We start from the raw sequence: 57671 nt of genomic DNA on the forward strand, positions 1-57671 counted from the left end.
CATGCACAGTATCTGGAAGGGAGGCGAGAAATGATGCAGTGGTATAGTGATTACATAGCTAGCTTGTCTGAACATAGCACACTACTGGTGTTTTATTCAAAAAAACAGTATGAATAATAATTCCAGTAAATAAACACAAGGGTTTGATGTCGGTAACAAATGGAGCGTAATAATCATGAAAGTACAGGAAGCCAAATTTTCATCTAAAGAATTTCTAAAGCGTCGTCGCCCTGAAAAATTTTCTGATTCAACGATCCGAGAGACAGGGTCTTTAGATAGAGTTGTACTTGAGCATTTTCTTTCTACTCTAAATACAAGAAATCAAGAATTACAATTCGAAGATTTTGCTAAAAGAATATGTGAGAAAATAATTTGCCCTAATCTCCTTGAACAGACAGGTCCTGTAGCTGGGGGGGATGGTAAAACTGACACACAAACATTCCCTGTTTCGGAACAAAATAAGCTTCTTTGGTTCGAAGGTGTTAATGAAACATCAAATAAAGAACGCTGGGCCTTTGCGGTAAGTACACGTAAAGACTGGAGGAAAAAATGCCATGAAGATGTGCTTAAAATAAAAGAAACAGCGCGTGGTTATAAAAAAATATTTTGCGTAACAAATCAATCGGCTAAGTCAAATATTCGTTCAGAGGTTTAAGATACCCTAAAAGCACAAACAGGAATAGATATCCGTATATTAGATATTAATTGGATACTAGATCAAGTCTACAAAAATCATTTTGAGCAATTGGTCATTGATACATTATCAGTTCCAACACAATATAAGAGAGAGGTTATTTTTGGAGAAAATGATTATAAGAAGCACAAAAAATATGAAGAACTAACCGAGTATATTAGCGGGAAAATAAACCCTGCTGGAATTTCATATGAGCAAGTGGATTTTTTCTTAGAAGTTGCAGAGTTAAGCGCTGAGCTTGAAAAAGCGATAATTGAAACACAAGGTCTATTTGAAAGAGCTATAAAAATCTCAAAAAAATTTGGTACAAACCAACAATTGCTGGATGCGTATTATCAATACGCTTGGAAGGCCCATTTTTGGATGGAAGATTTTAACCTTTTCGAAGAAAATCTTCAATTAGCGTATGAATGTATAGCATCATCAACTAACTCCTCAAAATGGGAGAAAGTTTTAAACTTAGTAACAGTCCATAAAAGTTATATTAGACTTAACAACGCAACATCTACAATCGACATTGAGAAAATCGAACGTAATATGCTCGTTAAACTAGATGAGATAGCTGACGATGAATCTCGTCCCAGTAATGCACTTACAGCGAGAACTCACAAAGCCATTTATAAAATGACAACGTTTTCAGATGTAGAAGATGCTTCGGTTGTATTTGAAGAGTTACATGAAATTTTTAAAAATAGTGGAAATTTAATAGGCTATCCCTTTGAGAAAAACTTCCAACTTTTGAACGAACTAGATGACATTTTTTTCGAGGTTGATGCATATGAGAATTTATTAGACTATATGACTGAGCAATCCGCTCTTATAGGCGGTGAAGTTAAAGGGGCACTATTAAATCTACGAAGAGGCATAAAGAGAATTCAAAATGGTCACCCTTATCAGGCAATCAAGTATTTAGGAAAATCTTTTATTCCACTCTATAAAGAGGAATCACGAGATAAATTTATATTAGCATTAAAAGCAATAGCTTATGCTTACGAATCCATTGGGTTGCTATGGAGTTCACGTTCATGCTTGCTTCTATCCGCTTCTTTGATTACAGATAACTACTGGAAGTATGATGAGATATCATTAAAGCAGGTTGAGATTTATTATAGTTTATGCCTAACAGAAATAAAACTAGGGAAATTAGCACATGCCCTTTTATGGTATGAATTATTTTTAATAATTAACCAGAATATCAGTGATGGCTCGTTCGGTGATAAAGAAAATCAGCAAGTTGATTTTTACATAAGCCAACTCATTTTGAACACTGATCTAAAAGAAATAAATCGACAGAGTAATATTCCTGATGAACTCGATAGATTAGGACTTTTTGTATCATCGGGATGTCTTAAATATGCTTTAGGTTATATTGAAGATTTTGAGCGTGAGTACGATGTTATTGCAGATAATGATTTTTTGCAAAAAATACGTGACTTTGATGCAGGATTTAATAGTCAAGGCATAAAAGATAACCATGACAAACGAGGAGTATATACATCTTTTATTTTTGGATGCACCATAGAAATTAACTTTCCGAATCAGTCACCATTTATAGAGTTTTCAACTAATATCTTATCACTTTTAGAGAGTGCTTTTGCAACTTGTACGATTGATAACATCCATCTGAAAGAAGCATTTTTAATTATTGAAGTAATAGCAGATGACGAAGGTGACTTATCCTTATCACATGAAATAAATAGCAATAGTGGAAGGCTAAATCTTACAATAAATTGTTCTGGTTTTGATACAAGTGATTTTAGAATCGATGCTCAACAAAAAATCACCAATGAATTCAAGAAAATAGTATTTGATCTTGTCCCTGAATTATTTTTTATAAAAAATACAGAATACATTGAAAAAATGATATTCGAAGATGCTGCATTCGACAGAGCAATTAGTTTCGGTGCCTGTATCAAAGCTATTGAAAATGTTCTTGGAAATGATATTGATCAACAAATTAAGAAAATTTATTCCACAAGTGCTGAAAAGAAAACCTACCCTCTTCTAAGAGATAAATCCTGGGATAGTGAATTTCCGAAAGTGTTGGAGATCGAGGATATAAATGATCCACATTTGGAAAAGGAAGAATGCCTGAAAAGGAACTTAATTCCGAAAATATAACACATAAAGATTATTCCATACAAAGTCTAATCAAACCTCGTTTGTGGGATAGAACACGCTGGAAAGGGGTGGGCTTCGTTCAATTCAAAGCATGTCACCCAGGATTATATCTGTTATTTAAAGACTCCGGTGTGGGTGAAGATATTTTTAAAGATCTTATATCATCTGTAGGCTTATCAGATAATAAATCCAGATTACGTGTTTGTATCGTCAAAGGTATCTCAGTTAAAAAACCAGCTCATTATAGAGTACTGATATCTGAGAATATGAAGAATACTCCAATGACTAAAATAATGACGATGATCAGCCGAATTAACACGATGACTCCCGATAACAATGTCAACCTTGATAGATTCCTTGCTGCTTATCATTCCTGCGGAAAATTTTATCTCGGATGTGATGCAATGTTAAAGAATATTACTACTGATTCTCCACGAAAAGACAGTCTAGGAATAGAAATGAGTACGTTAGATGTTAGGTGGGCATGGGAAATTGGCTTGAATGATGTTGATTGTATTGGTGTCAATTTAGATGACGATGATCCATATATTCCAGATGATGTGGCTGATGCTTCATCATTAGAGTTGATAAATGCCAAATAGTATTATGCTATGAGGAACACCGCTTCTTTAAGGGGGTGGGTTCAAAACAGTTCTTTGAAAATCACACAGAAAACATGTGTCACTCAGAACCTCGGCTGACATTTGATCTTATAGACCTAGTTTATTTTTTAACACTTCATAAGGCGTTTTACCAGCATGAGCTGAATGGGGACGATGACAGTTATAAAAGGCTTCCCATTCTGCTAATTTTTCGTGTAAATCGACATCATCTTTATAATCAATTAACTGATAAAATTCCTGCTTATCGGTGAGATGAGAGCGCTCCACTTTCCCATTTAATCTGGGTGTAGCTGGCTTGATATAAACATGCTCCATACCTAAATCATGCACATGCCAATTGAATTTTGATTGAAATTCGTGACCATTATCAGTTCTAATGGTTTTGATTCTAAAGGGAAATTTATCAACAATATAATTAATAAAATCAATTGCATTCGCCTGATTATGTCGTTCATAAATTTTAAGTGCCCTTATACGTGTTGCATCATCTATTGCAGTATATTGAAAACGTTTAATTCTTTGCCCATCTGGTGCATTAAAAAATAAAAATTTCACATCAACCTGAACATGGTGACCGGGTACTTGTTTTTGATAACGTCACGAGTTTCGCACCAATAAAAAAACGCTCTATTTTTAAGTTTAATTCAGCATAATATGTAAATAGATAAAACCTTATAAATTAAAAATAACTTATTGTAATTTAAGTAAATTTATACGTCTTAGTAAGTTACAGATTAATTATTGTTCTGAAGCCATTTCTAGAATTTTATAGGCCTGTGCGAAACTCGTGTATCATTTTCTTTTTGTAATGCGGCAGATATGCTGAACTGATTATGATTAAAAACACTCAATATTTCTTTTGGCATATATTCACCATTTATATAATTATGTTATTTTAATGAAAATTAATCATAAAAAATATTTTTTATGAAACAATTTTATTTTATTAACTAACATTATTGCAATTGACGTATAATAATGATTTGTATGTAAATTTTCATAATTACACAATTAAATTTAATAGTGGCTGTTAATTACAGTATGTGATGCTACATATTTAAGCGATATCAATAATTAAAGTATTATAAGACTTTATTACTTAGGTGTTGATAATTTTTTATTATCAATAAAAATTTTTTTGAGTATTTTATTTTCTTTATACTTAAATAGATTTATATGCTGTTAAAGCAAGTTTTAAATTAATTTATAACAATTAAGATAAATGTTTTAATATAAAAAATATCATAAAAAAGGTGTCTGGAATATATTTAACGGTTACTTATAGTTAAGTTGAAATTTTGGATTTTAGTTGTGTATTACTTTTTTGTTGTTAGTGCATATATAATTTACTAAAGTGAAATATACTAATTAGTTTATATTTTTGCAATAAAAAATGGGAAAATATTAAATTAGTATTCTTCTATACTTTTGTATTTACCTAAAGAATGAAGACAATCTGTATAAAGCAGAGCTATTTAAATTCTTTGATAACTTGTTGTTGCTTTTACCAAAAAACGCCGCAAATCCTTGTTATTTATCTTGGAGAGGATGTTAATAGTACAATAAAAACCAATTTTGGTTGTTCACTAAATAGAACATAGATACAGTAATATTGTACCTATGTATCAAATTTTTTAATTAAAATTCATTTATTTTAAATTATGAAGAATATAATTTTAACATCAGAGAATCAGTAGGAATTTAATCATGAGTTTATCTATTGGAAATGGTTTTTTTATAAGAGAAAAGATAACTATTGGCGATATTAGAGAAATACAAAAAAATAATTCGTCTATTCAATTAACATTATGGGAAAAAATAAAAGATTTCTTTTTTTCCACGGGAAAAGAAGAAGCTTATTCTTGTGTGGCAAAATTAAATAACTCTTTAGCAGAATTAAATTCTAAAGAAGCAACAAAAAATTTTTTAAAATTAAAATCTTTAGCATCTGAAGGACATAAAAATCACTTTCTAGAATACGGTTATCATGATAATTTTTGTGAAAAAATAAAAATTTTTGAGTTAAAAGACGATAGCTGGAATACTTTAATAAAATTTTCATATTCAAGTGATGGAGATTTTTTTTCATATCAATTTTTACATATAAATATAAAAATAACTAACTTATAAATTCAAAAAACTGTTTCTGGCTAAAAATAATATGACTTAATTATGTCGCTAAATCTAATTGATTATAGCGGCAATTTTTTATTAACTATCTAAGCAATAAAACGGCAGAGGTTTATAGATAAAAAATAATTGGCTAATACTGCAGAAAATTAGAAGAAGTCTATTTTTGTTACTGAGGTGTTGCGATAGAAGCCGAGCGGTAAATCCATTTTGCAGGGCATATGTGTATAACACAAACCGGATATTCTTTTTGGTATAACATACATTGCCTGTCGCTTTATCTTTTTAGGTTTGTTTAATCTGAGTCTGACTTGTTATTATTTGCTAAAGAAAGTTAAGTTCTCCTAAAAGAAGAAACAGTGAATATTTTAAGTAATAATTTGATAATTCATCCTCTCATCACTAAATAAAACATATTTAAACTTAATCAGGGAATACTTTTTTTACTGTTAAAGTTTAAAATCACTGCGTATTAGCTAAATTGTCGTTGATTGTGTTTGTAGGAATACAATTATCAGGGGCGTCAAAACGTATAAAACATTTATTGCTTGATTTTCTATTTGTATCTTTAGTTATATTGCCATTTTCAGCTAATGATAAATAACTAAAGGATAAAAAAACGTAACAATAAGAATTTCTTACAATGATTGCCTAATTTACGTTCCATAGATAACACGAGTTTCGCACAGACCTATAAAATTCTAGAAATGGCTTAAAAGTAATGATTAATCTGCAAGTTACTGAAATGCATAAATTCACTTAATTTACAATAAGTTATATTTAATTTATAAGGTTTTATCTATTTACATATTATGCTGAATTAAACTTAAAAATAGAGCGTTTTTTTATTGGTGCGAAACTCGTGGATAAATGAAATTTATTAACCAATAATACGCAACTTATATGGTCACTCAATAGCAGTTAGTGTAAAGGCAATAAAATTCTATCAAGATGTAAGTATTGTATTTTTTATATAACTTTTTACACTACCAGTGTGAGAGACTATTTGGTAGTTAACCAATAAAAATTTTCTTAATACTAAATATAAAATAAAGGGTAAATCTCATATTATTTGGCATCCATTTTTCCTGTTGTAAAAGAGGGGGGCTAAGATAAAAGTGCTAGCGGGAATGGTTGGAAGTATAAGTTTCATTAGCCACAGCTGGTAGCTGTGGCTGTTCGGATGATAAGAAAGAAATTGTCAAAGTTGTTTAATCGTGGATGTTTCTTCTTTTCGGGGGAGTTTATAAGTAAAAAACGTAGCTAAAAGCAACCAGCATAACCCGCAAAATAAATTTAGCAAATTAAAGGCACCTTCATCTCTCCATAGATAAACTATTTTGGCAAGCTCTATGCCTAAAATAAATATTACCATGTTAATGATGCCCATAGCGGCAGAAACAGTGCCTTTGCTGACATCACTGGAAAATAAGGTTAATCGGATTAAACAGGCGTTCGTCATTCCAAGCCCGAATGCGTATACAGTTAGACCCGCAGTTATCCATAGGTAAGCGCCTAATGAGGAAAATATTGAACTGGCAGCTATTATCAGACCAATGATTATCGGTTTACCACCAAATTTAATTAACTGAACTAAAGTTTTTTTTCCAGTTAGACGGCTTAATGTTAGGTTCCCAATAATTAATCCACCGAAAACTGGTATTTGTAATAATCCATAGATCAGCATTGAGAGCTGTTCTCCACTTATGATAATAACAGGGGAGAGTGCTATCCAAGCTAGTAGCGGTACGGCGGCAAATCCTATTGCAAGTGCGCCGCTGATAAAATGCTGATTCTTCAGTACCTGTTTATAATCACGCCATAAATGGGGAAAAGATAATGTTTCCGCTTTTTGCGTTACGGTTTCTGGCATGAAGAAGAATAAGCCGACGAATGCGATCAAAGCTAAAATAGCAAAAATAATAAATATGCCTTGCCAGGGAAGGATATTGATTAAGGTAGCGCCTGCCAATGGCCCCAGTAATGGAGCTATCAAAGCCACATTGGCCATTAGTGCAATAATTTTGACGCAGATGGTTTCGTTGAAAGCCTCTTGAATAGTTGCATAGCCGACTGAACCGATAAAGCACAGCCCAATGCCTTGTAAGAATCGCATGGCAATGAATTGCTCAATATTCGAAACGAGCAAAATGGCTAAACAGCTAATAATAAAGAACAAGACGCCAATAAGCATAATTGGACGTCGACCACGTCTGTCTGATAATGGGCCAAACAACCATTGTAAGAAAACGCCCCCGGCCAGAAATGCTGTCATGGAGGTGGGGAGCCATTTTACGCCAGCATTGAAATTTGCTACCACTTCTAACATGGCGGGTTGGATCATATCGTTAGCGATGTACACGCTAAATTCAAATAACGTTAAACTTAACGGAAAGAATATACTTTCTGACTTTGACAAAGAGGATGTGCGCATGAATTTATTCTTATTAAAATAGGTAACTGTATGGCCCGCTTTGAGTATTGATACAATAGTCAATAACGGATAGGTGTGATTTTATTTCAATTAGTATAACAAAATCCAGTCTCTTTTATCGCACAGTAGATTAAGGTAAGCATGGAATTTTAGTGTTGTTATTACACTATATCAGATATTTTGTAGCCGAAATTTTTTAGCAATAGAGACCCATTTTAGGATTTGGCTGTTATTTTCTATTAGGGTATGCGCTTTGTCATACACTAAATCAATAATATAAAAGTGATGAGCACCAATTTTATCAATAAAGTAGGAATAAACAATGAACGAGTCACTTGTGCTATTCTATTGAACTAGTTTGCCATCGTCATCTTCCCAGATACAGTTCTCTTGCCACAAATGAGTATGATGTAGCTCTTCATGTCTGGCAGAGTTTGGCCTTTCCATTGGTTTATCTCTGCCAATAGTTTCAACATGAGATGGGTGTTCTAGCTGGATATGGTATGGAGGTATAGGAATATCACCGAATCCAATACATTTTTGTTTATATTCTTCGAATTCGGTAATAAACGATTCTGCTATAGTTCCTAAATTAACAACAAGGTTTGATAGAATTTTTTGTACATTAAAGCTACGAGTTATTTTTATTGCCATCAATCCTTATCTCACTTTTTCCATTTCCTTTGCTGCTATTCTAAAGGCATCAGACATAGCCTTTTTATATTCAGCAGAACGCCTAATAGTTTTACGAACTTTTTTATCTTTTTCCTGTTCTTGTGACATAGTCTACCTCGATTTGTCATCTTACGCTATTCAAGTTTTGCTTGTTAACCTTTAGCCGATTCTATTGTTAACAAGTAGGTTTTTAAATAACTATTTATTACATTATGAACGTTATTTGCTCATTATTGCTTTAAATATAACTATTATTCCTTTAGCTATATATTAGACCATTTTTTATACAAAAAAGTCTTTTTAGATACTAGGATTGTTTCCTCAGTTATAAATTTTTAGACCGCTGAAAATAGCTATTCTAAAATGTCTATTAAATCGCTTTATAACAATAAAAGACATTTATTGTCTTTAAATCGATTAAGGAGACATTTAATGCGGCTTTTTGATTATGCTAGAGTTTCAACTAGTCAACAATCTCCCGACATTCAAATTAAAGCGCTTAAAGAAGCCGGAGTAAGAGCAAATCGAATTTTTACTGATAAGGTATCAGGGAGTCATACTAATCGGGACTGACTCAATCTATTGTGTTTAAAGGTTGAAGAGGGCGATATTATTTTAATTAAAAAACTAGATCGTCTTGGTCGTGATACTGCAGATATGATCCAGTTAATAAAAGAGTTCGACTAAGAAGGGGTGGCGATACGATTTTTAGATGATGGTATCAGTACCGAAGGTACGGTGGGCAAAATGATAGTAACCATTCTGTCGGCGGTAGCTCAGGCAGAACGCCAACGCATTTTAGAGCGTACAAATGAAGGCCGCCTGGAAGCGAAATTAAAAGGCGTTCAATTTGGCCGTAAACGCAGTGTTGATCGGGAGAAAATTAAACAACTACGTTCTGAGGGAATGGGGGCGACGGCGATTGCGCGTCAATTAAAGATTGCGCGGTCAACAGTTTATAAAGTGATTAATACACGAGTTTCGCACAAAACTAATTTGGGTACGCTAATAAAACACGGATTTGCTCAGTAATAGCACTTTTGATTACGTCCCAATTTTGTTGATAAAGGGTTATTTTTTCAGATATACGACGTTTATGTTGTTCAAACCACGCAGAAATAGCGAGAAAAATATGATTTCTTTGCGCTCGGCTCGTGCGAGCCTGACAGCGTTCAATACCACAGTTTTGTTTAACTTCTCGATGATAAACTTCAACAGACCAACGGGCATCCATGATAGATTTGAGGTATTGACGGGTGGGATTCTCTTTGTTTGTTACTATGTAATCAATACGGCCGTTTTTGGCTGTAAATTTGAAAACGGTTACCCAACCATATCCTCGCAAGTGTATTGACGTTCCTTCTTCTGAGATGTCTAACTTGTTCAGTTGTTTGTTATGGTTAACAATCCTATTTTTCCTCAGCGTGGTTACCCAGATCCAACCATGAGAGCGAGTTGATTTCAGGTTATCCAGGCTAGAATACCAAGCATCCATCACTACGGCTTCTGGCATGATCCCTCTTTTTTTAGCAAGAGTGAGCATTTCGGAAAAGTGCGTGTTTTTTGTTTTTCCATCAGAATCTTTATCATAAATACGATAATTGATAGGAATTGATTCAACCTTCGTCAGATCATGCCAAAGCAAATTAACTAAACCTATGCCAGCAATAACATCATGTTCATTACCTGAATATTGATAATGGACCATCACTATTTTTTTACTACGTGTTTTGGCAATCAATGTATCATCGGCTATTAGTACGCAAGGGCTTTTTTTGTCTATAGAAGGTTCAACTAATCGCCATAGGTCTTTAGGTCTAAAACATCTACTTTTTAGCCATCGGCTAACAGTGTCATGAGATAAAGGCGATGGGCTTACTTCTGATAACGCTAAACCAGAGTATCTTAAACTGCTTACTTGTAAGAATGTTTTATAGGTATCTTTAATACATGGATAACCCGACAAAATATGAACACCCTGATTTTTTCTTGTTTTTAAATTTATACTTCTTTTTTGGAGATTGCGAAACTCGTGTAATAATTAAATTTTAGCTTTAAAAAGGCACTGTTGCAAAAATTTAACAAGGGTTAGACTGAGTGTTATTTTTACTAAAATTCTCAATAAAGTGAGAAAATGGCCGCTTTCCAGATTTATCCATACAGACAGAGCGCCTGCATATGAGCATGGTAAGCTGAAACGAATACTCAATGCCCAGCTGGATCAAACAATGAAGATACTTACGCAACGATAAAAGGGATTGAAGCGCGGTGTAAAGGTTAGGCCGAGTCGTTTTACTTCGGCCATCCCCTAGGCGAGATGTGTCTGGTGGGCAGAGTCTTGAAATGTAAGACTCTCACCTATAAATAAGGCTGTGAATATTGATATCCTCCTTAAATTAAATGCGGTGTTGAGAAGAAATCTATTTAATTTTCACCTCATTTTGATAATTTGCTGGGCTATAATAACAATTCAATTGATATATATCAGTATTAAAAAAAACAAAACATAATAATAATATGCTTTGTTTATATATTTTTAATTTATTATTTGATCTCAAAAGCTATTACGAATAAGCAACATTGCATTATCATATTTCTACTCATAACAAAAAATAAATATGTTATTAAAAAATAAATTACTCCTCGGGGGAGGCCTAGCTGTCTCCGCGGGTTTTATGTGGGGAACGCTTGGTGTAATTACTGTTGAATTGGTTGGTTTAGGTTTAAACTCCTTTCAAATTAGTTTTATCAGAATGGCGGGTGCTTTTTTAATTTGCTTATTAGTTGGCTTGTATAAGCAGAGATTTAAATTAGTTAAAATACGACACCTTTTTTTCTTATATTGATTGGATTGATTTGTCAAGCATTAAGTAGCTATGCATTTTCGTAATCAGTAAGAAATATTGGTGGAAATATTACAATCGCATTGATGTGTACAGGACCAATTTTTACTTTACTTTTAAACCGTATCTTCTTTGTTGAAATCCTACAAATAAAAAGTTTGTTATTAGTCATAGTTGCTATTTTAGGCTTGGTGTTTTTAGTTACCGCCAACGACACCACTGCAATCCATAGAAACTTAATGAATATTTGGGTTGGCTTAATTTTTGGTATTATTTCTGGTTTTTGTTACGGTTTATTTCCTATCTTAGCTCGTTACTTAGATAGTGTTTCCTCCTTGATTATCGTTAGTTATAGTTGTGGATTTGCTGCACTTTTATTACTTCCATTACAAACAAATTTATCAATTAATCAACATTACAGCTTAAGTCTGATATTTTGGAGCGCCTTATTAATTTTCTTACCTACAATAATTGCTGATTTGTTTTATGTTAAAGCAATCCATATCTCAGGAACATTAGTCGCATCTTTATTTGCTTTAGTCGAAGTTCCTGCAGCAAGTATTTATGCTGTAATGATCCAGTCGGCTAATATCAACCTTATTCAAATATTAGGCATATGCATTTTTTGCATAGGCCTTTCTGGACTAATTATTAATAAAAATTTAAAAAATTAAGAAGGTGTTTATATGCCAAATTATTTTAACCAAGTAATATCCTTTTTTAATGAAATACATAATCACATATTAAAAGATGCTGAACTAAGACAAAAAAATTACCAGAAATAAAAAGTTTTAAAAATAATTTAGGCGCAAAATTTCCAGTTACACCTTTTAATTATATTAACGAACTAAAAACAATTCATGATAGTCCATGTTCAAGAAAACAATTAATAACTGAAGCCGCTAAATTTTTTGAGGGCTCGATACAAGTTGGATCAAAGAAATCTTTATTTAATATGATCCCTCAACCAAGCCCTGAAGCAACAGCAGCGGCTTGGGCTTCAACATATTTTAATGTTTACAGTCTTATGGACGCATTTGGCGGAAAAAGCCTGTTAGTTGAACAACAAGTAAGCGGTACCATTAGTCGCTGGGTAGATTGGAATGATGCTATGGGAATTTCATGTAGCGGGGGAAAGATAACTATCTTGTATGCACTTAAATCTGCTATATCCAGACTTTGTCCTGCTTCAATTCGCCATGGTTTACCGAATAATTTGATTATCCTATGTAGTGAGGGAGCACACTATTGTGTAGAACATGTTGCAAGTATGATAGGAATAGGATCAACCAACTGTTGGCGACTAAAATCTGACAATGAAGGAAAAACCACCGTTGAATCCTTAAAATTAGCATTAGAAACAGCATTAAATAAAGGTAAACAAATAGCCGCAATCATCTGTTGTGGTGGTACCACAATCAATTTTAATTGTGAAGATACTGTTACAATTAGTACTATTGTTGATCAATTTATTGTTCATAATAAACTTAATTACCGTCCTTATCTTCATCTAGATAGTGTTATTGGTTGGTTGTTTTTTTCTCTAATGAATCAACATGAAGATCAACTAAAGACTAAAATTAACAATGACACTATTGCTAATAAATTTCAGATAGTATTAAAAAGATTGCAAGGTCTAGCTAAATTTGATTCTTTCGGCGTTGATTTCCATAAAAATGGTTTATGTCCTTATTCCAGTAGTTTTTTCATCGGTAAAGATCGTAGATTTATGGATGAGTTAGGAGATGGAAACTATCAGTATTCTGAGCAAGATTTTCAGTATGGTAATTTATGCGCCTATAGGTATACATTAGAAAATTCCCGTCCAAGTCATGGAATACTTTCAAGTTGGGTTAATCTCAAATCCAAAGGGCGATTGGGAATGGGAGAATATCTTATTTCACTCTATCAAAGTCGTTTTAATTTAGAAAAAAAATGCAAACAATGAAGCGTTTATCGATTCTAAATGAAAAAACGTTAGGATGGGAAATAGTCTTTGATATCAACTTTTCTACTCATATCGTTAATATATTTGGCGACAAGGATGAAACAAAAACAAATTTTATAATTTATTGTTGGGAGATAAGCAATTTAGGCTACGATATTCCTTTTTGCAGTATTGTTCCAAATTACAGTATTAATAATGAAAGAGATAAAGTCTCTACCGGTTTTCTATTCTATCCCATGAAACTATTATCTGAAGATGAATGGTTAAACATTCTCGAACTATTGATAAACAAATTTGAGTATAAATCGTAAAAAGAGAACCAAAACATACACAAAATAACAACTAAAATTGAGGCGCCAATTCGTTAATTAATATTGTTCACTCAATAGAAAAATAAAAAATGTTAGAGAATAGTTATCATTAGCATAATTAATTTTTTAATCTTGATTTTTACCTCCATATAGAAAGCAAATTATGACAATCCAAGAACAAAAAGAAGATATTTTTATATGTATTGAGCAGTGGTGTCGTGAATATCAAAATAAAGTAATTAAAAATCAAAAACAACTTCCATTGATTGATTTATCTATAGGAAATCCTGATTTATCACCAAATGAAATATGGACACGAGTTTCGCACAAAACTAATTTGGGTACGCTAATAAAACACGGATTTGCTCAGTAATAGCACTTTTGATTACGTCCCAATTTTGTTGATAAAGGCACGAGTTTCGCACCAATAAAAAAACGCGCTATTTTTAGTTTAATTCAGCATGATATATAAATAGACAAAACCTTATAAATTAAATACAAGTTATTGTAATTTAATAAAATTTATGTGTTTTAGTAACTTACAGATTAACCATTGCTTTTAAGCCATTTCTAGAACTTTATATGCCTGTGCGAAACTCATGAAAGGGTTATTTTTTCAGATATACGACGTTTATGTTGTTCAAACCACGCAGAAATAGCGAGAAAAATATGATTTCTTTGCGCTCGGCTCGTGCGAGCCTGACAGCGTTCAATACCACAGTTTTGTTTAACTTCTCGATGATAAACTTCAACAGACCAACGGGCATCCATGATAGATTTGAGGTATTGACGGGTGGGATTCTCTTTGTTTGTTACTATGTAATCAATACGGCCGTTTTTGGCTGTAAATTTGAAAACGGTTACCCAACCATATCCTCGCAAGTGTATTGACGTTTCTTCTTCTGAGATGTCTAACTTGTTCAGTTGTTTGTTATGGTTAACAATCCTATTTTTCCTCAGCGTGTTTACCCAGATCCAACCATGAGAGCGAATTGATTTCAGGTTATCCAGGCTAGAATACCAAGCATCCATCACTACGGCTTCTGGCATGATCCCTCTTTTTTTAGCAAGAGTGAGCATTTCGGAAAAGTGCGTGTTTTTTGTTTTTCCATCAGAATCTTTATCATAAATAAGATAATTGATAGGAATTGATTCAACCTTCGTCAGATCATGCCAAAGCAAATTAACTAAACCTATGCCAGCAATAACCTCATGTTCATTACCTGAATATTGATAATGGACCATCACTATTTTTTTACTACGTGTTTTGGCAATCAATGTATCATCGGCAATTAGTACGCAAGGGCTTTTTTTGTCTATAGAAGGTTCAACTAATCGCCATAGGTCTTTAGGTCTAAAACATCTACTTTTTAGCCATCGGCTAACAGTGTCATGAGATAAAGGCGATGGGCTTACTTCTGATAACGCTAAACCAGAGTATCTTAAACTGCTTACTTGTAAGAATGTTTTATAGATATCTTTAATACATGGATAACCCGACAAAATATGAACACCCTGATTTTTTCTTGTTTTTAAATTTATACTTCTTTTTTGGAGATTGCGAAACTCGTGTAATATATACAACTAGGATCTTAATTTTTGCGATAGGATTTTTTCATACCGCATTTGCCCAATCTGATCAGCTAAAAGTAGTTAATGATCAAACTGGAACGAAATCAGTTATAAATAAAACAGTCAAGCGACAGTTGATGGATGATAAAGTTAATATCAATACTGCATCTGAAGAGGAGTTGGCGGAGAAATTAAATGGGATCGGATTGAAAAAAGCACAGTTAATCGTGTTACATCGTAAGAAATTTGGAGAATTTAAGTCAATCGAACATCTTCAAGATGTGCCAGGTATTGGTTTGGGTTTTATTGAAAAGAATCGTGAGAAATTAACCTATTAATACATAATAGGAGCTGAGAGGGAATCATTAATCTCAGTTCCTTATTCATTACACCAGTATACGCTAGAAGTGTAAGATTATATTTAAGCCAAAAGTACTAAAAATAATTTATTGTATCTTGTATTAATTAATATAGTGGCATTGATTGTAAGTTAAATTGGCTTATTGTTTGAATATCGTTAAATAGTATCTATTTAAAATCATTTAAGGTGCATTTTTTGTTTTAAAGAGGACATGATTGCTTGTCGATGATTAAGATAATATTTTAATCCTTCTGCACGCAGATGGCAGGCAGCACATTGTTGACAACCATTGCCTATGATACCATTGTAACAAGTAAGGGTTTTATTTTGTACTAATTTTAATGAGTGGTAATAATCGGCTAGTGCCCAAGTCTCGGCTTTATTTAGCCACATAAGAGGGGTTTCAAAGCGAATTGGTTTAGCTATACCCAGACAAATAGCTTGATTGAGCGCTTTAACGAATTCGTCCCTACAATCAGGGTAACCAGAAAAGTCTGTTTCACAGACACCGGTTATAACCACCTCAGCTTGAACTTGGTAAGCATAAATAGCAGCAAGTGTTAGAAATAAAATATTACGTCCTGGAACGAAAGTATTGGGTAATTCACTTTCAATACTTTTTTCATAGGAAGGTATTGGAATGTTGTCGCGAGTTAGGCTACTGATAGCAAGTTCATTTAATAATCCGACATCCAGTATTTTATGTGCTGCGATGTTAAAATGCTGGCATATTTTTTGAGCAGCAACAATTTCAGCACTATGACGTTGAGCATAATTTAAAGTGATACAATGAACTTCGTTATATTGTTTTATTGCTTGTATAAGACAAGTGGTCGAATCTTGTCCTCCACTAAATACAATAACTGCTCGTTTCGTCATGCTTAATGCTATCCATCGATAAAGTACAAGTAAAAAATTTTGCTAGTGAAGATGATACATTATGTTACCGAGTTTAATCTAGTTTAGATAGCCTTAATTGGGAAGATATATTCATAGTATTATATTATTTGTTTAAATTATAAAATATGAATTATTTTATTCTGACTATTTATTATCGGTAGCATATTAATTTTATGTAATTATGCGATAAAAATGCCATGATTTGTTGAATACATCCTGATATTACATTGCTTATAAAGCTGATAAAATCAGGTTGCTAAAAATATTTTATATAACATTATGAGATTTGGTGGGTTACGATAGTTTTTATAAACATATAGTCAACAATATAGCTAATTGAATTGATCATTTTTATTTTTGATTGAGAAAATAAAATATATCACAATTTTGTTTGTATCTGATTAATTTATTGAGCTGTATTTTATTATATTTTTTGATGCAATTTTCAATATCAGGATAAAAAAATGTGAGATTATTTTCTCAATTACGTTGGTTTGTTAGAAACGGTAAATCTGGCTAAAAATGCCACACCCAATCAGCGTAAAATTAACGGCAAAACTCTCACTCAGGATGTGCAGCTAACTGCCACAGATGTTCATGCTGTTACACCCGAAGTATTGCGTGTCGAAATCCCGGTAGGTATTCCCCTGCCTTGGCCTGCTGAAAGAGCGCCGACCGGTTGGTTTATCTGCAACGGTGAGCCATTCGATAAGAAAAAATACCCGCTTTTAGCACTCGCCTATCCATCAGGAAAACTCCCTGATTTACGTGGTGAGTTTATTCGTGGCTGGGATGCTGGGCGAGGCGTGAATCCTAGGCGTAAGGTTTTATCGTCTGAAACTGCATCACTCGAGAGCCACGCTCATGGTTATCGGGACAGGTATTATGTTGAAGATGATGGTCCACTAGGCCACGCAAACAATAAAGAAAAAATGCCTGTAGGGTATAATGCAGATACAGGTTCACGTGCTACGGATGGAGATAATGATTCTTTTCTATTCATTGACAAAACAACGTCTAATGCAGGCGGTAGCGAAACCCGCCCGCGAAATGTCGCGTTTAACTACATTGTCAGGGCGGCCTGATAATGTTGAGTTAGTAGCAAACCAGCTGCCATGTTCTCGGCGCTTTAATCCCTGTTCTGGTATAATCTGCACTGATAATTAACGATTTTCCGACTATTTCGACATAAGTACCTAAATTGCCCTCGGGAGCAATACCTTTGTATTTTACCGTCGCGTTTGCCGAGAAAATGGCATGAGGGACGGGACAAGGTAAAGATACCGTATAAATCTGTCCGGCATTGAGTGGTGGTGTGATGCCCCATTGTCTGATAAGGCCGCTGTCACCACATTTCCACCATCCATTCGTAGCGAGGTGAGCTGTATTTTTTGCTCCTCGATTGTTAATCTGCATATTAAGCCAGCTGCTTAACGCCCCGCCCCAAATAGGGCCAGTTACATCACCATTTTCTTGATAAACCGCGGTTCTGCCGCCCCATGAGATATGCAAATTGCTATGAGTATTGATGGTTCCATCAATTTCTACACTCTTTAACCAATGCAATCGATCATTATTCCAGGAAGCTACTTTTGCATTATTAGCATAAAATGCCACGTTGCCATCGCCATTAGCCCGTAATCCTGAATCGTTATCGCCGATATGCACAGATTGGGTCACATGGAGGTTGCCATTGACGCTACCACCCGTTCGTTTATCCAGTGCATTTTTTGCACAATCTACCGTTTCCGTTAAACCAAGGTTTTATTAAATAGAGAATTTAGCTAATATTTTGCCCAAAACCAGCAATGACAAGGCTTTCAGAGGGAGAATAAGAGGCTAAAATGGCAAAAATAGGCTATATGAGGGTGTCAAAAAATGACCAAAACACCGATTTACAGCGAAAATCACTCATTTGTACAAATTGTGAGCAGATTTTTGAGGATAAAATCAGCGGAAAAACAGATCAGAGACCCGGATTAAAACGCGCGCTAAATGCACTGAAATCGGGTGACACCTTAGTCGTCTGGAAGCTGGATAGACTGGGTCGCAGCATTAAACATTTGATTACTTTAATATCCAAACTGGAAGATGAAGGTATTCATTTTCATAGTTTGACGGATGCCATTGATACCTCTACGTCCGCTGGCCGTTTTTTCTTTCATGTGATGAGTGCGTTGGCACAGATGGAGCGAGAACTGATTGTTGAGCGTACTAAGGCAGGTTTGGCAGCGGCAAGAAGTAGGGGGCGTATTGGCGGCAGACCTCAGTCGCTATCTTTTGCACAGCAACAGGAAGCTCAAAAATTATTGGCGAATGGTCATAGCAGAAAACAGCTTGCATTACTGTATGGGATTTCATTGACCAGCATCTACAAATATTGTCCCGCTGATCGTGCCACTCAAACAGACCAAAGTGCCTCCGATGAAAAATGACAGTGTAATTTCGTTGCACTGATGGAAACAACAGTAGCCTGCCATTTATCGCACGTTTTGGCTTCAAATATCGCACGCCGCATCAGCCGTCTCGATGACTGTTTCTCGTTTCACATAGTGAAACGTCGGAGAGAAAAATATAACCTATACACCAGATAGTGAGCATTGGTTTAATGCTAACCAAACAATAGAAGGATATTTCATATGCTCGATTCATCACTGCTAAATCTGCCCTGGGCAACATTGGTGACGCTGGCTTCTGGCTATGTTGGATACTTTATTGCCAATGTTGGTCTGAAAGAGCACCACAAAACCGTTGACATAACGTTTTCGACATTAGTTTTTGGTCTTATATCTGCAACCGCTTATGAATCCGTCGCCGTATATGCGGTTTACTGGTCAACCCTTGTAGCGCTGGTTACCGCAATAATAACAGGAGCCGTATGGCGTAAATACGGGCGTAGATGGATGTACAAGCTCATGCGCGCCTTAAACATCTCATGGTCTGATGGCACCCATTCCGCGTGGCAGCAGCTGTTCGGGCAGATTGAGTACCGAGCCACTGAAGTGTTTGTTATTCTCAAGGATGGCAGCGGGTTATTATCGCGGCCTCTGGCTCGTTTTGAAGGGCTCCCTAATGGGCCGTTTGCGCTGGGCAATACGGGAGACGTCATTCTTTATGTAACACACCATAGCGCACCAGATAGTGATGAATGGCGCGAGTTTGCTGGTGTGATCGATGACTCCTGGGGGGCGCTGGCGACCTACATTCCTGCAGAGCAAATAGCTAGGGTGGAAATTAGGAGGAACAAGATTAAAACTGCATCCACGCCTCCTAAGGTTTAGCTATCACTCATTTTTTAGGACGGATACCAGGCGGGTTATTTGACTGTTGCGATGGGGTGGGTTTATTCTCCTTGCTGGCATCTTTTTCAAACGTGACTACTCGGTCATTTTTGGGATTCTCTGTAAAGTCGGAACTATCATGATTGTTGTTCTTGGTCGTCATGGAAACTTCCTCTAAATGAAATCAATCGTAGTAGATTCGATTCTATACTCAACATACTTCAAGATGCAGGCGACTATTCAGCAAAAAGCACGGGTAGTAAGGCCGTTAAGCTTCCTTTCCCTGCATCTTGAAGTTTATTGAGTATAGTTCAGTAAAGAGGATGGTTTCAATTAATGGGTTTTAAAACATGATTTCTGTTTCACTATGTGCAACTTAATCCCTCTGACTTGTCCCAGATAGATCCAGTTTGTCCCAGGTAGATCCACATTTATCGCACGTTTCCCGTTTAAATATCTCACGTCCTATCATTCAGGGGTGGCAGCGGCTAAGTCGGTCGATAAGGTCAGTGTCAGTTACGATAACAGCATGACGTTAAACCCCAATGCCGGATTTTGGAACAACACCCGTTTTGGCGCGGAATTTTATCAGTGGGTACTGATGTTTGGGGCAGGAGGACGGCAATTGTGAAAAGTGGTGTCGCACTACGACTTGATAAAACAAGTCAGTTATTTGCTGCCTTACATCAGCTGACCAAGCAAGATGTACTGGTGGGTATTCCGGCTGAAAATAGCGAACGCGAGGATATCCCTTTTAGCAATGCGGCTATTGGATATCTCAACGAGTTTGGCTCGCCGGCTAAAAACATCCCCGCCAGACCGCATTTAATACCGGGCATTCGTTCAGTGGAACACAAAACCACCGCTGAATTGAAATCTGCCGCTAAAGCCATTCTGGATAATCAACCGGATAAAGCAGAACAAGCGTTAAATCGGGCAGGCCAAATCGCCGTTCAAGGGGTGCAGACTGTCATTACCCAAAGCAATTTTACCCCGCTGGCTGATAGTACATTAGCTGTCCGGGCACGACGAGGACGTAAAGGGGCGGCGCAAGCGCTGGAAAATCGAAAAGCTGGTTTACCGCCCGATAACAACAACGCTAAACCGCTGATTGATACGGGAACCTATCGGCGTGCTATCACTTATGTTGTGAGGAAGAAAAATGCCAATGCTTGATGTAACCGATGTGCTTTTTGATCCGGATTTTTGCGATACCTCGCTCACTTACACACGACGGGAAATTTTGATTGATGATGAAGGTATCACCTCGACAAAAGAAAGTACTTACCCTTTTTCAGGCGTAGTGACCGTAGATAGTTCAATTGAGGCGCAAATACGAACATCGGGTCAACTCGTCAGTGGACGAATATTGGTGATCACCACCACCCGATTGATTGCCGGTGAAACTCATCATATTGGCGATATTGTCACCTATCAGGGACGCAAATATCTGGTGAAATCCGTCGATCCTTACACCGCTTATGGCACGGGATTTGTTCAAGCGCATTGTGAACTAATGCCGTTTGACGGAGGTATCGCTCATGAGCAATAACAGCAGTACGGAGGCGGGATGGCTAACGCCCTTTGATGATAATGCCCTGTATAATGAAGGCTTAAATCGTCTGTTAAGCCTTTGGGTTTGTGGCGTCTCGGGGTTGCCCGCAAAACACGTTTTACCTCGCTGGCAACGCGATCCGGCACCGTTGCCATCCCCTGATACTAACTGGTGCGCGTTTGGCCTCATCGATATTGAGAGTGAGGCGAATCCCGCCTTAGTCAATCAAAGCGATGAATCAAACGAACTTTGGCAGTACGAAACGTTAACTTGTCTAGCTTCTTTCTACGGAAAAAACGGCATGGTTTACGCCACCCGTTTTCGGGATGGCATCATGCTCAGCCAAAACAATGCTGAACTGAATAAATCCAATCTTACTTTAGGTAATTTCAGCCAGATCACCGCGTTTCCTGAGCTTATCAATAATCAGTGGGTGAACCGGTTTGATATAACCGTTTATCTACGTCGCAAAGTGGTGCGTCGCTATCACATCAAATCAGTGAAAGACGCCCATGTCACCTTTTTGGGAGACAAATAATGTCAACAGGTTTACCCGTTTCAAGGGTGGTTAAGGTCACGCTTGATATGTCACCGCGCGCGGCAAGTGGCCGTAATTTTGGTTTACTGCTGATTTTAGGTGACTCACCCGTTATCGATCCGCTTGAGCGATTACGGGCGTATTCCAATATTGAGGAAGTCGCCAATGATTTTGGTACAACCGCACCCGAGTATCAGGCGGCTTCACTCTATTACCAGCAGTCACCCAAACCCGTCGATTTATACGTGGGACGCTGGGTAAAAGCAGCCTCACCCGCATTATTGCGCGGTGGCATTTTGTCCGAAGAAGAGACAAAAATTAACAATTTTAAGGCGATTACCGATGGCGCGATGAATATCAGTGTAAACGGAAGAACGGTTAAGTTAAGTGCCATTGATTTTTCGCAAGAAACCAATTTAAACGGGGTTGCCGCAAGAATTAGTGAAAAAATGACTACCTCCACGATGACGTGGAATGCTAGCGATAGTCGCTTTGTGATGACATCGAATACGGCAGGTAAAATAAGCGCAGTGGGTTTTGCTTCCGCACCGGAATCAGGCACTGACTTATCGGCGTTGTTGAAACTAACCCAAGAGAGCGGCGCAACGCCGGTTTCAGGTATGGACGGTGAAACTATTGTTGATGCGGTGACAACCTTGGCGGATTTTTCCAGCAATTGGTATGGACTGGTGGTAACCGCTGCCCTTTCTACCGATGAAGTCAAAGGTATCGCCAACTTTATTGGCGCGGCCGGCAGTTCACGCGTTTTTGGGTTTACCACCCAAGATACCGCTGTCCTTGATAGCACGAAAGCGGATGATATCGCTTCCCAATTAAAACAAGCAAAATATCAACGGGTGTTTACCCAATATTCCGCTTCGACGCCCTATGCAGCGGCTTCGGCTTTTGGTCGGGCGTTTTCCGTCAACTTCAACGGCAATAACACCACGATCACACTTAAATTCAAACAGGAGCCTGGTGTTAAAGCGGAGACCTTGACTACGTCGCAGGCGAATACTCTGGCGGCAAAAAACTGCAACGTGTTTGTCAATTACGATAACGACACTGCCATTATACAAGAAGGCGTGATGGCTAATGGTGATTTTTTCGATGAACGCCACGGTCTGGATTGGTTGCAAAATTTTGTGCAAACCAATTTGTACAATCTTCTCTATACCCGTACCACCAAAGTCCCTCAAACGGAGCAAGGCAGCACGACACTTTTGACCAATGTTGAGCAATCCCTGGCTCAGGCGGTCACCAATGGACTACTCGCACCGGGCGTATGGAACGGTGGCAATATAGGTCAATTGGCTAACGGGGATACGCTTACCAAAGGGTATTATGTCTATATTCAACCGCTTGCGGAACAGGCGCAATCCGAGCGAGAAAAACGCAAAGCGCCGCCGATTCAGGTTGCCTGTAAGTTAGCGGGTGCGGTGCATTTCGCGGATGTCTTAATCACCATTGTTCGATAAGGAGAGAAAATGGCCGCTTATAGTTTTGTTGATGTTTCCGCCACGCTAACCGGCCCCACAGGTGTGATAGATTTGGGTGCTGGCTCGGCGAACTCGGAAGAAGGAATAGTGGTGACAATGACCGAAGCCAAAAACACCATGACTATTGGTGCTGATGGTGAAGGGATGCATACCCGACATGGCGGAAAATCCGGCACCGTTACGGTCAGTCTGATTAAAGCCTCACCGGTTAACAAAAAACTGATGATCGCCTATAACGCGCAAAGCGTGTCATCTACCCTTTGGGGTAATAACGTGATTGTGATCCGTAATCCGGTATCTGGCGATATCATTACCGCGCGCAGTTGTGCGTTTCAAAAAATACCGGATTTACAAAATGCAAAAGAGGCGAATGTGCTCGCTTGGGTTTTTGACTGCATTAAGATCGATGCCTTATTAGGAGAATTCTAGTGGAAATTGAAATTAACGGTCATGAATATCGAAGTCAAAAACTCAATGTGTTTGACCAGCTTAAGGTGACGCGAAAGTTATTGCCGGTGTTATCCGGTTTAACGGGTGAATGGCAAAAGTTACAACAAGGGGAAATGCCAATGGCAGCGGTGTTACCCGTTATGGCAAATTCTATTGCCCAAATGAGCGATGAAGACTGTAACGCGATTTTGCACCCTTGTTTATCGGTCGTTTCACGAAAAAATGCCAAGGCATGGACGCCGATTTTTCGCCAGGGTGAATTGATGTTTGATGATATTAACTTAAAAACCCTGCTTGAGATTGTAGCGCAGGTGATTGGAGACTCCCTCGGTAATTTTTTTCACGCACCCCAAGACGACGAGACAGCCAGCCTCCCCTCACAGGATTAACCCTGGATTCACTGCCGGATGGTAAGGACTTCTTACGCCTTCCTGTTAAGTATGGCTACATTAAATTCGACAAATTAAAAGATGGCTCAATTGATTTGGCAGATTTAGCCGAAATGAATGAGTGGATAGACATCGAACAGGATAACGAAGCGCGAATTGCGCGTTGGAGAAATCGCCATGACTAATGCTGAAACGTTGCGAGATTTTCTCATCAGCCTCGGTTTTAAGGTTGATGACAGTGGCATGCGAAAATTTCAGTCCGTTGTTACGGGGGTGAGTGCCAATGTTATCAAGCTGGGGGCGACTGTTGAGGGGGCAGCGCTGGCCGTCGTGGGATTTACCACGCAAATTGCGGCAGGACTGGATAAGATGTACTGGGCATCGCAACGCACGGGTGCCAGTGTTAACGGCATAAAAGCATTAGGGTATGCCGCCAGCCTTACCGGCAGTAGCGCAGAAGCGGCAAGCGGTTCACTTGAAAATCTGGCAGGATTTTTGAGAAACACTCCGGGTGCTGAGGGGTTTTTAAATCGCCTTGGGGTGCAGACCCGTGATGCCAATGGCAATTTGCAGGATATGAGCGCTATTTTTACTCGTGTGGGGAATAAACTGGCCTCCATGCCCTATTACCGCGCGAATCAATATGCTCAGCTACTCGGTATTGATGAAAATACCTTGATGGCAATGCGTAGAGGCATTAATGCCTTTTCTGCGGATTACCAGCGGATGCTCAAGCAAACAGGATTTAACGCAGACGTTGCTGCCAAACAGTCAAACCAGTTTATGACCTCGATGAAAGGATTGACGGGGTTATTTGGTGTTTTGCGTGATAAAATCGGGTCTAATCTGGCGGGGGGACTGAGCAGCGAGATAGACAACTTGCGCAAAAGGATGCTGGATAATTTTCCGAAAATCGAGTGGGCGTTAACGAGTATAATCAAAGGTATCATTCAAGTTGGTGAAATAGTCAGTCGCATTATCTGGCGAATGAGTCAGGTGATAGGACAGGTTTTTGATTGGTGGCGTAATTTAGACGAAAAATCTAAAAAACTCATCACGACCTTTAGCGGATTGGCAACGGCTATCTGGGTGCTCAATCGCGCATTCTTTGCCTCGCCCATCGGGATTATCACCGGTCTTATTGCTGCTTTACTGTTACTTTGGGAAGACTACCAGACCTGGAAAGAAGGGGGTAAATCCTTTATCAACTGGTCTAAGTGGGAAGGTGAAATAAACCACGCGAAAGCGGCATTTAAGTGGTTAGGTGAAAAATTAACAGGATTGGTTGACCTGGTAGGCGGTTGGCAAAATGCGCTTGAGCTATTGGCTATTTTTATCGCTGGTGCATGGGTGAGCAAGGTGTTAGGTGCTTTTGGCAAAATTGTCAAATTACCTATCCCGCCTTGGCTAAAATTATGGGGTCTCTATGCGGGGTATCTAATTTCAGATAAAGATAATATCAGCGATAGCGCAAGCGCGTCATGGGATTACAACACCCGACAGGTGAAACGCGCGATTGGTAACGGTTTGGATTATCTAGGTTTTGATAATAGCTGGGCAACCAAAAATCAAGGCAGCAATATCCGAGATAATATCGCTGATGTGCCTACCGGCGACATGCCAAGGGGTATTCGTAACAACAATCCGGGTAATCTGAATTTTGTTGGGCAACGCGGTGCAGTACGTGAATCACCTAACGGAAGATTCGCCAAATTCAATACCGCATTTGAGGGCTTACAAGCCCTTTCTTCACAGCTTAATCGCTACGCTGAAAGAGGCTTAAATACCGTTGAAAAAATTATTAGCACCTGGGCTCCCGCCAGTGAAAATAATACTCGTGCCTATATTGATAAAATATCCGGTAAATTAGGGGTTTCCCCTGACACGGTATTGAATCTATCTAATCCGGCGGTCATGACATCGCTCATGTCTGGCATCGTTGAGCACGAAAATGGTTGCCAGCCGTATAGCCAGGCAATGCTCTATCAAGCCGCGAATGCGGGTATGGGAAATAACATTGACCAGAATATCACGATTAATGTTGAAGGTGCACCGGACCCATACGCCACTGCCAATGCGATTGCCGATAAACAAACGGGCATTAACGCCAGACTGATTGGACAATTAACCCAGCGAGCCTACTGATGGATATGCTTTCTACGCTTTTTTCTCAACGTTCGCGCAAAATTGGTTTACTGGTGCCGGATGTCATTATCTCACGAGTTTCGCACAGGCATATAAAGTTCTAGAAATGGCTTAAAAGCAATGGTTAATCTGTAAGTTACTAAAACACATAAATTTTATTAAATTACAATAATTTGTATTTAATTTATAAGGTTTTGTCTATTTATATATCATGCTGAATTAAACTTAAAAATAGCGCGTTTTTTTATTGGTGCGAAACTCGTGTATCTCAGAAAAACATCACGACACCCTTGAAATCACCGAGCATCCGGTTGAACTCGGCGCGGAAATAGCCGATCACGCTTACAAACGTCCGGCGGAAGTCACGATGGAGGTGGGTTTTTCAAGTGGGGGATCGCTGCTGGATTTTTGGGACACATCAAAATTGGGTATTAGCGTAGGGTTAAGCGCACCGGAAATTTACCAGCAAATTTTAGCGCTTCAAGCCAGCCGTCAACCGTTTGATGTGATAACAGGTAAGCGCAAATACCAGCATATGCTCATTCGGGCAATCGAAGTGACCACCGATAAACACACGGAAACCGTGTTGATGGCGATATTAACCTTACGGGAGCTGAATATCACCCAAACCCAAACGCTTAATATTAAATCTACCGATGCAAAAAATATGCGGGAAGGGAATGCAACGAGTGGCGTGAGTAATACCGGTATGAAAACGCCAAAACCCGTAGATAATCGCAGCCTATTACAGCGAGGAGCCGCATTTTTTAATGGAAATTAACGAAATACCGCTTACCCCCACCAACCAGCAATTTACGATTAAGTTATCTGATACCGTCTGGCAATTTCGCCTTATCTGGCGTGATAGCGCTGGCTGGGTGCTGGATATGCTCACGGTTGATAATCAACCGGTGATACAAGGTATTCCGCTGATCGTGGGTGAAAATCTACTGGCTCAATATAGTCACATTATCCGTGAAGGGAAACTTGTCTTACTATCGGATGAAGAAAGCGACATCAACGCGGATACGTTGGGCGCAACCGTAAAATTATACTGGATAACCGATTGAGGCTAAAAATGACAAAAGAAGAAATTGCTGACTTTCAGTTTTTATCGCTAATAGTCACTTATGGAGATTTTGTTCAAAATAAGCCCTATTTTCGTCAGATAGCACAAAGCTTAAGAGAGCATTCCACTGTTTCAGATGCTCTGCCTAAAAAATCTCAAGCGAGTAAAGTTATTGAGCGTCAAGATGCTTTTATCTCTTTTGAGAAAGCATTGCAGTTAACGCAAAATAAATACGCCCATATTATTAATGCGCTAGCAGATAAATAAGTGAATCTATCGCCATGTCAAAAAACTGGATACGAAAATGCTCACTGATTGTCTCCGATGAAAAGGGTGAAGGCATTGAGCTATCGGATTTTCGCGCCACCTTTAATATTACGTGGGCTGACACAACTTTCCCGCGCGTCGCTATTTTTAAAGTTTGGAATTTAAAAAAAGAAACCGTCAGCAAAATTCAAGCGAAGGAATTTGTCAATATCCAGTTGATGGCGGGCTATCAAGACAATATCGGTCTGATATTCACCGGAAAAATTCGCTATACGATTTCAGGTAGAGACAATCCCACCGATACGTTTGTGATTGTTCAGGCGATTGATTCGCACGAGGCATATGACTATGCGACGCTTAATACCACGTTAAGCGCAGGGCATACACAGGCAGAGCAACACAATACGTTACTAACAGGTGTTGCCCCTTACGGAATTGTCAAAGGCGTAACGCCTGAATTTGATAACACCCGTTTTCCTCGGGGGAAAGTCTATTTTGGTATGGTGCGAGACGCAGCAGATAATCTGGCTGGGCAATGCCTTGCCTCATGGCAATACATTAACGGGCAGCTTGTGATGGTGCCAGAAAATAAGTACGTTCAAGAGGTAATAGTGCTTAATAGCGCCACCGGCTTGATTGGCTTGCCGCAACAAACGATTGAGGCGGGGGTGAATGTGCGGTGTTTGATTAACCCAAACATTCAAATCAATGGGCTTATCCGTCTTGACCAGACGTTAATCTATCGCACGATGTTGCCAAATAGTGATATTGCCTTAGGATACAGCAAGTTAAGTGAAAACGATGACGGCGGCTTACGGCAACCCAAGGCGCTGTTTCACAACCGGCCAGTCTTTCCACCGATGGGGATTATATTGTGAAAAACATCACGTATACCGGTGATACGCGCGGCAAGCCGTGGTATATGGACTTGGTGTGCATTGCCAAAGGGTCAAATGACCGAATCGATATTAAAAAGGTGGGATAATGACTATTTCCGTATCAGAGCGTATCGGTGACCCGCAGCAATTACTACAGGTATTTCGCCATACGATTTCATCACAACTGCGCGTCGCAATGCCAGGCATTATTCAGTCATTCGATGCCAATAAAGTCACTTGTGTTGTACAGCCAGCGATTAAGGGAGCCTTGACCGATAGCCAAGGACAGGGGCAGTCGGTGAATTTGCCCCTGCTAGTTGATGTACCGGTAATATTCCCGCGCGGTGGCGGTGTCACAATGACCTTCCCCATCAAAAGCGGTGATGAGTGTCTGGTGGTCTTTGCGGATAGATGCATTGATTTTTGGTGGCAAAATGGTGGGATACAAGAAGCCATTGACCCAAGACAGCATGATTTATCGGATGCATTCGCTTTTATCGGTCCACAATCGCAGGCGCAAAAGATAAGCAACATCAATGAGAGTGCCATGCAGTTAAGAAGTGATGATGGCGCAACCTATTTTGAAGTAAACCCGACAACGCAAAAAATGAAAATTGTTGCCCCAAACGGGCTTGAGATCGTCACCCCAGATGCTATTTTTTCGGAGAGGGTGACCATTAAAGGATTACTCAGTTGGTTGGGCGGCATGGTCGGTTCAACGGCCTCAGGTGTGGCCGTAAAAATTACCGGTGCGATTGAATTTTTGGGCGCATTGACATCTAATGGCAAACGGATTGATGACACGCATCCCCACAAAGGCCTCAAAGCCGGTGGGGAGAGTTCAGGTGAGGTAAATTAAATGAAAGAAAGTGTTAACATTTTTTTTGGCGGTTCTTATTTGCACAAACTAAAAACCGCATGGCGACTCCTGGGCGTGATTTTTTTATTAATTCTTAATGATGAGCCTTCTCTCAAGTTGGAAGACATCAAGGTAGTTGAGAAAAATAAAAAGCAACAGTAAAAGGGTTCTATTGATGCGTTATCGACGAGAAACAAATGGGGGCGATTACAGCTTTGGGCAAGGCGATAACACGTTTTTAACCAACAGCCCTGATGCCGTCGCCCTGGCGATTAAAACCCGTTTGTCCCTCTGGCAGGGACAATGGTTTTTAGACAGCGAAGAAGGGATGCCCTGGTTGCAATCGGTATTAGTTAAGCCTTATTTGGAGGCTTACGGTATGACTATCAAACAGCGCATATTGGATACGCAGGGCGTAACCACGTTAACCGATTTCAATGTCAATCAAAATTCAACCACACGAAAACTGACCATCACCGCAAAAGTACAAACCCAATACGACGAAACTCTCTTTATCCGCGAGGCATAATGTTAAATCTTGATACATTAGCGTTGTCAGCGAAAGTGACTGACGACGGCATCAGTGCGCCGGATTATCAGACCCTACTGATGCGATTAACCGATTTTTTTCATGAAATTTATGGGCAGGATGCGTATTTAACGCCGGATAGCAAAGACGGCCAGATGATAGCCATTTACGCACTCGCCATTCACGATGCCAATAATGCGCTCATCGCTACCTACAACAGTTTTAGCCCTAATACGAGTAAAGGCGCTGCACTATCAAATAATGTGGCTATCAATGGCATTTTCCGGCATGCATCGGGGTATTCCAATGTGGATGTGGTATTAACGGGTCAGGTGGGTACGGTGATAAAAAATGGCCGTGTGCGCGATAAAAACGGCAATATCTGGCGGTTACCGGAAACGGTTACGCTCGATACGCACGGCGAAGCGACGGTGACGGCGGTTTGTCTGGTTACGGGGAGCGTCACCGCATTAGCGGGTGAAATTACCGAGATAGCTACGCCCACGCGGGGCTGGCAGACGGTGAATAATCCCAAACCCGCAACACAAGGCAGACCGATTGAAACGGATAACCAGTTACGGGAGCGGCAACGAAAATCCGTATCACTGCCGTCACGCACGGTACTGGAAGGCATACAGGGCGCGATTAGCCTAATATCAGGGGTAACCAGGCAGCGCGGTTTTGAAAATGATACCAGTAAAACGGATAAAAACGGTATTTCTCCGCATTCAATCGCCATGATAGTCGATGGTGGCGATGTGAACACGATTGCCAACGCAATCGCGCAAAAGAAAACCCCAGGGGCAGGCACGTTTGGTGATACCGCCGTGACCGTGAAAGACCGTTATGATATGCCAATTACGATTCGCTTTTCCCGTCCTAAAACTGTCGATGTGCACGTTGAAATCGACTTAACCGCCTTTTTAGGTTTTACCACGCTCACCGGTGATAAAATCCGACGTAAAGTTGCAGACTATATCAACCAACAACTCATTGGCGACAATCTGTATCTGACCCGTCTTTATTCACCAGCAAATCTGCCCGCTGATGAAGAAGGGAAAACGTTTGATATCACCGCGATAAAAATCGGACGGACAGAAGAAACGGTCAAAGAAGCCAATTTACTTGTTGCGTTTAATGAAGCCGTCAGTTGTCGTGAGAATAACGTCAAACTGGTGGTGACCTCATGAGAGATTACACCGAGTACATTACCCCGCAACATCGTCAAGCGGAAAAGTTTACGCAACATATCGCGCTGATGACACGCGCGGTAAGTGATATTTCAGCCTTAGCCTCACAGCTTAATGCGTTTTTCAGTATCGATACGGCAACGGGTAAACAGCTTGACGCGGTCGGTGAATGGATAGGCTTATCACGTTTTGTCAAAACGCCGATAAAGGGGGGCTATTTTTCACTGGATACGGAAAAAGTGGGCTTTGACCAGGGGAGCTGGAAACGGCGCTTTGATGCCGATAGTGGCTTTACCGAACTGGATGATGAAACCTACCGCTTTATATTGAGAGCAAAAATACGCGCAAATCACTGGGACGGCACAAGCGAGATGCTCTCAGAAATTTATCAGGGCGTTATCCCTGATGAAACGGTAAAAATCTTTTTTATCGACAATCAGGATATGTCGATGGATGTGTATCTCACCGGTGGCGTCATACCGGAAGTGACAAAAGCAGTTATCAAACAGGGTTATCTCAATATCAAGCCAGAAGGCGTAAGACTCAACGCCTATACCGGTTCCGAAGGGGATAACGGCATTTTTGGGTTTGATGTGAATAATCGTTATATCGACGGGTTTGACGTCGGTAGCTGGTCAGTAAAATTATAGGAATAATCATGGCAAAAAATGAGATTTTACCGTTTGCAATTGCAGACGGCGCTAACGTATTGCCGGCGGAGGAGTATCAGAAACTCCCTGCGCGCAACAATGGGTTTAGTGCGGGGGTGGCACGTTCGCAAGAACTCAATACCGTCTGGCGACAGGCATCGATGATTGCGCATGTGGTGGCGCAATTCATCGCTGAAACCAATAACAGTGATGTACTCGATGACGGCAACGTCGATAAACTGAAAGCCGGACTCATCAGTGCCTTATCGAAAAATGTGAATAATACGGTACCCGTAGCAACAAAGACCGTAGCAGGGATAACGAAACTCAGTAGCGCCACGAATAGCGATGATGAAACGCTGGCTGCCACCCCCAAAGCGGTCAAAATTGCTTATGACTTAGCGAAGACGGTGAGTATAGATGAAATCAATAAGAAACTGGATAAAGCAAGCGTATTACAAACGACAGGTGATGCCACTGATAAAGTGATAAGCCAAAATGTCAACGATCACCGAAAACTGATCCACTTTTTAGCTAAATCCGATCAATCAAAATTGATCCACTTTTACTCAGTCATTGCTCCTGAGCGCCGCTTATCTTTCAATCGATAGCTTTCACCGCTTAATTGCAGTACATTCGAATGATGAAGTAAACGAGCAAGCATAGCGGCAGTTAATGTTGCGTCATCAGCAAAAGCATTTGGCCATTGCCCAAATGATAAGTTACTCGTCAATATGACACTGCCATGCTCATAACGCTTGGCAATCACATTGAAAAACAGGTTTGCTTCTTCTCGCCCAAACGGCAGGTATCCAATCTCATCGATAATCAACAATTTCGGGGCCATCACCGAACGTGATAGATATTGTTTGAGCTTATTTTGTCGTTTGGCAGTTGAGAGTTGCAACATCAGTTCAGCTGCCGTGGTAAAGCGGGTTTTCTTCTTGGCCTGTACTGCTTTTAATCCTAACCCAATAGCTAAATGCGTTTTGCCTACACCGCTTGGGCCAAGCAACACGACATTTTCATTACGTTCAATAAACGTTAATGCGCTTAATTCCTGTATGTGTTGTTTGGGGATCCCCGTTGCAAACTTAAAATCGAACGTATTAAGTTCTTTATGTGCTGGGAATCCTGCCATCCGACTCAAAAGATTACGGGTTCGTTCATCTCGTTGTTGTTGCTCACATTTTAATAGGGACAGTAAAAACTCTCCGTAGCTTTTGTCTTGGGCAATGCATTGTTCGGCAAGTGATGACCAATGAGTCGGAATAGAATTTAATTTCAATGACTCACACAGGTGTTCAATTTGTTCATGCAATAACATGTTCACCTCCCAGCAATGCTTCGTATACGCTGATTGAGTGTTGCAAACTGACAGATTCAAGGGGCGGTACGATACGGATATTAAGCGTATCAGTCTGCGGGATAGATTGGCAAACCCTTGCTGGTAAGGGTAGAAGATACTTAACTTCCTTAGCTAGTCTATCTGCTGGCTTCTCTAACGTTGTTCCATGAATCCGCTGATGGGCAACGCGTTGTAACCAGGGCCCCACTCTTGCATTAGCTATCTCAATATCCAGTTCAAGATTATGAGCACGAAGGTCGGTATTTAATGGTACGATAAAGCTGTTTTTTAAATAGTGGTTAAAGCGCTCTACTTTCCCTTTAGTTTTTGCCCTGTAGGGCTTGCAAGCACACAATTTAAACCCGTAATCTTTCGACATTTGAAGCATTTCGACATGTAATTTATGTTCACCTTCTGCATAAGCATCCCGTTCGATGATGAGGGATTTTGCGTTATCACACAATATTTCCTGTGGTACACCACCAAAATAGTCGAAAGCTTCTCGTAAACCTTGTTGCCAGGATTCTGCTCGTTCATTATCAAAGAACTTTACATAACTCGCACGCGAATAGCCTAGCGTTGCACCAAACGCTTTTAGTGATTTTTTACCTCGCCGGATGCTGGTGAAGTCGATTTGCCACGAGTTTCGCACCAATAAAAAAACGCGCTATTTTTAAGTTTAATTCAGCATGATATATAAATAGACAAAACCTTATAAATTAAATACAAATTATTGTAATTTAATAAAATTTATGTGTTTTAGTAACTTACAGATTAACCATTGCTTTTAAGCCATTTCTAGAACTTTATATGCCTGTGCGAAACTCGTGTTTGCATTTGTTGACCTGGCTGTGTTTCAAAACGGACGACAGCTTCGGGAACAATGCTTGGTTTAAATTGACAAACAAATCGGCGTAATTGAGGAATACCGCCTTGATAGCCGCTTTCAACTACTTCATCAAATAAGACTGTTGCAGGGATCCAATCAGGTTTAGCCAGTTCAATTCGCTGAAGCAAATAAGGTTTAAAGGGTGCTAATTTAGTCGGTTGTTGACTTCTTTTAGCATAAGTTGGCATTGTCTGTTGTTGTAAATGATGTTTTACGGTGTTACGGGATATGCCCAATTCACGGGCAATTTTTCGAAGGCTTTGTCCTTGTGCAAAGCGAACATGAATATCCACAAATATCTCCTTGGTTAACATAAATTATCCGTACAAAAATGTGCGAATAATACCAAGTGGATCAGTTTTAGATGATCGTTAGTGGATCAGTTTTGCATGATCGGTGACACCAAAAAGCCTGTGACGACAATTATGCCAAAAAGAATTCTGGGAAACCCCTTAAAATAGGTAGGCTTAACGTTGAATCGCCCACAGGTGATACACTCTTTAACTTAGGCGGAACAAACGGTTCTAGCGGTTCTGAATTCGCCTATGTCAGAAGTTCAAAAAGAACGCAGGTGCATGATACGGGTACAAAAACAACGGTTTTATTTCCACAAAAATCCGGTGAACTTGCCTTATCTTCTGATTTTATTAGTAATATCCGTAGAGGAGCTAGATTTCAATCACCTGACACCAGCGAATGGGGACCAAAGGAATGTCCATCTGGGGGTGTGTTAACTCAGGTTGTCCATAAAGCTGGCACGCCATATGGTGTTAATAATTGGTATCGCCCACTCCAAATATTTAACGGTCAATGGCAAACATTAGCGGGAGATGTATAGTGCAATTAAATAACTTTAAACGGTATGAACCTGAGGGCATCCCCGATAGGATTAAGGTTCAATATTTTATATCCGAAGATGGAACTGATTTTTACAATTCATTTAACTCTTTTTCAAAGAAATATAAACAGGAGTTTCGCACGGGCATATAAAATTCTAGAAATGGCTTCAGAACAATAATTAATCTGTAACTTGCTAAGACGTATAAATTTACTTAAATTACAATAAGTTATTTTTAATTTATGAGATTTTTTCTATTTATATATTATGCTGAATTAAACTTAAAAATAGAGCGTTTTTTTATTGGTGCGAAACTCGTGATAAAATAGGTTTCGACCAAAATGGAATCATTAGGACAATCTCTGAGGATGTTTCAGCAATTTATCCTCATGAATTATCAATAGTTGATATTGAAGAATTACCAGATGGTTTCAATATTGATGAAAAATGGGTATATACCAATGGTGAAATTGAGCGTTATCAATTAACAAAAAAAGAATTAATTAAACAGGCTGAACAAAATAAATCATTCTTAATGAATAACGCAAATATGGCAATTACCCCTTTGCAGGATGCTGTAGATTTAGATATGGCGACTGAAGAGGAAAAAGTGAAACTTACACGAGTTTCGCACAGGCATATAAAGTTCTAGAAATGGCTTAAAAGCAATGGTTAATCTGCAAGTTACTAAAACACATAAATTTTATTAAATTACAATAATTTGTATTTAATTTATAAGGTTTTGTCTATTTATTATATCATGCTGAATTAAACTTAAAAATAGCGCGTTTTTTTATTGGTGCGAAACTCGTGACTTAAAGAATGGAAAAAATATCGCGTGCTACTTAATCGTATAGACACATCGGCTCCACCGGATATTGAATGGCCTAAGAAACCTATTTAGTTCGATAAGTATTTAGTGCAGTTAATTTTTCTCACCATATTTTTTTACATAAGTAGTGTAAATAGTTATTAAATGCCGTTAAATATCTTTTTTGATATAATGCGTGCTTAACACTGTATTTTGATAGATGTGCATTTCCGGCATTTTTAAATGGAATACTTTTCCAAGGAGAGGCATTTTTAGCTATGATGAATGGTTGAGTTAATGCTGGATTTGCCCATTTATGCCAAGGCTTTGTATGACCTATATAGTGTATTAATATAGAATTTTCTATAATTTTTCTTTTTATATTACCCTTCATTTCGTCATCTAAGCTATAAATTGTATTCCATTTTTCTTTTAAGAAGATCACTTTATCTATCAATAATAGATTAAGTACATCTTGATCAAGAAATGGATATTTTTTTTCTAACAACAAGTTAATAGCCTGTTTTGATATGTTTTCTTCATGCCATTGCTGAATATTCATTAATAAACATCCAGCGTTAAAATATTTTTCACCCTTACTATTGGCATCTATTGACGTAAATTTAGCCTTCCCTCCTTCCTGTACGCAAGCGGCTATTTTATTATTTTTGATAGTAATTTGAGTTAACTCAATTATATTTCCATTACAAAAGATATCAGCGTCTAGATAAAGCAATTTGTTAATATTTGAGGACAAATAATCTACAATAATAAACCTAAAATAAGTAGCATATGACCAGCTTTTGGTTGTTGGTAGCTTTTTCAATTCTTCACATTCAATAAGATATATAGTTATTTTGGTGTCATATTGTTTAGCTAACTGTGAGAATAAAATTTTCTTTTCTTCGTCAAAAAAATCAGTGAATATATGGAAATGAAAATCTATATCTTTGTTATGCACTAGTATCGAAGTGATAGAGACTCCAGCACCGAATAGAAAGTTTTTGTCTACTCCATAAGCTACATTGAAGGCATCGTTTGAATACTTTAATTCTTCCTCAGCCAGATTAATAACTTTCGTTACCAATTTAGTAATTTGAAGCTCGTTTTTATTAATCATTATTCACCTTTAAACAACTCAGTCCCATCACAGGGGCATCATATTAGCAGCGTTGGAGGAGGTTGTTAACTATTAGTTGTTGGTTGCAGGTAAGTGGCTTTGTGTGAGATTGTGGTTTTGTTCTGAGAATTAGTGCGAAGACAGTACGTAAAGGGTGAAAAATAAATTTGTACATAATTGTGTATATAAAAATAAATTAAAATGAATTTATTCTAATTAACTTAATGATTATTAATTTTTAATTAATGTCATTTCTTAAGTAAATAAGTCGCGCCTATAGGCGCGTCTTGTTGTGCTATTTGGCTGGAATATTATCTATTATTAAGATTTCAAACTAATTTTATCAGTAAAAAGATTATCAGATTTTTCTTTCGGTGTGCCTCGGCAACCGTCGCCATAGTGTTCACCTTCCCAGCGACCAACCAGTGCCGATCCCATGGCATTACTCATGACATTCGTTGCTGAACGTCCCATATCTAAGAAAGTATCAATACCCATTAATAAAATTAAGCCGGCTTCTGGAATATTAAATTGGCTTAGTGTCGCTGCAATAACGACCAACGATGCCCGTGGTATACCAGCCATACCTTTAGATGTCAGCATCAAAATCAACAACATAGTGATTTGTTCACCCATACTTAAATGGATATTACATGCTTGACCGATAAAGATAACTGCAAATGAACAATAAGCCATTGAACCAACAAGGTTGAATGAGTAACCAATTGGTAAAACAAAGCTAGCAATCTTATTAGAAATACCAAACTGTTCCAGTTTTTCTAAAGTACCCGGAAAAGCCGCTTCAGAACTTGAGGTGGTGAAAGCGAGTAAAGCCGGTTCCATGATGTTTTTGACTAAGCGTAAAATGCATGGGCCAACGATTAACACCGATACCCCAATTAAGATCACCCAGAGTAACGCTAGAGTAAAGTAAAATTCTCCCATAAAAATGCTAGTACTGATCAGTACACTCAATCCGCGTTCAGCAATCATGGCTGAGATAGCAGCAAAAACAGTAATAGGGGCAAAAAGCATAATATAGCTTGTCAGCTTCAACATTACGTAAACCAGTGAATCTAGAATTTTAATAATCGGTTCACCTTTTTTACCTATGGCAGATACGCTGCATCCCATAAAAATTGAGAAAATTACAATCTGTAAAATCTCATTACGCGACATCGCATCAATGATACTAGTAGGTATAGCATGGGCAATAAAATTGTGGAAAGAAAAGGTGGTTGGTTCGATATTTGTCACCGTTGAATTGGTCTCTGCCACGAAATTGATACCTACTCCTGGTGTAAGAATATTAACAATAACCAGGCCAATGGTAATTGAAATGAAAGAAGCAACCATGAACAGTAACAATGTTTTTGAGAAAACTCGGCCTAAGGTTTTGGCGTCACCCATTTTGGCGATCCCGAGGATCAAGGTTGAAATAATTAATGGTGCAATAATCATTTTAATCAAACGCAAAAAAATATCTGTAATGATCGAAATATTTTTGGCGTAGCTGGCGGTTATTTCTGGATTGGTGAATGAATTTAATGCAAATCCAACTATTATCCCGGCGATCAGGCCTACAATAATCCAAGTGGTTAAACTTTTCGATTTCATAATGATTCCGTTTTAGTCAGGCCGGTATTAGATCTCATATTATTTAACAAGCCCTGAATTAGTATTTCAGTGTTATTACCTAAGTTATCCTTTCCTTTAATTGTGTTAAATAAATGTATTTAAAATGAGAAATAATATCGATTTGTTTTTATCGAAATTGATACAATATCCTGGTATAGATACATGTTTAGTATCAAGTTAAATGAATGTTTATATTGATTATTTGTTATTTAATTAAGTGTTAAATTTCATGTCAAAAATGATTTACGTTATTTATTATTAGGCACGTTAGTATTTTTATTTTGTCTGCAATACTACAGTGTAGAATGATAACCATAACAGTATTAAAGTGAACAAACCATATAATTTAATGAATAATTTTAAATTTTGTGACTTAACAAGTTAATATTATTAGTTTATTTAATTAATAAAATGTTCTAGTAATAGTGGCTATTCGACTTTTTTTACCATTTTTAACTAATAATTTAGCTTTTTAGTTATTGATTAATTGATATCTTAAACAAAAGTACGTTACTAACGAATTGTTTGAAAACTGGCCAGTTTAAAACTGGTTATCAGATATGATTTGTATTTATAAATTTTATGATTAATGGTGTAACTCTCCCCTAAGAATTAACCCGGGGAGAGGAATAAATGAAAGGACTATTTTTTTAGTTGATCATAGGTTTTTAGTGGTTGCTGTTTGTTATAAGGATCACCAATATAACGGGGAGAAGGTTGAAAATCTTTGTTAATGACACTTTTACTTACATCCAATCCATCATAATCAAGCCCGGCTAAATCTGACCAAGTGTGAATCAAATGCATAATACTATAGGGCCTATTTACCATGGTATCTAAATGGCGTTGGTGAGTATTAATCCATTGGGTTGATTGCCAGATAATAAAAGGGATCTCATACATAGGACGGGTTGGTGCTGCTTCATTACGACCTAAAATATGGTGTGGCGGTGTGTCAAAAACCTCTTCGCCATGATCAGAAAAATAGACCAAAAAACTGTTTTCGTTAGATGCAGTAAAATCTCTGATTAGTGATGCCACTACCTTATCGTTGAAGTGTTGTGCACTATCATAGTCGTTATAATCGGCTTGATCACTTTTAGCCAAATTGGTGGGCATAGTATCTGTTTTATTATCAAATATTCCCTCATCTTTAGGGTAACGATAGGCATATTTCATATGGATGCCAAGTAAATGGACAATGATGAATTTCTTTTCTGCTGGATCTTTTAAGACTTCATTGAATGGTGCTAATACTGATGTGTCATATTGGCGCGAAAATGCGGTTAACATCGTATTACGCTGAGTTATGGTTTGCTGATTGGTGATCCAGAAAGTTTTATAACCCGCTTGCTTCATCATATTCATTAACGAAGGAGCTGTTTTATAAAGTTCTGGGTGTAATTGATCGGCAAAAGTTAATGCTTGTTGTAACACTTCGATAGTGTAAGGGCGTGAGGTAACTACATCGTTGAATACTTTGAAATTATTTGGGTATTGTGCTTTTAATGCGCTTAATTGTGGTGTTGTTTGGCGGCCATATCCATATAAACTCATACGGTTTCGACTTGTCGATTCACCAATGACTAACACTAATGTTCTTGGAGTAGCGCCATTATTATCAATCAAATTTTTTAAAGGGGGGATTTTAGCATTGTGGGTTAAAATAGCTTCCATATTAGTAAGCTGATTTTGATAAAGAAAATAACCGCTAATAAATTGCCAAGGAGCAGCATAAGCCATCCTGGCATTTAAATCACGAGTTTCGCACCAATAAATAAACGCTCTATCTTTAAGTTTAATCCAGCATAATATATAAATAGACAGAATCTTATAAATCAAAAGCAACTTATTGTAATTTAATAAAATTCATGTGTTTTAGTAACTTGAAGATTAATCATCGATTTTAAGCCATTTCTAGTATTTTATACGCCTGTGCGAAACTCGTGACTTTGTGAAAACTGTTGGCCATAAACAATATAATAGGCCAAGGCGATGGCAGAAGATAGCCAGAGAAAAATGCCTATAATGGCGGCAACCAATTTGATATGGCGAGAAAAAAACAGTGCAGGAATGAGCCAAAGAGTGCTGTATAAAAGGGAATCTCTTAGACCAATGGTATTACTTTGACCGGTTGTTACAACAATGATTTGAATAACTGTAGAAAAATAGAGAAAAAAGACAAGCAACCAGATAAAGGCTACTAAGTTATTTTTTTATTTGGTGAAGAATTAAACATATAATTTATGCTCATCAATTTTGGTTTTTTTAACATAAGGTGTTATGTATTATTTTCATTATCAGCTAGTTTGGCGGCTGATAATTTTTTGAACATTAAACGAAATAGAAATAATTGCAACAAAAATATTGTTACCTTTAAGCAATTGTTGGGAATATGTTGCCAGTTTTTTGGTTGGAAAAAATTATATTTTAATTTGACTAACATCATAGTCAATTATTTTTGTTTTTTATAATAAATATAAAAAATACGGTAATAATAACAATAGTAAGTTTTTTTGTGACAAAATAAATAAAATTCAATCTTCTTTTTGCATCTTTTATCTGTTTTGCCGAAAGTATTAACTAAACGATTTATTGGGTTAATTTGGGGAATTAAATATATTGATAGCTTAAATTTAATATTTATAATTAGTGTTTAGAAAAATTTATATTTAACTAGAGGGATTGTAATAAAAAATTAAACCGGCGAAATAGAATATTATTGAATAATAATTATTTGTGTAAAATAGATATTATTAATAAAAAACATTTTATTGTGAAATTTATAATAAAAAAATTTATTAAAAGATTAATAATAATGTAAGTGAAAACAATAAAGTTACCGCCATTGGTAAGGTATTGAAGGCGCGAGCGTTAAACAAAGGTGCGGCCCGCTGCCGTTCCCTGGCATTAATTGTATCTATTGATATCTTTTATTCTTATGCAGACAGCAATTGCCACATATCCTGCTCCACATTAGTGATTTTTCTTAAACCAAATTTTTTCTCGAAGATAGTGAGCAAATCTGGCGTCAAGAAAGCGGGTGTCGTTGGGCCAATTATGATGTTAGTTATGCCAATTGACAGCAAGGTGAGTAAAATAGCAATCGCTTTTTGCTCAAACCAGGAAAAAACCAGTGATAGTGGTAGATCATTCACGTTACACGATAATTTTTTCGCCAGCTTGGTGGCAAGAATAATTGCACCATAAGCGTCATTAAATTGACCAACATCGATTAAGCGTGGTAAGCCTGCTATTTCACCAAAATCCAATTTATTAAAACGATATTTACCACAAGCTAAAGTTAGAATTATACAATCATTTGGCACATGAGTGGCAAAATTGGTAAAATAGCTACGATTAGCGCGCGCTCCATCACAACCACCTACTAGAAAGATACGGCGTAATTTTTTACTGTTGATTAACTCAATTAGTGTATCTGTTGCATCCAGCAGAGTGTGGCGACCAAAACCAACTGTAATCTTATGTTCAATTTCACTATATGGGAATCCTGCCATCTGCTGTGCCATAGCAATCACGGGGCTAAAATCGTTACCTTCCAAATGGTTTATCTCTGGCCATCCAACAATACTGCGGCTCCAGATACGATCGGAATAGTTGCCAACAAATGGATCGATAATACAATTTGATGTCATAATAATGGGGCCGGGGAACTGGGCAAACTCGATTTGTTGATCCTGCCAGCCACCTCCATAGTTACCGGCCAGATGTTTGAACTTATGTATTGCTGGGTAGCCGTGTGCTGGTAACATTTCACCATGGGTGAAAATATTAATACCTGTACCTGTAGTCTGTTGCAATAAGTTGTGTAGATCTTTCAGATCATGGCCAGAAACTAGAATACATTTACCTGCAATGGGTTTTACGTTAACTTGAGTGGGTATTGGGTGGCCATAAGTGTCAGTTGCACCGGCATCTAAAATGCCCATTACCTTAAAATTCATCTGACCAATTTCCATTGCACATTGAAATAAGGCATCCATATCAGATGGCAGGCTACCTAACCATGCCATAATTTTATGGTATTGGTAGTAAATATCGTTATTGTATTGACCGAGAACTCTGGCATGCTCCATATAAGCCGCAGCACCTTTCAAACCGTACAGACAAAGCAGACGTAAACCAAGAATATTTTCACCAATCACCTCTTTATCTTTATTTAGTGCGTACTCTGCTGCTTGATACTGTAACTCGCTAGGATCGTCACTGAATAACTGCAGTTCGGCCATTGGATGATTTATAATAATCGTTGGATCTTTAGCTAAGCATTGGATTTTCAGTGCCTCACGTTTTTCACGTGTATAGGCAATGATACGCGAAGAGTCAAAATTTACATTAGTTAAAGTAGAAAAAAGGATGCGCGGTGAAAAGTGGTTGACTTGATGATCAATGATACCATTTTGATAAGCTTTAACTGTCCATGCCGATAGACCCTGTAGCGCAGCGATCAATAGATCTTGTAAATCAGATATTTTACCACATACACCAGAGCCTGTACATAAATTTGTGTAATTGCCTGATTTTGATATGTTCAATCCAGCATCAAATGAAGGTTAATTTATGGACGAAAAACAATTGCAGGCTCTGGCTAATAAATTGGCCAAAAATCTCAAAACCCCTGACGATCTCAGCCAGTTCGATCGTCTGCTGAAGAAAATCAGCGTTGAGGCGGCTCTCAACGCCGAAATGTCCCACCATCTGGGCTACGATAAAAATCAGCCCAAACCGGGTGCCAACTCCCGCAACGGCTATTCCACAAAGATCGTTACCACCGGCGATGGTCCTCTGGAACTACGCACTCCGCGCGATCGTGACGGTTCTTTCGAACCGCAACTGGTGAAGAAAAACCAGACCCGGATCACCGGAATGGATAACCAGATTTTATCGTTGTACGCCAAAGGGATGACCACCCGCGAGATAGCGGCTGCGTTCAAAGAACTGTATGACGCGGATGTCTCACCGGCGCTGGTCTCGAAGGTCACCGATTCCGTGATGGAGCAGGTTACCGAATGGCAAAATCGCCCACTGGATGCAGTCTATCCTATTGTTTATCTTGACTGTATCGTCCTGAAGGTCCGGCAGGACAGTCGCGTCATCAATAAATCCGTGTTTCTGGCCCTGGGTATCAACATCGAAGGTCAGAAAGAACTGTTGGGATGTGGCTGGCCGAAAACGAGGGCGCGAAGTTCTGGCTCAGTGTGCTGACAGAACTAAAAAACCGTGGTCTGAACGATATCCTCATCGCCTGTGTCGACGGTCTGAAAGGCTTTCCGGACGCCATCAACACCGTGTATCCGGAAGCCCGCATTCAGCTGTGCATCGTGCATATGGTGCGTAACAGCCTGCGGTTCGTCTCCTGGAAGGACTACAAAGCCGTCACACGCGACCTGAAAGCCATCTATCAGGCTTCCACGGAAGAAGCAGGCCAGCAGGCGCTGGAAGCGTTCGCCAGCGCATGGGACAGCCGCTACCCGCAGATAAGCCGGAGCTGGCAGACAAACTGGGCCAACCTGGCGACGTTCTTCGCTTACCCGGCAGACATCCGCAAGGTGATCTACACAACGAATGCCATAGAGTCGCTGAACAGCGTGATCCGGCATGCCATCAAAAAGTGTAAGGTGTTCCCGACGGATGACGCAGTGAAAAAGGTGGTGTGGCTGGCAATCCAGGCAGCGTCACAGAAATGGACAATGCCGCTGAGAGACTGGCGTATGGCGATGAGCCGCTTTATTATCGAGTTCGGTGACCGCCTGGACGGTCACTACTGAGAAAAGGCATTTACACAGAATCGTGTACAGGGTCCATACACCACGAGTATAAATACAGCCATTGCCAGCTGGACTGCACATTGTTTGCTCACATTGCACACAAAACATGTTAACTCCATTAAATTTGCATTTTATATGCATGTTTATACTATACTTGAGCTTAAGCAGTTAAAAATATATTTTTAAAACAACTTGATAGGAAATTGATTTAGTACAGTTTTGGCGTTAAAGGGAATGCATCTAACAGTAATAATAGTATAAACAACCAACAATTTTGCTTTTTATTATCATTGAACATCACGCTTCTAATATTAGTTAAGTTAGCGACAGCGTTAATATCTAGGGTAGTGACGGCTAGGCATCTATCATTAACCACTATTAAGTAAAATATCTATCTGTTTATCACTATACTTTCATTTTCATTGATGGGTATTAATGCAACCATAATGGTATTTTTACGCTTTAATTAATGCCTCTACTTTTAATCATTAAGTTTTATACTTAAGCGCTAATTGACCACTGTTGCCAACGGGAAACGCAAAAGTTATGGTGGCAAATGAAAAGAGATAACTATATTGAGGTATACACTTTAAGTCATTTTAACTTATCACGATTAATGCGATCAAAGACGTGAATTTAGGCGGTAGGGTGGCATAATTTCCAGCTATTGGGAATACTAATAAATTATTATTGTATTATTTACTATTAATTATTTGTTATATCAAGGCGATTGCTACTATAGAAAAAATGGCACAAAATATTGCTGATGATGTGTTCTATTGGATGAAATAAATTTATGATTAAAATCTTTTTGGCGATCTCAATAGGCTCTGCGCTTGGTGGTATCTCACGTTGGCTTTTGTCAACCAAATTAAATCCATTAATTGCACTTTTACCATTAGGGACTTATCTGTCAAATGTTATTGCTAGTTTTATATTAGGTCTTGCTTTTGCTTATTTTGCTAACCATTATACCTTATCACCTGAGTGGCGATTGATGGTAATGACCGGTTTTTGTGGTGGTTTATCAACTTTTTCTACCTTTTCATTGGAAGTTATGCTCTCCTTTCAGCAACAGCCCTACTATCATGGATTTTTGGAAATCTTAATTCATGTGGTTAGTACCTTATTGGTAACTTACCTTGGTATAGTGATTTATCAATTAATTCAGAATCGCTAGCATCTGACAATTTTTGTCAACCTAAATTGCTTAAAGACACTCTTTTTCTGCTAAATCTAACGCAAAATAGCTCAAAATCAGATTAGCACCGGCACGTTTGATGGCACCTAATGTTTCTAGCGCAACATCGATTTCATTAATCGCGCCTGCTTGAGCAGCAAATTTAATTTGGGCATATTCACCGCTGACCTGGTAAGCTGCTAATGGCAGTTCAGTTCGCTCACGAATATCACGAATAATATCGAGATAAGCACCAGCAGGTTTTATCATTAAAACGTCAGCGCCTTCTTGCTCATCTATCAATGATTCTCTAATTGCTTCATGACGATTCATTGGATCCATTTGATAACTTTTGCGATCACCAATTAAGCAAGAACCTGCCGCTTCGCGAAAAGGGCCATAAAGGTTAGATGCAAATTTGGTTGAATAGGACATAATACCGGTGTTAGTAAAACCTGCTTTATCCAGCGCCCCACGAATTGCCCTGACTTGCCCGTCCATTGCGGCAGAGGGCGCAATAAAATCAGCACCAGCATTTGCCGCAGTGACTGCTTGTCGGCCGAGGTTGAGTAATGTTGCGTCATTATCAACGCCATTGCTACCTAAAACACCACAGTGGCCGTGGGAGGTGTATTCACAAAAACAAGTATCTGACATGACTAGCATATCGGGTACGCTATCCTTGCAGGCTTTTGACATACGGGCAACTAAACCATTCTCTTGCCAGCTATCGCTACCTGTTTCGTCAAGATGATGGGAAATACCAAATAACATCACTGACTTGAGCCCGGCTTTAGCGATCCGTTCGATTTCATAAGGTAATTTGTGTTCCGGGATACGAAAAACCCCAGGCATAGTTGCAATAGGCTGATAATCTTTAATTTCTTCTTCCACGAAAATGGGCAATATAAGATCATTTAGCGTTAAAATTGTTTCTTTAAATAAAGCGCGAACTGTTTCTGTTTGACGTAATCGCCTTAAACGACGAATAGGCTGTTGATATTGCACACCTTCTCCTTGCTATTGTTACATAAATTATAATTAATCATATAATTTTTTTAATAATATTTGCATCGTATTATAAATGCTATTAATTCATCTTACATCTTTAATTGATAGCGCTGTTTCTCTATGCATGCCATTTTGTCTTATTGGCTGAATCCTAAATAGAGATAAATAATTAATACGATTATTGCGGTAACAATAGCATAAGGCATCTGGGTTCTGATATGTTCAATATGATCGCAATCAGTCGCCATTAAAGCAACGATGGCGTCGCTAGAAATTGGCGAAGTCATATCACCAAAAATCGAGCCGGTAATTGCTGCTCCGATCATTAATTCGGTAGGCATATTAACGGAAAGCGCTAATTGCACGCCAATTGGGATCATAATAGCAAAAGTTCCCCATGAAGTGCCGGTTGCTAATGACATGATAGCGCTGATTAAGAAAATGAAAGCTATCGAAAACCCTGCCGGCAACACGCCTGAAGAAATTTGTGCAATATAAGCACCAGTATTAAGATCGGCAGAAACATTGCCCATTAAAAAAGCTAAAATCATCACTGAGCTAATTTTGATCATGCTGGCGTAACCGATATAAATTTCCTTAAAGAAACTTTCGATCGTCAAAATGCGGCGGGCTAAAAACCAGATAAACGAGACTAAAGTACCAAATAAACTGCCCAGTAAACTGAGGTTGAGCCACTGCCTTTAGTGAAATCGCCATTACCGGTGATATATAGAGCGATAGGTACCATTAAAACCGTTGCCAGAATAGGAATAAAAAAGTTCAATACAGTGTTGGTTGCTGGATGATCAATGACTTCCTCATCAGTAATGGAAGATGGCTGATGAGATCGATGTTGATTGGCAATCGCTTTTTGTTCAGCTATTTTCATCGGCCCCCATGAATAATCGGTGAGGATATAAAATAGTACTGAAGCTAGTGATAACCAAGCCATAATATTATATGGCATAGCGGTAGCAAGAATTTCGAATGGGTCGCCAGAAATAAAACCTTTAGAGATTTGTACGCTAATAGCCCCCATCATGGCTGCTCCCCAACCATTGATCATGACAGAAGAACATACAGAGACACCAGAGGTTTGAATAATATAGGCCATTTTTTCTGCGGAAACACCATAATATCTAGCAATATTTTTAGTGGAAGCACCAGCGACTAATTGATTAATAGAACTCTCAATAAAAATGATTATTGAAATAAACATGGCTAGCAGTTGAATTGCTTTTTTATTTTTTATTAAACGCGTTTTATTGGTTAGTAAATATACTAAACTTCTAACACCGCCGGTGACGCTAATTAACCGCATAATTCCGCCAATTAACAAAATAAAAATAATAGTTTGTGTATTGCCGGGGGAGGCAAAAGTAGCAATAATTCCTGTTAGTGTTGCTTGAATGCCTAACAAAATATTGTGATCGTTAATAACGGTATAACCAACTAAAATACCTATCAATAATGATAAGATCACTTGACGTGTTATTATCGCGAGTATAATAGTGATAAGCGGCGTAATTACTGTCCAAATTCCGTAGTCATTCATTGCGATACCCTGTCTCTAGCTGAGTATTAAAAATTAAGTGCTTGCTCTAAATCGTTAAGTAGATCGTCAATATCTTCTATCCCTACGGATAGACGTAATGTTGTATTGTAAATGCCCATTTTTACTCTTTCATCTTCAGTCATAGCGGCATGGGACATGGTTGCTGAATGATTTACCATGCTTTCAACACCACCTAATGACTCAGCCAGAACAAAATATTGCAATTTGCTGATAATATTTTTTACGTTATCTCGATTGCCATTAATGTTAATGGTAACAACAGCGCCACCAGTTTTCATTTGTGTCTGACAAATATGATACTGGGGATTATCTGATAGCCCTGGATAGTATACTTTTGTGATATTACGATGATTATTTAAAAACTTGGCAATTGTCAGTGCATTAGCGCATTGTCTTGTCATGCGAAGATCTAAAGTTTTTAATCCCCTTAATGCAAGATAAGCATCAAAAGGTGAAGCAATAGCACCGATGGTTGTTTTAATAGCATCAATTTTATCGGCTATTGTAGATTGATTAGTGATAACCGCGCCACCGATTAAGTCTGAGTGTCCGCCTATGTATTTACTGGTAGACAACATGACAATATCAGCGCCTAATTCAAGGGGTTTTTGATTCCAGGCAGTAGCAAAAGTATTATCGACACAGGTTATGATGTTATTTTCTTTTGCCAACTGACAAATTTTACTGATATCAACAAGTTCTAATAGCGGATTAGTAGGGCTTTCTATCCAAATCAGACGGGTATTATTGCGTAAATGCTGTTTGACTAGTTGGAGATTATTGAGATCAATATAATCAACTTGATGACCACTTGTTTCTTTGATTAACTTTTCAAATATACGGTAAGTACCGCCATAGACCCCTTGCATGGCAATAATATGAGAGTTTTGTGGTAGCAAATTTAATACTAGTAATGTTGCAGCGACACCCGATGCGGTTGCGGTAGCATAAATACCCTTTTCAATATCGGCAAGTAACGTTTCGTATGCATAGCGAGTTGGATTTTTAATTCTTGAGTAGCTAAATTCACCATTTACATCAATATTTTGTTGAATAAAACTACTTGCTGTGGTGATAGTGGGGAAAAGCGCATTATTAGCTTTATCAAGCTGGTTTCCACCATGAATTAAAATAGTTGAAAATTTTGCCATTATAATCCTTATATTTTTTTCTAATCAGTGTTAATTCATTATATGACAATAAGTATAGTTGTATAAATGGATAGAATTACAATAGATTCGTGTTAACCAAAGGGTCTATTTGATATATTTGTACTATTACACGAGTTTCGCCCAGGCCTATAAAATTCTAGAAATGGCTTAAAAGTAATGATTAATCTGCAAGTTACTGAAATGCATAAATTTACTTAATTTGCAATAAGTTATATTTAATTTATAAGTTTTTATCTATTTACATATTATGCTGAATTAAACTTAAAAATAGAGCGTTTTTTTATTGGTGCGAAACTCGTGTATTATATTTATCCTACACCAATATGCTAAGGAGTAATAGCGTATTTTATAAAATAACAAATATTTTATATTTTATTTATTTCTCGTTAATATAATATATATTTTGTTTTTATAATATTAAATTACTAAAAATGTGGTATTTATAATGGTAGATTGGTAAATAAGAAATATTACAACTTAAAAGAAAATATAGACTTCATAATATTCTTATGAATTATTTTTTAAAATAATCTATTCTTTTATTTTCATTACGTCTTGATATTGATTTTTTATATGAAAATCAACTAAGTATTTCCAAACAAAAATAAAATATTGTTATATTTTTGTTTGCATAATCATAATGTAAGTTAAATTTTATTGTATGAAATTTTTATTCACAATATAAAATAAATTTCTATTTATCATGTAAGATGGAAGAATCATATTTTGATTTTATTTTAGTGTTAAAATCTATTAATGATAGCTTATAAAGATAATTACTATCATTAATTAGTGCTTATAGAAAATTAAAAAATAGCTTAAAAATAAAATTATCACTTACAATAAAAGGAACGTGGCTATTTAGTGGCTAGTTGAAGCGGTAAAGAATAGCTAACTTTTATAGAGTGAACGAAATATTAGTTATTAAAATTTAAGTTTATTTTTATACAGCAAAAAAATTAATGATAAGAAAAATTGGAGCATTAAAAGATGATGAATTAATTAGTTGTGAACAAAAGCCTGCAGTACATATCAAATATATATTTATTGGTATAATTTTGCATTGAAAGGGGAAGAAGTATCTTATATCTACTTTTGTTTAAAAAACAAACATAAATAGATTGAGATATCATTAAAAATATTTAATAAACTATTTTATTAGTCAATAAATTAATGTTGAGTGTAAGTAATAATAAATTTATAACAGTAGATTTTATTTGATAAAATATTTAGAAATAACAAAATAAATTTATTATCAAATAAAATATCAAAAAAGAATATTTTATTGTGAAAGTTTAAAAAATATTTATTATTAGATAATAAAATGTTTCATTTTGGATAATTTTAAGCATTAAATGTTATTGTTAAATTAAGAATGCATTGATTATGTTTATTTTTTGATACATAAATAAAAAATATTATAATATTCTTTATTATCAATTAGTTATTAAGATGTTTATTTTTTGATAGTTTTAGGCTATCAATAATGCGTAAACGGATCGATAAAAACAAATTGCATAATTGAGGTAATATGACTTTAATCTTTTCTTGTAATAGATAACTATTATAATATATTATTATACTTCCTATATATTTTATTATTTAAAAATCATCCTGATGCATGTTTTCATTAGCGGAGTTAAGTAATGGAATTAAAAAATTTAAATTTATTCATATTAGTGGTAAGAGTTGTTTAACCTTCAATCATTTTATTTAATGTAAATAATAAAAAATCTGTAGAATAACGGATAGTGTAGAGCAATTTTATTATGGATACCCTTTTCAAGGATGGCTATTAATTAGACTATTAAATAAAGTTGTAGAAGAGGATGCTTATTATGAAACATCAAGATTTAGTTTTTCAATTTTTAGATTATCGATTGCATTGCAATGAAATGCTGATGAAAAATGGAGAAATTATTGCAGTACCACCTAAAGAATTAAGGGCATTAAGTTGTCTAGTGGCTAATAGTAAAAAGATTATAAAGAAAGATGATATCGTTGCTTATGTTTGGCAAGGTGGCGAAGTAAAAGATGAATCAGTTGTTCGTTGCATATATTCATTGAGAAAATTGTTTAAACAGGAAAATTTGATTATAACCATTTATGGTAGAGGATATTGTTTTAATAGTGATGTAAAACTTATTGATTTAAATGCAAAGAATGATTATTTATACGAAATTCCTAACCATGATAAGCGGCAAAGTGGGCTTTATATGCAAAGTATTGGTAGAATATTACCTGTATTCAAAGAGGGTATTTGTTCTTCAAATACAATAAAGGATAGTTTTCAGCGTTTAACATTGAACATTAAATGTAAATAGTCATGATTTCGTCATAATTTGGTTGTGATCTTTGGGTTATTTTAAGGTTTAATGAGATCGTGTTTTTTGCTAGAAGCTGGTTTCATGTTAAGGAGCAAGTTTTGCGGCAGAGTGAATCTATGTGGATAAAATATGACGAAATTTTATTAGAAAATCCAGTTCTTTATTATGTTACGGCAGTAAGTAAAACAGAACTTCGTATTAGTTCAAAAGGAAATCAAGAAATTTGCTGTTTCGATATTGGAGAGAGTGGGATCATGATGATTTTACCTTCTAAAATAGATGTCCTATCGGGTGAAATCAGGTTAAAAAAAGAAAATATCTTACATTTAGCTAAAATGCAGGCTTTTATTGATAAAGCAAATAATCAAATCCATAATTTTAAGAATAATTACCTTTCTGCTTTTATTAATTTTAATTTTGATACTTATAAAAAACAAAAAAATCTTGAATATTGGTTTTTGAGTCAACAAATTAATAAAGAAAAAAAAGCAGAAAGGCTTTCTTCTTTATTACGCCAAAATGAAGAATATCGTATTGTCAGTTTTCTGCTTGAAGAATCGATGTTAGAAGGAAACCAAAAATTACAGAAAATGAGTGTAAAATATGGATTATCTGTTTCTTACTTTAGAAAATTAGCAGGAAATGCATTAGGTAATTCTCCTAAAACTGAGTTAAAAAAATGGCGATTAGTTAATGCGTTATTAGATTTAAACGATAAAAATCATAATATTACACAAATAGCTTTTAAATATGGTTATTCCAATTTGTCTCATTTTTCTGATGAAGTGAAGAGTTTTTTGGGGATAAGTCCGAGCCGGTTAAAAAGATACTATCAAAGGAAAGGATCTAGTGTCACCGATGAAGAAATTATTGATAAGAAAAGATAGTAGTATATTAATTTTTTTAGTGTTCTTAAATTTCATATTATTGTCCAGTTCTAAAGCTGTATCAGAGCAAAATATCGAATCAGGTTATATTGCTAAAAATCAAACTATACGTGGTGTTTTTGATGCCCTATCTTCGGTTATTAATAAACCAATCGTAGTTAGTCAGCTTGCTGTAAAAAAGAAAATAACTGGCGATTTTGATCTTAAATATCCACTGGATACCTTAAAAGACATTACTCAGCAACTTAATTTGATGTGGTACGATAATAGTCAAGTAATATATATTTGTGATGCAATTGAAATGCGTGATACTGTTATTACCTTAAATAATACGACAATTTCTGAGATAAAAAATTTTTTAAAAGATTCAGGTCTGTATGATGAACGTTACCCATTGCGCTCAGGTAGTAACAATCGTTTATTTTATATATCTTGGCTCTATATTGAGACGATAATTAATACTGCTCAGTTTTTAGATGAAGTGACTACAAGCTTTGATGGCCAAGAAAAAATAGCAATTGTGCCATTATATAATACTTTTGTAGAGGATCGTCATTATCAATATAGGCTTAATGATATTATTATTCCAGGAATGGCATCAATAATAAATAAATTGATGGATGCTTCAAGTAGTAATATTGCAAAATTAAAAACGCATACGCTAAAAAAAATCAAGATGATTTAGCTAATCAGAATAATAATTCATTACTAACAGAAGATTTATCGTTAAATAAAGGTGCGGTTTCTATTATATCTAATCCTGGTAATAATAGCTTATTAATAAAAGGTAATAAAGAACAAGTAAATTATTTATTACGAAAGATTGTAGAACAGCTAGATATCACTAAAAGGCATATAGAACTATCAGTATGGATTATTGATATAGAAAAAAAGCGCTTGATCAGCTTGGTATAAAATGGAGTGGTGGTGCTAATATTGGGCAAAAATTAGGTATATCGATAAATGCAGGAACAAGCACTATTGATGGGGCTAGTTTTATGGCAGATATATTTGCATTAACAAGGAATGATAAAGCAAATATTGTTTCTCGGCCAATGGTACTAACACAAGAAAATATTCCAGCAATATTTGATAATAATCGAACTTTTTATACTAAATTGATTGGAGAAAGAGCGATAGATTTAAAAAATGTTACTTATGGTACAGCCATTAGCGTATTACCTAGGTTTACTCTTGATAATCAAATAGAAATGATGATTACCGTTCAAGACGGAAGTCGAGGCAACAGTTAACTGATCATTTACCAGAAATAGGACGAACAGATATTAGCACTATTGCTAGAGTACCTCAGAATAAAAGCTTATTAATTGGTGGTTATACTCGTGATGAACATAGAAATATAGAAGAAAAAATACCATTACTGGGAGATATTCCTTATTTAGGTAATATATTTTGCTATACTACTGAAAAAAAGGATAGTTTGGTGAGAGTATTTCTTATTCAACCTAAAGAGATTACTAATCCTTTAGGTTTGAGTGCAGAAAATATTGCTAAAAAAGTAATAGAAGATAGATTTGATAATAAATTAGAAAATTGGATGTCAAATTTTTTGAGTAATCGTTGATGAGTAATAACATAAATAATTCTTATAATATTGTCCAGTACATGCTGCGTCATAGGCAAAAATTAATTATGGAAAAAGTGAATACTCAGGAAAAAGTGGATCGATACGAGGCACTCGACGATGAAAGTGAGAGCAAAATTGAAGAAAGGCATCAATATAACCAAAAAAAATTTGGTAATGAACAAGGAAAAGCACTATTACTATCGCAAACTAGACAGAGAAGAGAATTAGTTAAAAAAATTGAATTAGAAAATTGTAATGAATTTGACTATGTTTTGGATGATGAAATCGATCAAAAAATCGATAAAGTAGTAAATATTTTATCTGCGCCAAAAATTTCTCCCCAAAATTTAGTAGCACAGCTTAGAAAATTAATAACTGATGATAGTGATTTAGTAATTGTATTACGAGCTTTAATTAGGCGTAATATGCTACATGAAAAAAAAGAAAAAAAATAACAGATGTATTAAGTTATGTAGAACAAACTACGAATAAAAAACGATTAAAATCAGGAATTAATGTTGCTCTTAAAGCACGTATATTTAGCTCTAAAATAGATGTTGAACCCTATTTACTGCGTGAGAGCTATAGACAATTTATTGAAACGGATCTATATGAAATACAAATTTATGGTAACTGGATTTCAACCTATGGAACAGAAAATCGAGAAATAATTTTGCAATTTATCGAAAATGCAACGATTACTGATATTAATTCCAATGATCCCAGTTGTAGCCGAATAGAATTTGGTAATCTTTTGTCAAGATTAAATCAAATAAAAACAATAAAATCATGTGATAAATTCTTTATTGAATCTTTAATTAACTATTATAAAAGTAAAGCAATTCCCTTTCGGGAGTTAAACATAGTATTATTTTTTATTAGTGCACTTGAAAAACCTAATGCTATAGGTAATTTTCTAGATTTATTATTAAAAGTGGATAGTGGTAATGAAGATAAAGGAAAAATAACTCAATTAATTTATAATTTAATAAAAAAATTGCCACTATGTATTTTTATTGATATGAATGATAAAGAAATAATAAAAGAGCAGTTGATAGAAAAATTAAATAATTTTTTCATTTAAGATAGTATAAATCACTATAATATTTGAGTAAATATGAATAAATTTCTAAATGAAATAAAAAAACATTCAGAGCTGTTTGTATTAATTTTAGTTTTTGTCATCATTTCGATGTTGGCAATTCCTTTACCTACATATTTAATTGATTTTTTAATCGCGTTAAATATTATTTTATCCGCATTAGTATTTTTATCTTCATTTTATGTAAATAGAATACTAAATTTTTCATCATTCCCTGCCATTTTATTGATAACCACATTATTTAGATTATCCCTAACCGTCAGTACAAGTCGATTAATATTAAGTGAAGCTGATGCAGGGGAGATTGTCGCTGTATTTGGGCAATTTGTTATTGCTGATAATTTAGTTGTTGGGTTTGCCATTTTTGCCATAGTTACTATTGTACAATTTATGGTTATTACCAAAGGGTCAGAACGTGTTGCAGAAGTTGCTGCCCGTTTTTCTCTGGATGGTATGCCAGGCAAACAAATGAGTATCGATGCTGATCTACGCTCTAGTATTATTGATGCAGAAGAAGCTAAACGTTGGCGCAGTGTTGTCGAACGGGAAAGTCAGCTGTATGGATCTTTTGATGGTGCAATGAAATTTATCAAAAGTGATGGATTGGTTGCACAAATCCCTGCTTTATTAATAGCGGTTGCGGCAGGTTTTGTTGTTACCAGGGTTAATGGTGATAATGAAAACTTAGGTAGAACGATCATTAACCAGTTATTAACTAATCCTTTAATTTTGATTATTTCAGCAATTATTGCATTGAGTATTGGCAGTTTACCTGGCTTTCCTTTTATTGTTTTTTTATTGATTTCGGCAATATTAGCTAGCATGTATTATCTTCAATTTAAAAGAAATAAACCAAATAAAGAAGATACGGCATTGATTGAAAAAAATGAAATAACGGACTTAGAGATAGATAATCAAGGGGTGATTAATAAAAAAACAAATGAAACGATCCCTTTAATTTTGGTTGTTAATAAAAGCGTAATTGAAAATTTAAAAAAAGAAAATATTTCTGCTAAATTAAAAAATAAATTTTATCTAGATTATGGAATAAATTTGCCTGATATCATAATAAGTGATTCTGATGATTTAGAAGAAAATACCATAGTGCTATTAATTAATGAAATAAAAGCAGATCAATTTTATATTAGATACGATGGATATCGTCTTATTAATAAGACAGATGAAATTGAACATCTTGGGATTGAAAAGATTACTATTAATAATGATATTTGGATAAATGAAACGGATTATGAAAAAATAAAAGAAATAGGATATTTATGTCGCCATTATATAGATGAAATTTATTTTAATTTAGCCAATATACTCACTCGTTATGTACACGAATATTTTGGTATACAAGAAGCTAAGCAAGAAATTGATAATTTAGAAGAAAGGTATCCAGATCTTATTAAGGAAGTCGTAAGGCATGCAACAATTCAAAGAATAGCAGAAATATTACAACGGCTAATTAATGAAAAAATATCAATAAAAAACATGAAATTAATTATGGAAACTATTGCACAATGGGCACCAAAAGAGAAAGATGTTATTTTACTTGTCGAACATATTCGTAGTGCATTAGGAAGATATATTTGTCATAAATTTTCGCGAGGAAATAATTTAAACGTTATTTTATTATCAAATGAAAATGAAGAGGTTATTCGGAGTAATATACGAAATACCTCGGCCGGTGCTTTTTTGAATTTAGAACTTAAAGAATCTGAATATTTATTAGATAAAATATCATTAGCATTAGATAGCATGCCGTTATCTTATAATGATTTTGTAATTTTATGTTCAGTTGATATTAGAAGATTTTTAAAAAAGTTTGTTGAAAATAAATTTAACAATGTGGATGTTATTTCTTTTGGTGAATTAACAGAAACGGTTTCCGTAAATGTATTGAGAACGATTTAAAACTAAATGGAGAGAGTATGCATATTGATATTGCCTTATTAGTTCGTGATGCGCTAGCACATAGTGGTTGTGATAAAAATTTAATTTCTGATTTTGATGGACATTCAACGATTACATTAGAATTTAGTGATTCATTAGATATCAATATAAGTATTGATGATAATTATGTATGGCTGTGGAGCCCTCTTTGCGAAGTGAGTAGTAATTTGATTTGTCAATTAAGCGAAAAGATATTAAATAAATTAATGGAAGAATGCCTGTTTACCGTGACAAAACAGTTACAATTAGTTTCTCGTAATCAATATATTAATTTGGCAGGCGTCGTAGCTCCTGCATATTTAGTCGATGGAGCCAGCTTTTCTGCGGCGTTAGAGGAATTCTTCCACTTAATAAATAATTATTCAGAGATGCTTTGTTAATGAATGAAATTACTTTAAGCCATATAATATATAAAATTCAGTCGCTATTAGGAACAGTGATTGAAGCCAATATTGCCGATTGTGAAATTGGTGAAATTTGCCATATTCATAAAAATTGGCGAGACACGAAAATTATTGCTAAGGCACA

Annotated in this window: 53 protein-coding genes and 13 pseudogenes (1 of these 66 running past the window's edge); 47 read left to right on the plus strand and 19 right to left on the minus strand. The window is 36.7% G+C overall.

The genetic code is table 11. From position 1 onward, the window contains the following. Window positions 1–175 precede the first annotated feature (175 nt). The 3 genes from V3224_RS10660 (at window position 176) to V3224_RS10670 (ending at window position 3417) form a co-directional block, all read left to right on the plus strand. Window positions 176–655, plus strand: a complete 480-nt coding sequence (locus V3224_RS10660; RefSeq protein ID WP_334470437.1) for a hypothetical protein — start codon at window positions 176–178, stop codon at window positions 653–655. A 90-nt stretch (window positions 656–745) separates the two neighbouring features. Continuing rightward, window positions 746–2815 (plus strand): hypothetical protein, encoded by a 2070-nt coding sequence (locus V3224_RS10665; protein WP_334470438.1) that lies wholly within the window; start codon window positions 746–748, stop codon window positions 2813–2815. Further along, window positions 2782–3417, plus strand: a complete 636-nt coding sequence (locus tag V3224_RS10670) for a hypothetical protein (RefSeq protein WP_334470439.1) — start codon at window positions 2782–2784, stop codon at window positions 3415–3417. The genes V3224_RS10665 and V3224_RS10670 overlap by 34 nt, the downstream gene beginning before the upstream one ends. A 108-nt stretch (window positions 3418–3525) precedes the next feature. Here the strand turns inward: V3224_RS10670 and V3224_RS10675 are convergent. Beyond that, window positions 3526–4035: pseudogene (locus tag V3224_RS10675) on the minus strand (integrase core domain-containing protein); the annotation flags it as partial. A 1110-nt stretch (window positions 4036–5145) separates the two neighbouring features. Here V3224_RS10675 and V3224_RS10680 point away from each other — a divergent pair. Then, window positions 5146–5568, plus strand: coding sequence for a hypothetical protein (locus V3224_RS10680; protein ID WP_334470440.1), 423 nt, complete (start codon window positions 5146–5148; stop codon window positions 5566–5568). Window positions 5569–6769: 1201 nt separating this feature from the next. Here V3224_RS10680 and V3224_RS10685 read toward each other — a convergent pair. From V3224_RS10685 to V3224_RS10695, 3 genes are all read right to left on the minus strand, one after another. After that, entirely contained in the window at window positions 6770–8002 is a 1233-nt protein-coding gene (locus tag V3224_RS10685; protein WP_334470441.1) for an MFS transporter, read from the minus strand. Between the two features lie 345 nt (window positions 8003–8347). After that, window positions 8348–8656 (minus strand): hypothetical protein, encoded by a 309-nt coding sequence (locus tag V3224_RS10690; RefSeq protein WP_334470442.1) that lies wholly within the window; start codon window positions 8654–8656, stop codon window positions 8348–8350. Between the two features lie 6 nt (window positions 8657–8662). Next, entirely contained in the window at window positions 8663–8785 is a 123-nt protein-coding gene (locus V3224_RS10695) for a hypothetical protein (protein WP_334470443.1), read from the minus strand. 324 nt (window positions 8786–9109) lie between these two features. Here V3224_RS10695 and V3224_RS10700 point away from each other — a divergent pair. Next, window positions 9110–9709: pseudogene (locus V3224_RS10700) on the plus strand (recombinase family protein). On the opposite strand, the gene V3224_RS10705 reads toward V3224_RS10700, so the two are convergent. Next, complete coding sequence (locus tag V3224_RS10705) at window positions 9669–10643, minus strand: IS701 family transposase (protein WP_334470444.1); 975 nt, start codon at window positions 10641–10643, stop codon at window positions 9669–9671. The pseudogene V3224_RS10700 and the gene V3224_RS10705 overlap by 41 nt on opposite strands. Window positions 10644–10788: 145 nt before the next feature. Here V3224_RS10705 and V3224_RS10710 point away from each other — a divergent pair. The 4 genes and pseudogenes from V3224_RS10710 to V3224_RS10725 all read left to right on the plus strand — a co-directional run. Continuing rightward, window positions 10789–11045, plus strand: a pseudogene (locus tag V3224_RS10710) (IS6 family transposase); the annotation flags it as partial. A 561-nt stretch (window positions 11046–11606) separates the two neighbouring features. Further along, complete coding sequence (locus tag V3224_RS10715; RefSeq protein ID WP_334470445.1) at window positions 11607–12194, plus strand: DMT family transporter; 588 nt, start codon at window positions 11607–11609, stop codon at window positions 12192–12194. 248 nt (window positions 12195–12442) lie between these two features. Further along, complete coding sequence (locus tag V3224_RS10720) at window positions 12443–13468, plus strand: pyridoxal-dependent decarboxylase (RefSeq protein ID WP_334470875.1); 1026 nt, start codon at window positions 12443–12445, stop codon at window positions 13466–13468. Continuing rightward, complete coding sequence (locus tag V3224_RS10725) at window positions 13456–13779, plus strand: hypothetical protein (RefSeq protein ID WP_334470446.1); 324 nt, start codon at window positions 13456–13458, stop codon at window positions 13777–13779. Before V3224_RS10720 ends, V3224_RS10725 begins: the two co-directional genes overlap by 13 nt. A 603-nt stretch (window positions 13780–14382) precedes the next feature. On the opposite strand, the pseudogene V3224_RS10730 reads toward V3224_RS10725, so the two are convergent. After that, window positions 14383–15282: pseudogene (locus tag V3224_RS10730) on the minus strand (IS701 family transposase); the annotation flags it as partial. Between V3224_RS10730 and V3224_RS10735 the strand changes: the two are divergent. After that, window positions 15267–15689 carry a ComEA family DNA-binding protein gene (locus V3224_RS10735; protein ID WP_334470448.1) on the plus strand — a complete coding sequence of 141 codons (423 nt, stop codon included), beginning with the start codon at window positions 15267–15269 and terminating at the stop codon, window positions 15687–15689. The pseudogene V3224_RS10730 and the gene V3224_RS10735 overlap by 16 nt on opposite strands. A 200-nt stretch (window positions 15690–15889) precedes the next feature. On the opposite strand, the gene queC is transcribed toward V3224_RS10735, so the two are convergent. Continuing rightward, complete coding sequence (queC, locus tag V3224_RS10740; protein ID WP_334470449.1) at window positions 15890–16591, minus strand: 7-cyano-7-deazaguanine synthase QueC; 702 nt, start codon at window positions 16589–16591, stop codon at window positions 15890–15892. 515 nt (window positions 16592–17106) lie between these two features. Here queC and V3224_RS10745 point away from each other — a divergent pair. Further along, window positions 17107–17697, plus strand: a complete 591-nt coding sequence (locus V3224_RS10745) for a tail fiber protein (protein ID WP_334469890.1) — start codon at window positions 17107–17109, stop codon at window positions 17695–17697. 10 nt (window positions 17698–17707) lie between these two features. On the opposite strand, the gene V3224_RS10750 is transcribed toward V3224_RS10745, so the two are convergent. Continuing rightward, on the minus strand, window positions 17708–18292 hold the full coding sequence (locus tag V3224_RS10750; RefSeq protein WP_334470450.1) for a gp53-like domain-containing protein: 585 nt from the start codon (window positions 18290–18292) through the stop codon (window positions 17708–17710). A 164-nt stretch (window positions 18293–18456) separates the two neighbouring features. Between V3224_RS10750 and V3224_RS10755 the strand changes: the two genes are divergently transcribed. Together V3224_RS10755 and V3224_RS10760 are read left to right on the plus strand one after the other, a co-directional pair. Next, a complete protein-coding gene (locus tag V3224_RS10755) occupies window positions 18457–19047 on the plus strand; it encodes a recombinase family protein (protein ID WP_334469545.1) in 591 nt (196 codons plus the stop codon). Between the two features lie 204 nt (window positions 19048–19251). Then, a complete protein-coding gene (locus V3224_RS10760) occupies window positions 19252–19893 on the plus strand; it encodes a hypothetical protein (RefSeq protein WP_334467757.1) in 642 nt (213 codons plus the stop codon). Between the two features lie 7 nt (window positions 19894–19900). On the opposite strand, the gene V3224_RS10765 is transcribed toward V3224_RS10760, so the two are convergent. Continuing rightward, window positions 19901–20056 carry a hypothetical protein gene (locus tag V3224_RS10765; RefSeq protein ID WP_334467759.1) on the minus strand — a complete coding sequence of 52 codons (156 nt, stop codon included), beginning with the start codon at window positions 20054–20056 and terminating at the stop codon, window positions 19901–19903. Window positions 20057–20365: 309 nt separating this feature from the next. Between V3224_RS10765 and V3224_RS10770 the strand changes: the two are divergent. From V3224_RS10770 to V3224_RS10860, 19 genes and pseudogenes are all read left to right on the plus strand, one after another. Then, window positions 20366–20524, plus strand: a pseudogene (locus tag V3224_RS10770) (DUF4054 domain-containing protein); the annotation flags it as partial. Next, window positions 20521–21069, plus strand: a complete 549-nt coding sequence (locus V3224_RS10775; protein WP_442890215.1) for a hypothetical protein — start codon at window positions 20521–20523, stop codon at window positions 21067–21069. The pseudogene V3224_RS10770 and the gene V3224_RS10775, both read left to right, overlap by 4 nt. Further along, window positions 21056–21445, plus strand: a complete 390-nt coding sequence (locus V3224_RS10780) for a head-tail adaptor (protein ID WP_334470451.1) — start codon at window positions 21056–21058, stop codon at window positions 21443–21445. The genes V3224_RS10775 and V3224_RS10780 overlap by 14 nt, the downstream gene beginning before the upstream one ends. After that, the gene (locus V3224_RS10785) at window positions 21435–21986 is read left to right on the plus strand and encodes a phage neck terminator protein (protein WP_334470452.1); all 552 of its coding nucleotides are present in this window, start codon (window positions 21435–21437) and stop codon (window positions 21984–21986) included. The genes V3224_RS10780 and V3224_RS10785 overlap by 11 nt, the downstream gene beginning before the upstream one ends. Then, on the plus strand, window positions 21986–23464 hold the full coding sequence (locus V3224_RS10790; protein WP_334470453.1) for a DUF3383 domain-containing protein: 1479 nt from the start codon (window positions 21986–21988) through the stop codon (window positions 23462–23464). The genes V3224_RS10785 and V3224_RS10790 overlap by 1 nt, the downstream gene beginning before the upstream one ends. A gap of 9 nt (window positions 23465–23473) precedes the next feature. Next, on the plus strand, window positions 23474–23914 hold the full coding sequence (locus V3224_RS10795) for a phage structural protein (RefSeq protein ID WP_334470454.1): 441 nt from the start codon (window positions 23474–23476) through the stop codon (window positions 23912–23914). Then, entirely contained in the window at window positions 23914–24324 is a 411-nt protein-coding gene (locus tag V3224_RS10800) for a phage tail assembly chaperone (RefSeq protein ID WP_334470455.1), read from the plus strand. Before V3224_RS10795 ends, V3224_RS10800 begins: the two co-directional genes overlap by 1 nt. Window positions 24325–24419: 95 nt before the next feature. Continuing rightward, window positions 24420–24509 carry a DUF6889 family protein gene (locus tag V3224_RS29915; RefSeq protein WP_442890219.1) on the plus strand — a complete coding sequence of 30 codons (90 nt, stop codon included), beginning with the start codon at window positions 24420–24422 and terminating at the stop codon, window positions 24507–24509. Beyond that, the gene (locus V3224_RS10810; protein ID WP_334470456.1) at window positions 24502–26469 is read left to right on the plus strand and encodes a lytic transglycosylase catalytic; all 1968 of its coding nucleotides are present in this window, start codon (window positions 24502–24504) and stop codon (window positions 26467–26469) included. Before V3224_RS29915 ends, V3224_RS10810 begins: the two co-directional genes overlap by 8 nt. Before the next feature lie 250 nt (window positions 26470–26719). Next, entirely contained in the window at window positions 26720–27250 is a 531-nt protein-coding gene (locus V3224_RS10815) for a phage baseplate protein (RefSeq protein ID WP_334470457.1), read from the plus strand. Next, window positions 27240–27539 (plus strand): phage baseplate plug family protein, encoded by a 300-nt coding sequence (locus tag V3224_RS10820; protein ID WP_334470459.1) that lies wholly within the window; start codon window positions 27240–27242, stop codon window positions 27537–27539. Before V3224_RS10815 ends, V3224_RS10820 begins: the two co-directional genes overlap by 11 nt. An 8-nt stretch (window positions 27540–27547) precedes the next feature. Beyond that, the gene (locus V3224_RS10825; protein WP_334470460.1) at window positions 27548–27805 is read left to right on the plus strand and encodes a hypothetical protein; all 258 of its coding nucleotides are present in this window, start codon (window positions 27548–27550) and stop codon (window positions 27803–27805) included. A gap of 14 nt (window positions 27806–27819) precedes the next feature. After that, window positions 27820–28790 (plus strand): annotated as a pseudogene (locus V3224_RS10830) (phage protein). Further along, the gene (locus V3224_RS10835; RefSeq protein ID WP_334470461.1) at window positions 28790–29542 is read left to right on the plus strand and encodes a Gp138 family membrane-puncturing spike protein; all 753 of its coding nucleotides are present in this window, start codon (window positions 28790–28792) and stop codon (window positions 29540–29542) included. The pseudogene V3224_RS10830 and the gene V3224_RS10835 overlap by 1 nt, the downstream one beginning before the upstream one ends. Then, window positions 29543–29704, plus strand: a complete 162-nt coding sequence (locus V3224_RS10840) for a hypothetical protein (RefSeq protein ID WP_334470111.1) — start codon at window positions 29543–29545, stop codon at window positions 29702–29704. A gap of 13 nt (window positions 29705–29717) precedes the next feature. Beyond that, complete coding sequence (locus tag V3224_RS10845) at window positions 29718–30071, plus strand: hypothetical protein (RefSeq protein WP_334470462.1); 354 nt, start codon at window positions 29718–29720, stop codon at window positions 30069–30071. Next, complete coding sequence (locus V3224_RS10850; protein ID WP_334470463.1) at window positions 30071–31261, plus strand: baseplate J/gp47 family protein; 1191 nt, start codon at window positions 30071–30073, stop codon at window positions 31259–31261. Before V3224_RS10845 ends, V3224_RS10850 begins: the two co-directional genes overlap by 1 nt. Continuing rightward, entirely contained in the window at window positions 31258–31911 is a 654-nt protein-coding gene (locus V3224_RS10855; protein ID WP_334470465.1) for a DUF2612 domain-containing protein, read from the plus strand. The genes V3224_RS10850 and V3224_RS10855 overlap by 4 nt, the downstream gene beginning before the upstream one ends. Window positions 31912–31919: 8 nt before the next feature. Then, window positions 31920–32522: a phage tail protein gene (locus V3224_RS10860; RefSeq protein ID WP_334470467.1), complete on the plus strand. Its 603-nt coding sequence runs from the start codon at window positions 31920–31922 to the stop codon at window positions 32520–32522. On the opposite strand, the gene istB is transcribed toward V3224_RS10860, so the two are convergent. From istB to V3224_RS10875, 3 genes are all read right to left on the minus strand, one after another. Further along, window positions 32477–33238, minus strand: a complete 762-nt coding sequence (istB, locus tag V3224_RS10865; RefSeq protein ID WP_334470469.1) for an IS21-like element helper ATPase IstB — start codon at window positions 33236–33238, stop codon at window positions 32477–32479. The genes V3224_RS10860 and istB overlap by 46 nt on opposite strands. Then, window positions 33225–33911: an IS21 family transposase gene (gene istA, locus V3224_RS10870; RefSeq protein WP_334470470.1), complete on the minus strand. Its 687-nt coding sequence runs from the start codon at window positions 33909–33911 to the stop codon at window positions 33225–33227. Before istA ends, istB begins: the two co-directional genes overlap by 14 nt. Before the next feature lie 146 nt (window positions 33912–34057). After that, on the minus strand, window positions 34058–34462 hold the full coding sequence (locus V3224_RS10875; protein ID WP_334470471.1) for a helix-turn-helix domain-containing protein: 405 nt from the start codon (window positions 34460–34462) through the stop codon (window positions 34058–34060). Between the two features lie 257 nt (window positions 34463–34719). Here V3224_RS10875 and V3224_RS10880 point away from each other — a divergent pair, with 257 nt between their 5' ends. From V3224_RS10880 to V3224_RS10890, 3 genes and pseudogenes are all read left to right on the plus strand, one after another. Next, window positions 34720–34986 carry a hypothetical protein gene (locus V3224_RS10880; protein WP_334470473.1) on the plus strand — a complete coding sequence of 89 codons (267 nt, stop codon included), beginning with the start codon at window positions 34720–34722 and terminating at the stop codon, window positions 34984–34986. Between the two features lie 379 nt (window positions 34987–35365). Further along, window positions 35366–35638, plus strand: a complete 273-nt coding sequence (locus V3224_RS10885; protein ID WP_334470881.1) for a tail fiber assembly protein — start codon at window positions 35366–35368, stop codon at window positions 35636–35638. A gap of 162 nt (window positions 35639–35800) precedes the next feature. Next, a pseudogene (locus V3224_RS10890) lies at window positions 35801–35890 on the plus strand (tail fiber assembly protein); the annotation flags it as partial. 31 nt (window positions 35891–35921) lie between these two features. Here V3224_RS10890 and V3224_RS10895 read toward each other — a convergent pair. The 4 genes and pseudogenes from V3224_RS10895 to hcp all read right to left on the minus strand — a co-directional run bounded on the left by V3224_RS10895 (window position 35922) and on the right by hcp (window position 43111). Next, a complete protein-coding gene (locus tag V3224_RS10895) occupies window positions 35922–36917 on the minus strand; it encodes a glycosyltransferase (protein WP_334470475.1) in 996 nt (331 codons plus the stop codon). Window positions 36918–37238: 321 nt separating this feature from the next. After that, a complete protein-coding gene (locus tag V3224_RS10900) occupies window positions 37239–38534 on the minus strand; it encodes a dicarboxylate/amino acid:cation symporter (RefSeq protein WP_334470477.1) in 1296 nt (431 codons plus the stop codon). Window positions 38535–39197: 663 nt separating this feature from the next. After that, window positions 39198–40750, minus strand: a pseudogene (cptA, locus tag V3224_RS10905) (phosphoethanolamine transferase CptA). Window positions 40751–41494: 744 nt separating this feature from the next. Beyond that, window positions 41495–43111, minus strand: coding sequence for a hydroxylamine reductase (gene hcp / locus V3224_RS10910; protein WP_334470478.1), 1617 nt, complete (start codon window positions 43109–43111; stop codon window positions 41495–41497). Window positions 43112–43136: 25 nt separating this feature from the next. Between hcp and V3224_RS10915 the strand changes: the two are divergent. Both V3224_RS10915 and crcB read left to right on the plus strand, forming a co-directional pair. Beyond that, window positions 43137–44344, plus strand: a pseudogene (locus tag V3224_RS10915) (IS256 family transposase). Between the two features lie 796 nt (window positions 44345–45140). Next, window positions 45141–45524 (plus strand): fluoride efflux transporter CrcB, encoded by a 384-nt coding sequence (gene crcB / locus V3224_RS10920; protein ID WP_334470480.1) that lies wholly within the window; start codon window positions 45141–45143, stop codon window positions 45522–45524. Window positions 45525–45554: 30 nt separating this feature from the next. Here crcB and hemB read toward each other — a convergent pair whose 3' ends face one another. The 3 genes and pseudogenes from hemB to V3224_RS10935 all read right to left on the minus strand — a co-directional run bounded on the left by hemB (window position 45555) and on the right by V3224_RS10935 (window position 49262). Beyond that, on the minus strand, window positions 45555–46532 hold the full coding sequence (gene hemB / locus V3224_RS10925; protein WP_334470482.1) for a porphobilinogen synthase: 978 nt from the start codon (window positions 46530–46532) through the stop codon (window positions 45555–45557). Window positions 46533–46672: 140 nt separating this feature from the next. Then, window positions 46673–48090, minus strand: a pseudogene (locus V3224_RS10930) (Na+/H+ antiporter NhaC family protein). A gap of 26 nt (window positions 48091–48116) precedes the next feature. After that, window positions 48117–49262, minus strand: a complete 1146-nt coding sequence (locus V3224_RS10935) for a trans-sulfuration enzyme family protein (RefSeq protein WP_334470484.1) — start codon at window positions 49260–49262, stop codon at window positions 48117–48119. 1859 nt (window positions 49263–51121) lie between these two features. On the opposite strand from V3224_RS10935, the gene V3224_RS10940 reads away from it, so the two are divergent. From V3224_RS10940 to sctN, 10 genes and pseudogenes are all read left to right on the plus strand, one after another. Next, window positions 51122–51607, plus strand: a complete 486-nt coding sequence (locus V3224_RS10940; protein ID WP_052044885.1) for a winged helix-turn-helix domain-containing protein — start codon at window positions 51122–51124, stop codon at window positions 51605–51607. 101 nt (window positions 51608–51708) lie between these two features. Then, on the plus strand, window positions 51709–52497 hold the full coding sequence (locus V3224_RS10945; RefSeq protein WP_334470487.1) for a helix-turn-helix domain-containing protein: 789 nt from the start codon (window positions 51709–51711) through the stop codon (window positions 52495–52497). Then, window positions 52469–53182, plus strand: coding sequence for a hypothetical protein (locus V3224_RS10950; RefSeq protein WP_334470489.1), 714 nt, complete (start codon window positions 52469–52471; stop codon window positions 53180–53182). The genes V3224_RS10945 and V3224_RS10950 overlap by 29 nt, the downstream gene beginning before the upstream one ends. A 370-nt stretch (window positions 53183–53552) precedes the next feature. After that, window positions 53553–53908, plus strand: a pseudogene (locus V3224_RS10955) (EscC/YscC/HrcC family type III secretion system outer membrane ring protein); the annotation flags it as partial. 33 nt (window positions 53909–53941) lie between these two features. Further along, window positions 53942–54082: a hypothetical protein gene (locus tag V3224_RS10960; protein WP_334470917.1), complete on the plus strand. Its 141-nt coding sequence runs from the start codon at window positions 53942–53944 to the stop codon at window positions 54080–54082. 68 nt (window positions 54083–54150) lie between these two features. Beyond that, a pseudogene (locus tag V3224_RS10965) lies at window positions 54151–54674 on the plus strand (HrpJ domain-containing protein); the annotation flags it as partial. An 84-nt stretch (window positions 54675–54758) separates the two neighbouring features. Next, window positions 54759–55169, plus strand: coding sequence for a hypothetical protein (locus tag V3224_RS10970; RefSeq protein ID WP_334470491.1), 411 nt, complete (start codon window positions 54759–54761; stop codon window positions 55167–55169). Window positions 55170–55202: 33 nt separating this feature from the next. Continuing rightward, window positions 55203–57104 (plus strand): FHIPEP family type III secretion protein, encoded by a 1902-nt coding sequence (locus V3224_RS10975; protein WP_334470492.1) that lies wholly within the window; start codon window positions 55203–55205, stop codon window positions 57102–57104. Window positions 57105–57121: 17 nt separating this feature from the next. Continuing rightward, on the plus strand, window positions 57122–57523 hold the full coding sequence (gene spaK / locus V3224_RS10980) for a hypothetical protein (protein ID WP_032115437.1): 402 nt from the start codon (window positions 57122–57124) through the stop codon (window positions 57521–57523). Further along, window positions 57523–57671 (plus strand): annotated as a pseudogene (sctN, locus tag V3224_RS10985) (type III secretion system ATPase SctN) (it continues 1154 nt past the right edge of the window). The gene spaK and the pseudogene sctN overlap by 1 nt, the downstream one beginning before the upstream one ends.

The organism is Arsenophonus sp. PmNCSU2021_1 (assembly GCF_036919435.1).
Lineage (GTDB): Bacteria > Pseudomonadota > Gammaproteobacteria > Enterobacterales > Enterobacteriaceae > Arsenophonus > Arsenophonus nilaparvatae.

Excerpts from the sequence above, each read along its gene's own strand:
- V3224_RS10660 (WP_334470437.1), top strand. The coding sequence starts at position 176 with ATGAAAGTACAGGAAGCCAAATTTTCATCTAAAGAATTTCTAAAGCGT.
- V3224_RS10670 (WP_334470439.1), top strand. The coding sequence starts at position 2,782 with ATGCCTGAAAAGGAACTTAATTCCGAAAATATAACACATAAAGATTAT.
- V3224_RS10680 (WP_334470440.1), top strand. The coding sequence starts at position 5,146 with ATGAGTTTATCTATTGGAAATGGTTTTTTTATAAGAGAAAAGATAACT.
- V3224_RS10685 (WP_334470441.1), bottom strand. The coding sequence starts at position 8,002 with ATGCGCACATCCTCTTTGTCAAAGTCAGAAAGTATATTCTTTCCGTTA.
- V3224_RS10690 (WP_334470442.1), bottom strand. The coding sequence starts at position 8,656 with ATGGCAATAAAAATAACTCGTAGCTTTAATGTACAAAAAATTCTATCA.
- V3224_RS10695 (WP_334470443.1), bottom strand. The coding sequence starts at position 8,785 with ATGTCACAAGAACAGGAAAAAGATAAAAAAGTTCGTAAAACTATTAGG.
- V3224_RS10715 (WP_334470445.1), top strand. The coding sequence starts at position 11,607 with ATGTGTACAGGACCAATTTTTACTTTACTTTTAAACCGTATCTTCTTT.
- V3224_RS10725 (WP_334470446.1), top strand. The coding sequence starts at position 13,456 with ATGCAAACAATGAAGCGTTTATCGATTCTAAATGAAAAAACGTTAGGA.
- V3224_RS10735 (WP_334470448.1), top strand. The coding sequence starts at position 15,267 with ATGGATAACCCGACAAAATATGAACACCCTGATTTTTTCTTGTTTTTA.
- queC (WP_334470449.1), bottom strand. The coding sequence starts at position 16,591 with ATGACGAAACGAGCAGTTATTGTATTTAGTGGAGGACAAGATTCGACC.
- V3224_RS10755 (WP_334469545.1), top strand. The coding sequence starts at position 18,457 with ATGGCAAAAATAGGCTATATGAGGGTGTCAAAAAATGACCAAAACACC.
- V3224_RS10760 (WP_334467757.1), top strand. The coding sequence starts at position 19,252 with ATGCTCGATTCATCACTGCTAAATCTGCCCTGGGCAACATTGGTGACG.
- V3224_RS10765 (WP_334467759.1), bottom strand. The coding sequence starts at position 20,056 with ATGACGACCAAGAACAACAATCATGATAGTTCCGACTTTACAGAGAAT.
- V3224_RS10780 (WP_334470451.1), top strand. The coding sequence starts at position 21,056 with ATGCCAATGCTTGATGTAACCGATGTGCTTTTTGATCCGGATTTTTGC.
- V3224_RS10785 (WP_334470452.1), top strand. The coding sequence starts at position 21,435 with ATGAGCAATAACAGCAGTACGGAGGCGGGATGGCTAACGCCCTTTGAT.
- V3224_RS10790 (WP_334470453.1), top strand. The coding sequence starts at position 21,986 with ATGTCAACAGGTTTACCCGTTTCAAGGGTGGTTAAGGTCACGCTTGAT.
- V3224_RS10795 (WP_334470454.1), top strand. The coding sequence starts at position 23,474 with ATGGCCGCTTATAGTTTTGTTGATGTTTCCGCCACGCTAACCGGCCCC.
- V3224_RS10810 (WP_334470456.1), top strand. The coding sequence starts at position 24,502 with ATGACTAATGCTGAAACGTTGCGAGATTTTCTCATCAGCCTCGGTTTT.
- V3224_RS10820 (WP_334470459.1), top strand. The coding sequence starts at position 27,240 with ATGGAAATTAACGAAATACCGCTTACCCCCACCAACCAGCAATTTACG.
- V3224_RS10825 (WP_334470460.1), top strand. The coding sequence starts at position 27,548 with ATGACAAAAGAAGAAATTGCTGACTTTCAGTTTTTATCGCTAATAGTC.
- V3224_RS10835 (WP_334470461.1), top strand. The coding sequence starts at position 28,790 with ATGACTATTTCCGTATCAGAGCGTATCGGTGACCCGCAGCAATTACTA.
- V3224_RS10840 (WP_334470111.1), top strand. The coding sequence starts at position 29,543 with ATGAAAGAAAGTGTTAACATTTTTTTTGGCGGTTCTTATTTGCACAAA.
- V3224_RS10845 (WP_334470462.1), top strand. The coding sequence starts at position 29,718 with ATGCGTTATCGACGAGAAACAAATGGGGGCGATTACAGCTTTGGGCAA.
- V3224_RS10850 (WP_334470463.1), top strand. The coding sequence starts at position 30,071 with ATGTTAAATCTTGATACATTAGCGTTGTCAGCGAAAGTGACTGACGAC.
- V3224_RS10855 (WP_334470465.1), top strand. The coding sequence starts at position 31,258 with ATGAGAGATTACACCGAGTACATTACCCCGCAACATCGTCAAGCGGAA.
- V3224_RS10860 (WP_334470467.1), top strand. The coding sequence starts at position 31,920 with ATGGCAAAAAATGAGATTTTACCGTTTGCAATTGCAGACGGCGCTAAC.
- istB (WP_334470469.1), bottom strand. The coding sequence starts at position 33,238 with ATGTTATTGCATGAACAAATTGAACACCTGTGTGAGTCATTGAAATTA.
- V3224_RS10875 (WP_334470471.1), bottom strand. The coding sequence starts at position 34,462 with ATGTTAACCAAGGAGATATTTGTGGATATTCATGTTCGCTTTGCACAA.
- V3224_RS10895 (WP_334470475.1), bottom strand. The coding sequence starts at position 36,917 with ATGATTAATAAAAACGAGCTTCAAATTACTAAATTGGTAACGAAAGTT.
- V3224_RS10900 (WP_334470477.1), bottom strand. The coding sequence starts at position 38,534 with ATGAAATCGAAAAGTTTAACCACTTGGATTATTGTAGGCCTGATCGCC.
- crcB (WP_334470480.1), top strand. The coding sequence starts at position 45,141 with ATGATTAAAATCTTTTTGGCGATCTCAATAGGCTCTGCGCTTGGTGGT.
- V3224_RS10935 (WP_334470484.1), bottom strand. The coding sequence starts at position 49,262 with ATGGCAAAATTTTCAACTATTTTAATTCATGGTGGAAACCAGCTTGAT.
- V3224_RS10940 (WP_052044885.1), top strand. The coding sequence starts at position 51,122 with ATGAAACATCAAGATTTAGTTTTTCAATTTTTAGATTATCGATTGCAT.
- V3224_RS10950 (WP_334470489.1), top strand. The coding sequence starts at position 52,469 with ATGAAGAAATTATTGATAAGAAAAGATAGTAGTATATTAATTTTTTTA.
- V3224_RS10975 (WP_334470492.1), top strand. The coding sequence starts at position 55,203 with ATGAATAAATTTCTAAATGAAATAAAAAAACATTCAGAGCTGTTTGTA.
- spaK (WP_032115437.1), top strand. The coding sequence starts at position 57,122 with ATGCATATTGATATTGCCTTATTAGTTCGTGATGCGCTAGCACATAGT.